The organism is Flavisphingomonas formosensis (assembly GCF_009755815.1).
Taxonomy (GTDB): domain Bacteria; phylum Pseudomonadota; class Alphaproteobacteria; order Sphingomonadales; family Sphingomonadaceae; genus Flavisphingomonas; species Flavisphingomonas formosensis.
The window spans coordinates 168,396-226,066 of record NZ_WRPK01000011.1 but is presented as its reverse complement, the minus strand read 5'-3'; the positions used below and the strand labels follow the sequence as shown (position 1 = coordinate 226,066).

Annotated in this window: 50 protein-coding genes, 1 tRNA gene and 1 pseudogene (1 of these 52 only partly in view); 23 read left to right on the top strand and 29 right to left on the bottom strand. The window is 65.7% G+C overall.

Going from position 1 to position 57,671, the window contains the following annotated elements; all coding sequences use genetic code 11:
* Positions 1-105: 105 nt before the first annotated feature.
* From GQY20_RS26135 to GQY20_RS26120, 4 genes are all read right to left on the bottom strand, one after another.
* Positions 106-1,017: a LysR substrate-binding domain-containing protein gene (locus tag GQY20_RS26135; protein WP_157220101.1), complete on the bottom strand. Its 912-nt coding sequence runs from the start codon at positions 1,015-1,017 to the stop codon at positions 106-108.
* 183 nt (positions 1,018-1,200) lie between these two features.
* Positions 1,201-2,679: an MmgE/PrpD family protein gene (locus GQY20_RS26130; RefSeq protein ID WP_157220100.1), complete on the bottom strand. Its 1,479-nt coding sequence runs from the start codon at positions 2,677-2,679 to the stop codon at positions 1,201-1,203.
* 113 nt (positions 2,680-2,792) lie between these two features.
* Entirely contained in the window at positions 2,793-3,491 is a 699-nt protein-coding gene (locus GQY20_RS26125) for an SDR family NAD(P)-dependent oxidoreductase (protein WP_157220099.1), read from the bottom strand.
* Positions 3,492-3,495: 4 nt separating this feature from the next.
* A complete protein-coding gene (locus tag GQY20_RS26120) occupies positions 3,496-4,773 on the bottom strand; it encodes a Rieske 2Fe-2S domain-containing protein (RefSeq protein ID WP_157220098.1) in 1,278 nt (425 codons plus the stop codon).
* Positions 4,774-5,320: 547 nt separating this feature from the next.
* Here GQY20_RS26120 and GQY20_RS26115 point away from each other — a divergent pair.
* Positions 5,321-7,591 carry a TonB-dependent receptor gene (locus GQY20_RS26115; protein ID WP_157220097.1) on the top strand — a complete coding sequence of 757 codons (2,271 nt, stop codon included), beginning with the start codon at positions 5,321-5,323 and terminating at the stop codon, positions 7,589-7,591.
* A gap of 149 nt (positions 7,592-7,740) precedes the next feature.
* On the top strand, positions 7,741-9,219 hold the full coding sequence (locus tag GQY20_RS26110) for an MFS transporter (RefSeq protein WP_232476257.1): 1,479 nt from the start codon (positions 7,741-7,743) through the stop codon (positions 9,217-9,219).
* Here the strand turns inward: GQY20_RS26110 and otnI are convergent, their stop codons facing one another.
* Positions 9,220-9,996 carry a 2-oxo-tetronate isomerase gene (gene otnI / locus GQY20_RS26105; protein ID WP_157220096.1) on the bottom strand — a complete coding sequence of 259 codons (777 nt, stop codon included), beginning with the start codon at positions 9,994-9,996 and terminating at the stop codon, positions 9,220-9,222.
* A 106-nt stretch (positions 9,997-10,102) separates the two neighbouring features.
* Positions 10,103-11,014, bottom strand: coding sequence for a LysR family transcriptional regulator (locus tag GQY20_RS26100; protein WP_198351212.1), 912 nt, complete (start codon positions 11,012-11,014; stop codon positions 10,103-10,105).
* 113 nt (positions 11,015-11,127) lie between these two features.
* On the opposite strand from GQY20_RS26100, the gene GQY20_RS26095 reads away from it, so the two are divergent.
* The 4 genes from GQY20_RS26095 (at position 11,128) to GQY20_RS26080 (ending at position 13,601) form a co-directional block, all read left to right on the top strand.
* The gene (locus tag GQY20_RS26095; protein WP_157220094.1) at positions 11,128-11,808 is read left to right on the top strand and encodes an RraA family protein; all 681 of its coding nucleotides are present in this window, start codon (positions 11,128-11,130) and stop codon (positions 11,806-11,808) included.
* Between the two features lie 8 nt (positions 11,809-11,816).
* The gene (locus GQY20_RS26090) at positions 11,817-12,521 is read left to right on the top strand and encodes a molybdate ABC transporter substrate-binding protein (RefSeq protein WP_198351211.1); all 705 of its coding nucleotides are present in this window, start codon (positions 11,817-11,819) and stop codon (positions 12,519-12,521) included.
* A gap of 8 nt (positions 12,522-12,529) precedes the next feature.
* Positions 12,530-13,192 (top strand): aspartate/glutamate racemase family protein, encoded by a 663-nt coding sequence (locus GQY20_RS26085; RefSeq protein ID WP_157220092.1) that lies wholly within the window; start codon positions 12,530-12,532, stop codon positions 13,190-13,192.
* A gap of 250 nt (positions 13,193-13,442) precedes the next feature.
* The gene (locus tag GQY20_RS26080; RefSeq protein WP_157220091.1) at positions 13,443-13,601 is read left to right on the top strand and encodes a hypothetical protein; all 159 of its coding nucleotides are present in this window, start codon (positions 13,443-13,445) and stop codon (positions 13,599-13,601) included.
* A 196-nt stretch (positions 13,602-13,797) separates the two neighbouring features.
* Here the strand turns inward: GQY20_RS26080 and GQY20_RS26075 are convergent.
* Positions 13,798-14,082, bottom strand: a pseudogene (locus GQY20_RS26075) (transposase); the annotation flags it as partial.
* Positions 14,083-14,666: 584 nt separating this feature from the next.
* Positions 14,667-14,753, bottom strand: a tRNA-Leu gene (locus GQY20_RS26070).
* Positions 14,754-14,865: 112 nt separating this feature from the next.
* Here GQY20_RS26070 and GQY20_RS26065 point away from each other — a divergent pair.
* Positions 14,866-15,795 carry a complex I NDUFA9 subunit family protein gene (locus GQY20_RS26065; protein WP_157220090.1) on the top strand — a complete coding sequence of 310 codons (930 nt, stop codon included), beginning with the start codon at positions 14,866-14,868 and terminating at the stop codon, positions 15,793-15,795.
* On the opposite strand, the gene GQY20_RS26060 is transcribed toward GQY20_RS26065, so the two are convergent.
* Positions 15,796-16,356, bottom strand: coding sequence for a type 1 glutamine amidotransferase domain-containing protein (locus tag GQY20_RS26060; RefSeq protein ID WP_157220089.1), 561 nt, complete (start codon positions 16,354-16,356; stop codon positions 15,796-15,798).
* A 111-nt stretch (positions 16,357-16,467) separates the two neighbouring features.
* Between GQY20_RS26060 and GQY20_RS26055 the strand changes: the two genes are divergently transcribed.
* The 13 genes from GQY20_RS26055 to dapD all read left to right on the top strand — a co-directional run bounded on the left by GQY20_RS26055 (position 16,468) and on the right by dapD (position 28,259).
* Entirely contained in the window at positions 16,468-17,475 is a 1,008-nt protein-coding gene (locus GQY20_RS26055) for a DNA topoisomerase IB (protein ID WP_157220088.1), read from the top strand.
* Positions 17,475-18,707, top strand: a complete 1,233-nt coding sequence (locus GQY20_RS26050) for a mechanosensitive ion channel family protein (protein ID WP_157220087.1) — start codon at positions 17,475-17,477, stop codon at positions 18,705-18,707. The genes GQY20_RS26055 and GQY20_RS26050 overlap by 1 nt, the downstream gene beginning before the upstream one ends.
* A gap of 80 nt (positions 18,708-18,787) precedes the next feature.
* Positions 18,788-20,215 (top strand): NAD-dependent succinate-semialdehyde dehydrogenase, encoded by a 1,428-nt coding sequence (locus GQY20_RS26045; protein WP_157220086.1) that lies wholly within the window; start codon positions 18,788-18,790, stop codon positions 20,213-20,215.
* Positions 20,216-20,327: 112 nt separating this feature from the next.
* Positions 20,328-20,738 carry an SUF system Fe-S cluster assembly regulator gene (locus GQY20_RS26040; protein ID WP_157220085.1) on the top strand — a complete coding sequence of 137 codons (411 nt, stop codon included), beginning with the start codon at positions 20,328-20,330 and terminating at the stop codon, positions 20,736-20,738.
* Complete coding sequence (gene sufB, locus GQY20_RS26035) at positions 20,735-22,204, top strand: Fe-S cluster assembly protein SufB (protein WP_157220084.1); 1,470 nt, start codon at positions 20,735-20,737, stop codon at positions 22,202-22,204. Before GQY20_RS26040 ends, sufB begins: the two co-directional genes overlap by 4 nt.
* Positions 22,201-22,575, top strand: a complete 375-nt coding sequence (locus GQY20_RS26030; RefSeq protein ID WP_157220083.1) for a hypothetical protein — start codon at positions 22,201-22,203, stop codon at positions 22,573-22,575. The genes sufB and GQY20_RS26030 overlap by 4 nt, the downstream gene beginning before the upstream one ends.
* Before the next feature lie 6 nt (positions 22,576-22,581).
* Complete coding sequence (sufC, locus tag GQY20_RS26025) at positions 22,582-23,325, top strand: Fe-S cluster assembly ATPase SufC (protein WP_157220143.1); 744 nt, start codon at positions 22,582-22,584, stop codon at positions 23,323-23,325.
* A complete protein-coding gene (locus tag GQY20_RS26020; protein WP_157220082.1) occupies positions 23,322-24,401 on the top strand; it encodes a SufB/SufD family protein in 1,080 nt (359 codons plus the stop codon). The genes sufC and GQY20_RS26020 overlap by 4 nt, the downstream gene beginning before the upstream one ends.
* 142 nt (positions 24,402-24,543) lie before the next feature.
* Positions 24,544-25,755 (top strand): cysteine desulfurase, encoded by a 1,212-nt coding sequence (locus GQY20_RS26015; protein ID WP_157220081.1) that lies wholly within the window; start codon positions 24,544-24,546, stop codon positions 25,753-25,755.
* Positions 25,752-26,195, top strand: coding sequence for an SUF system Fe-S cluster assembly protein (locus GQY20_RS26010; RefSeq protein ID WP_157220080.1), 444 nt, complete (start codon positions 25,752-25,754; stop codon positions 26,193-26,195). The genes GQY20_RS26015 and GQY20_RS26010 overlap by 4 nt, the downstream gene beginning before the upstream one ends.
* The gene (locus GQY20_RS26005; protein ID WP_157220079.1) at positions 26,195-26,548 is read left to right on the top strand and encodes a HesB/IscA family protein; all 354 of its coding nucleotides are present in this window, start codon (positions 26,195-26,197) and stop codon (positions 26,546-26,548) included. The genes GQY20_RS26010 and GQY20_RS26005 overlap by 1 nt, the downstream gene beginning before the upstream one ends.
* Positions 26,549-26,751: 203 nt before the next feature.
* Complete coding sequence (locus GQY20_RS26000) at positions 26,752-27,426, top strand: pyrimidine 5'-nucleotidase (protein WP_157220078.1); 675 nt, start codon at positions 26,752-26,754, stop codon at positions 27,424-27,426.
* On the top strand, positions 27,423-28,259 hold the full coding sequence (dapD, locus tag GQY20_RS25995; RefSeq protein WP_157220077.1) for a 2,3,4,5-tetrahydropyridine-2,6-dicarboxylate N-succinyltransferase: 837 nt from the start codon (positions 27,423-27,425) through the stop codon (positions 28,257-28,259). The genes GQY20_RS26000 and dapD overlap by 4 nt, the downstream gene beginning before the upstream one ends.
* Before the next feature lie 142 nt (positions 28,260-28,401).
* Here dapD and GQY20_RS25990 read toward each other — a convergent pair whose 3' ends face one another.
* The 8 genes from GQY20_RS25990 to GQY20_RS25955 all read right to left on the bottom strand — a co-directional run bounded on the left by GQY20_RS25990 (position 28,402) and on the right by GQY20_RS25955 (position 37,790).
* Complete coding sequence (locus GQY20_RS25990; RefSeq protein WP_157220076.1) at positions 28,402-29,025, bottom strand: molybdenum ABC transporter ATP-binding protein; 624 nt, start codon at positions 29,023-29,025, stop codon at positions 28,402-28,404.
* Positions 29,015-29,713: a molybdate ABC transporter permease subunit gene (modB, locus tag GQY20_RS25985; protein WP_157220075.1), complete on the bottom strand. Its 699-nt coding sequence runs from the start codon at positions 29,711-29,713 to the stop codon at positions 29,015-29,017. Before modB ends, GQY20_RS25990 begins: the two co-directional genes overlap by 11 nt.
* A gap of 9 nt (positions 29,714-29,722) precedes the next feature.
* Complete coding sequence (modA, locus tag GQY20_RS25980; RefSeq protein WP_157220074.1) at positions 29,723-30,490, bottom strand: molybdate ABC transporter substrate-binding protein; 768 nt, start codon at positions 30,488-30,490, stop codon at positions 29,723-29,725.
* A 149-nt stretch (positions 30,491-30,639) separates the two neighbouring features.
* Complete coding sequence (locus tag GQY20_RS25975; protein WP_157220073.1) at positions 30,640-31,035, bottom strand: winged helix-turn-helix domain-containing protein; 396 nt, start codon at positions 31,033-31,035, stop codon at positions 30,640-30,642.
* A 3-nt stretch (positions 31,036-31,038) separates the two neighbouring features.
* Positions 31,039-32,037, bottom strand: coding sequence for a ligase-associated DNA damage response exonuclease (locus GQY20_RS25970; protein WP_157220072.1), 999 nt, complete (start codon positions 32,035-32,037; stop codon positions 31,039-31,041).
* 9 nt (positions 32,038-32,046) lie between these two features.
* The gene (locus GQY20_RS25965) at positions 32,047-33,441 is read right to left on the bottom strand and encodes an efflux transporter outer membrane subunit (protein ID WP_157220071.1); all 1,395 of its coding nucleotides are present in this window, start codon (positions 33,439-33,441) and stop codon (positions 32,047-32,049) included.
* A 4-nt stretch (positions 33,442-33,445) separates the two neighbouring features.
* On the bottom strand, positions 33,446-34,579 hold the full coding sequence (locus tag GQY20_RS25960) for an efflux RND transporter periplasmic adaptor subunit (protein ID WP_332836112.1): 1,134 nt from the start codon (positions 34,577-34,579) through the stop codon (positions 33,446-33,448).
* A 19-nt stretch (positions 34,580-34,598) separates the two neighbouring features.
* Positions 34,599-37,790 (bottom strand): efflux RND transporter permease subunit, encoded by a 3,192-nt coding sequence (locus tag GQY20_RS25955; RefSeq protein WP_157220069.1) that lies wholly within the window; start codon positions 37,788-37,790, stop codon positions 34,599-34,601.
* 206 nt (positions 37,791-37,996) lie between these two features.
* On the opposite strand from GQY20_RS25955, the gene GQY20_RS25950 reads away from it, so the two are divergent.
* Positions 37,997-38,899, top strand: coding sequence for a LysR family transcriptional regulator (locus tag GQY20_RS25950; protein WP_157220068.1), 903 nt, complete (start codon positions 37,997-37,999; stop codon positions 38,897-38,899).
* A gap of 28 nt (positions 38,900-38,927) precedes the next feature.
* On the opposite strand, the gene GQY20_RS25945 is transcribed toward GQY20_RS25950, so the two are convergent.
* The 9 genes from GQY20_RS25945 to GQY20_RS25905 form a co-directional block, all read right to left on the bottom strand.
* Entirely contained in the window at positions 38,928-40,511 is a 1,584-nt protein-coding gene (locus GQY20_RS25945) for a cisplatin damage response ATP-dependent DNA ligase (protein WP_157220067.1), read from the bottom strand.
* 122 nt (positions 40,512-40,633) lie between these two features.
* Positions 40,634-41,662: a glycosyl hydrolase family 8 gene (locus tag GQY20_RS25940; protein WP_157220066.1), complete on the bottom strand. Its 1,029-nt coding sequence runs from the start codon at positions 41,660-41,662 to the stop codon at positions 40,634-40,636.
* Entirely contained in the window at positions 41,652-42,140 is a 489-nt protein-coding gene (bcsD, locus tag GQY20_RS25935) for a cellulose biosynthesis protein BcsD (RefSeq protein ID WP_157220065.1), read from the bottom strand. The genes GQY20_RS25940 and bcsD overlap by 11 nt, the downstream gene beginning before the upstream one ends.
* Positions 42,140-45,661, bottom strand: coding sequence for a cellulose biosynthesis protein BcsC (locus GQY20_RS25930; protein ID WP_157220064.1), 3,522 nt, complete (start codon positions 45,659-45,661; stop codon positions 42,140-42,142). The genes bcsD and GQY20_RS25930 overlap by 1 nt, the downstream gene beginning before the upstream one ends.
* A 2-nt stretch (positions 45,662-45,663) precedes the next feature.
* On the bottom strand, positions 45,664-50,025 hold the full coding sequence (gene bcsA / locus GQY20_RS25925) for a UDP-forming cellulose synthase catalytic subunit (RefSeq protein ID WP_157220063.1): 4,362 nt from the start codon (positions 50,023-50,025) through the stop codon (positions 45,664-45,666).
* 15 nt (positions 50,026-50,040) lie between these two features.
* Positions 50,041-50,775 (bottom strand): cellulose synthase operon protein YhjQ/BcsQ, encoded by a 735-nt coding sequence (locus tag GQY20_RS25920; protein WP_157220062.1) that lies wholly within the window; start codon positions 50,773-50,775, stop codon positions 50,041-50,043.
* Positions 50,775-51,098 carry a hypothetical protein gene (locus tag GQY20_RS25915; RefSeq protein WP_157220061.1) on the bottom strand — a complete coding sequence of 108 codons (324 nt, stop codon included), beginning with the start codon at positions 51,096-51,098 and terminating at the stop codon, positions 50,775-50,777. The genes GQY20_RS25920 and GQY20_RS25915 overlap by 1 nt, the downstream gene beginning before the upstream one ends.
* 133 nt (positions 51,099-51,231) lie before the next feature.
* Positions 51,232-51,939, bottom strand: coding sequence for a head GIN domain-containing protein (locus tag GQY20_RS25910; protein WP_157220060.1), 708 nt, complete (start codon positions 51,937-51,939; stop codon positions 51,232-51,234).
* Between the two features lie 318 nt (positions 51,940-52,257).
* Positions 52,258-52,782: a CarD family transcriptional regulator gene (locus GQY20_RS25905; protein WP_157220059.1), complete on the bottom strand. Its 525-nt coding sequence runs from the start codon at positions 52,780-52,782 to the stop codon at positions 52,258-52,260.
* Positions 52,783-53,137: 355 nt separating this feature from the next.
* On the opposite strand from GQY20_RS25905, the gene GQY20_RS25900 reads away from it, so the two are divergent.
* Positions 53,138-53,908, top strand: coding sequence for a DUF2167 domain-containing protein (locus GQY20_RS25900; protein WP_157220058.1), 771 nt, complete (start codon positions 53,138-53,140; stop codon positions 53,906-53,908).
* Positions 53,909-54,184: 276 nt separating this feature from the next.
* On the opposite strand, the gene fdxA is transcribed toward GQY20_RS25900, so the two are convergent.
* From fdxA to GQY20_RS25885, 3 genes are read right to left on the bottom strand one after another with little or no spacing between them, the layout of a single operon-like run.
* A complete protein-coding gene (fdxA, locus tag GQY20_RS25895; protein WP_157220057.1) occupies positions 54,185-54,523 on the bottom strand; it encodes a ferredoxin FdxA in 339 nt (112 codons plus the stop codon).
* Between the two features lie 32 nt (positions 54,524-54,555).
* Positions 54,556-54,861, bottom strand: coding sequence for an RNA-binding S4 domain-containing protein (locus GQY20_RS25890; protein WP_157220056.1), 306 nt, complete (start codon positions 54,859-54,861; stop codon positions 54,556-54,558).
* On the bottom strand, positions 54,854-57,385 hold the full coding sequence (locus tag GQY20_RS25885; protein WP_157220055.1) for a helicase-related protein: 2,532 nt from the start codon (positions 57,383-57,385) through the stop codon (positions 54,854-54,856). Before GQY20_RS25885 ends, GQY20_RS25890 begins: the two co-directional genes overlap by 8 nt.
* Positions 57,386-57,593: 208 nt before the next feature.
* Between GQY20_RS25885 and GQY20_RS25880 the strand changes: the two genes are divergently transcribed.
* Positions 57,594-57,671: the 5' portion of a M23 family metallopeptidase gene (locus GQY20_RS25880; protein ID WP_232476256.1), read on the top strand. Its footprint extends 1,458 nt past the window's final position; 78 of the gene's 1,536 nt are visible here — the first part of the coding sequence; the start codon lies at positions 57,594-57,596; its stop codon lies off the right edge, out of view.

The following is a 57,671-nucleotide window of genomic DNA, read 5'->3' as shown; positions in this document are numbered from 1 at the left end:
TGGTTATGTCAGTCCCTTCCCAAGCTCCAATTTGTTCGGCAGCGTCTCTCATTCGGGCAGACTATCATTCGGGCGGGCGGGCAGACGCCCGGCCGACGCCGCCTTTCAATCCCCTCCGGGCGAAACCACCGCACGGAAACACTCGATCAGCTTGTCGCGCAAGGGCGAGGCCATGTCCTCGCGATAGACGAGGAGGACCTGGCTCTCGGCGCCCGACTGCACGTCGATCTCCTTCCAGACAATGTCGGCAAGGTGGATCGCCTGCAGCGATTCCGGCGCGATGGTGACGCCCAGCCCCGCCGCTACGAGGCCGAAAGCGGTGGCGGTGTCCTGCGTTTCCTGCACCACGCGCGGGGTGAAACCGGCATCGGCGCACAGGCTGAAGATCTGTTCGTAGAAGCCGCCGTCCTTCTGTGCCGGACGCAGCAGGAAATCCTCGTCGGCCAGTTCCGCCAGCGGCACCGGCCCGTCGGCGGCGGCGAGCGGGTGGGCGGCGGGCAGCACCAGCATCAGCCGGTCCTTGTAGAGCGGGATCGAGCTGACCTGGCGCGGCAGCACGGTGCGCGCGGCGGGGCGCACGAAGCCGACGTCGAGATTGCCGAGGGTCAGCGCGCCGAGGATGGCCTGCGAGGTCTGGATCTTCAACTCCAGATGCACGCTGGGATAGTGCTCGTGAAAGTGACGGATCGCCTTGGGAAAGTTCGGCAGCAGCGGCGCCGAGGTCGTGAAGTGCACCCGAAGCGTGCCGACTTCGCCGCGCGCAAAGCGCTTGGCGGTGTCGATCGCGCGCTGCGCCTGTTCGAGCGCATTGCGCGCCTCGACCAGGAAGAGCCGGCCGGCGTCGGTCAGTTCGACCTTGCGGCGGTCACGCTTGAGCAGAAGCACGCCCAGTTCGCGCTCGATCGCCTGGATCTGCAAGGATAGCGGCGGCTGGCCGATGTGGAGGCGCTGTGCCGCCCGGCTGAAATGCAATTCCTCGGCAACTGCAATGAAGTAGCGGAACTGGCGCAATTCCAAAGTTTGAAAGCCCTCCGGAGCGTCGGTGGCGGCAACCCAGTACCTGCGGATGCAACCCGCCCCCGGCTCCGTTCACCGGGTTATCACCTGACCGGCATCCAAGCAGTCTCTTCGCATAGTGTCAACGAAGGACCCGCCTCCCCTTTTGGCAAAGGCGGGTCAGGATCAGGTAAGGCGGGAGGCTCAGGCCGCCAGCGAAATGTTGGCAGCGCAGTCAAACGTGAGCAGCGCGGTCAGGTCGCGCACATTCGCCATTGTTTCGGCCTTGGATAGCAGTGCGATGATCGCGTCGGTCTCGCCTTTCCCGGCGAACTGCTCGGCATTGTAGCGCAGTTTTTCCTCGATCTCGGCGTCGGTGAACGGCGCCTTGGGATGGCCCGGGAAGGGCTGCGCGGCGCCATGCACCACCGTGCCGTCGTTCAGCTCGATCTCGACGCGCGAGAGGTAGCCGTCGCTGGCGCGCTTGAGCTTGCCGTCCTTCATCGCGCCCAGCGACAGGTCGATCACGACCTTCACCTGGTCGCGCACGAAGGCGCGGCGGGCGGGCTCGAGCACCCGGTCGAGGTCGAAGCTCTCCACCCGGATGAAGCCGTCGAGCACGGCGGCGCCGACGATGTACGGCATCGAGTGATCGGCCGTCTCGCGCGAGATCGGATTGTAGGCGTCCTGGCGGATGGCGACGAGGTGGTCATAGGCGCCTTCTTCCGAGAACACGCGCACTTCCTTGATGGCGGACAGGTCGGAAACCTGCTCGCGCGCCTCGAGCGCGGCGCGGATCGCGCTCTGGCCGACCGAGCCGACCGGATAGAGCTTCATGTAGGTATCGGCGACGCGGCTCAGCGGCTTTGCCGGGTCGAGCAGTTCCTTGAGCAGCGGCAGCGTGCTCTCGTCGTTCTTCATCTTCTGAAGGAAGCCGTTGTTGCCAACGAAGGGACGAATCGCGCCCTCGATGCCGACCGAGGCGAGCAGGCACGCCTGCAGCGCGTTGCGCACCGCGTCGCTGCCGTTGAAGCGCTTCCACATGGTGAGGTCGCCGCGCTTGTTGAGTTCGCACGATTCGACCTCGTCGGTCGCCATGTGCGGGACCACGGCGATACCGAGCGCCTCGCGCGTCTGGTCGTAGTCGAGCCCGATGACGCGGGCGATCGCGGCGCAGGCGCCGATGCCGGTGAGATTGGTGTAGTCCCAGCCGCCCGGCGCGGTGGTAAAGCAGTCGAACATCGCGGCGACCACTTCGTAGCCGACCGCCAGCGCTTCGAGCAGCTTGGCGCCGGAGACGCCCTTCCACTCGGCCGCAGCGATGACGCCGGTGGTGATGTCCGAAGGGTGGCCGCTGTTGCGGCGGCCAACGAAAAAGTCGTTATAGTCATAGCCGCGCATCAGCGATCCGTTGATCAGCGCCGCGACGTCGGGTGTAGTGCGGATCGAGGTGCCCCAGATCACGCAGGGGCCGCTCGCCGACGACATCAGTTCGGCGAAACGGCGTCCGAGCTGCGTCGCCGGATGGCCGAAGGCGCCCAGCGCGACCGCGACCGAATCCTGCAATGCGCGCTTGGCCGCCGTCTGGGTCTTTTCGCTCAGCGTTCCCGAAACATTGACAACGTAGGCCGCAATGGTTTCCGCGACTTCATCGCGATACTCGGGAATGACAACGTCCGACATACTATACCTTTCAGTAACGCCGATTTCTTCGATTCACGTATTCGACAAAACGGCGAAGCGTCCAATTTGATTTGGGAATGGACTTATTGTGCGACCCGACAGGGCAATCAGCATCAATCCATGAAGCGCCCGCCGGAGAGATTGAGGCATTCGCCGGTAACGTAGCCGCCGTCCGGATCGACGAGATAGAGCACCGCATGCGCCGCCTCTTCCGAGCGACCGAACCGGCCGACCGGGACGGCGCCGCGCAAGAGGGTGCGCTTTTCCTCGGTCATCGTCGCGGTCTGCGGTTCGAACAGCGCGGTGGCGATGGCATTGACCGTCACTCCGCCCTCGGCGACTTCGGCGGCGAGCGCGCGGACGAAGGCGAACAGCCCGCCCTTCGCGGCTGCTGCCGGCGCGGTGTTGTGGTGGACGCCGGTCTTGCCGGACATCGACCCGAAAGCGACGATGCGCCCGCCGTTGCGTGTCAGCATGGCCCGCGCCGCCTCGCGCATCAGGATCGCGGGCTGGACCAGCTCCTCGGCGATGGTGGCGGCAAGGTCTTCGTCCGCGACGTCGAGGATCGGCTTGTTGCGCACAAGCCCCGAGCCGACGACGAGAATGTCGAGCGGGCCGACCGCCGCTTCGCAGCGCGTGAGGAAGCCGCTGGCATCGCCCGCCACCGGACCGACCACGGTGGCGCCGTCCGCCGCGCCGCTGTCGACGACGACCTCGGCGCCTGCCGCGACCAGCGCCGCGACAACCGCCGGCATCACGCCCGCATCGGCCAGCGTGACCGCCGCCTTCCAGCCTGTAAGGGACCTCGCCATCGCCTCACACCGCCACAAAAGGTTCGCCGATGCGCACTTGTTGCGCCTCCAGCGCGGTGTCGCGGAACGGCTCGTCGACCGGCAGGATGAACGAGGCCGAACGCACCCGCTGCCCCGCGGCATCGAGCCCCGGGGCGGTGCCGCCTTCCTGCACCTCCAGCGCCGACTTGCGCAGCTTGGCGCGGGCCATGACTATGGCCTTGTCGGTCGAGACGAGGTGCTCGTTGGTGCGATCGGCGATCGGCCCCATGCTTTCCTGCAGCGAGGAATCCTGGATGGCGATGCCCTTGATGCCGCTGTAGACGACCTTCGCCTTCTGCGCCTCGCGGTCCATAAGGTAGTCGTTGTCGCGGTTGGCGACCGGACGGAATGAACCATCCGGCACCAGGATCGGGTGGACGCCGTGGCCGGCATCCATCAGCGCGCGTTCCTCGTCGGTCAACGGGCGGGTGGGGTGGAAGGTCATGGTCCAGGCCATGCAGTTCTCGTCGTCCATCGGCACCCAAGCATGACCGTTGAGCGCATTGCCCTTGTAGGGCGGGATCAGCGTGTACCAGGGCATCATCCACTGGCTGAGCCGCCAGTAATATTGCCCTTCCTCGGCCGGACGCCGCGCGCCGATGAGCAGGCCGCCCGCCGAATCCATGACGTCGAACTCGGTCTTGGTGCTGAGAGCGTATTTCGAGCCGGCGGTGCCTTTGTGCAGCGGATCGCGACCTAGGTCGCCCGAGTGCAGGAACGAGACGTGGCTCGAATCGATGCCGCCCTCAAGCGCCTGGAGATAGTTCGATTCCTGCCAACGCTTGGAGAGGTAGACATGGCTGGCCGGCAGTTCCATCCATTCGAAGCTGGGCAGTTCCGGCCTCAGTTCGGGCGGCCCCATGTAGGTCCAGATCACTCCGGCCCTCTCCTCGACAGGATAGGATTTCACCTGCACCCGCTTGCAGAAGTCCTCGCGCTCAGACGGCACTTCGACGCAGTTGCCGTTCACGTCGTACTTCCAGCCGTGGTAGGGGCAGCGCAGCCCGTTCTCTTCGTTGCGACCGAACCACAGCGAGACCCCGCGATGCGGGCATAACTCGTTCATCAGGCCGACCCGGCCCGAGGTGTCGCGAAAGGCGATCAGCTTTTCCGAGAGCAGCGAGACGCGCACCGGCGCGCAATCGGGCTCGGGCAGTTCGCTCGCCAGCAGGGCGGGGATCCAGTACCGGCGGAACAGGTCGCCCATCGGCGTCCTCGGTCCCGTTCGGGTCAGGAATTCGTTTTGCTCGGCGGAAATCATGGCCTGTCCTTTCGCGGCGTGGCGTCGTCGGCACCGTACATGGCTGGATCCGTCAGACCGAACCGGCCTCGCAAAGTCCAATTTGTATTGGGGACGTACATATTGCAGCCGCGAATAACCCGCAGCCACGCGTACCCGAAGCGCGGCAAACCTGCGATATGGTGCGCAACACCCCTGCACCGCCACCACCAAACTCAATAAAGTTGCCTTTTATGTGATTATATATTCAATATAAATTGAAACATTTTTCCGCATATCGCTGACATTTCTCCTATTTCCTTTGATTTTATCTGAATTATTGAAACAATTAATAGACAATAGAGCAATAAAAATTTTTTCAGTTATTTTAATTGTGACATTTACATTGCATAATTCCCGTCGCGTTGGATAATTTTACGCCAGGGAGCTTTTTGCAATCCCGTGGGTTCCTTGCTGCGGTGGATTGCTCCGATTGCGATATAAGTCTGTCGCTCAAAAAAATTAGCGCCCCCTGATTTTGCGTTGCACAAAACTGTCACGAAAACCGGTGAACCCGAGGGGGGTCTTCATGACTTTGTCCAGCCGCGCACTCGTTCGTCTTCTAGCATCCACCAGCATCCTCGGCGTGGCTCCGGCCTATGCGCAGACCGCAGCAGAGCAACTCGCTGCGGCCGAGGCGGCACCTGTCGCCGGCGACATCGTCGTCACTGCGACACGCCGCGAAACCACGGTCCAGAATACGCCGATGGTGGTCAACGCCATCGGCAACGACACCCTGCTCAAGACCAACGCCAAGTCGATCGGCGACATCGCGGCGCAGATCCCCGCGCTGACCGTGCAGGACCAGGGTCCCGGCCAGAAGCGCTACACGATCCGCAATATCACCGCCGCCGGCGAACCGCAGGTCGGCCTCTACCTCGACGAGATCCCGATCGTCGGCTTCACCGGCGAGAACACCAGCGCCGGCTCGCAGCAGCCCGACGTCAAGTTGTGGGACATGCAGCGTGTCGAAGTGCTGCAGGGTCCGCAGGGCACGCTCTACGGCGCCGGCTCGGAAGGCGGCACCATCCGCATCATCTCGGCGCGGCCCGACCTGACCAAATATGCCGGTGTCGTCAACGGCACCATCAGCTCCACCGCAAGCGGCGGCACCAACACCTCGATCAACGGCACGCTGAACGTTCCCATCATCAGCGACAAGCTGGCGATCCGCGTCAACGCCTATAGCGACCACGACGCGGGGTGGATCGACGAGTATTACCTCCAGAAGAAGAACACCAACTCGGTGCGTAACTGGGGCGGCCGCTTCAACCTGCGCGCCAAGCCGGTCGACAACTGGACGATCGATTTCATCGCCTATTACCAGAAGACCCACTTCGGCAACCTGTTCAACATGAACGAGGATTTCGCCGGCATCGCCGGGACCAAGTGGGTGGCGGCGAACTTCGTCAATCAGCCGGGCGACGACAAGTTCCAAGCCTACAACTTCGTCACTTCGTACAACATGCCCTGGGCGACGCTGACGGCGACCGCCTCGTACCAGCACCGCACTCTGGTCAACCACAAGGACTCGGTCGTCACGCATACGTTCTCGTGCGCCGACCGCGACTACGTATCGTGCCAGCCGATCGACGCGGTGCGTGCGCGCCTTGCCGCCGGCTCGCTGCGGGCGCTGCGCGACTATAACGACGTCAAGGGATACTCAGGTGAACTGCGCCTGAGTTCGGTTGGCTCGGGTCCCCTGCAGTGGACGGTCGGTGCCTTCTACCAGCAGCGCAAAAACAAGTTCCAGCTGCTCTCGGGCCTTGCGGATTCGGACGGCAACTATGATGGCGAACCATCGCGCACCAAGTTCGCCCGCGCCAACCAGGACGATACCAAGCAGATCGCGGGCTTCGGCGAGGTGAGCTACAAACTGACCGACACCCTGACCGCGACCGCCGGCGTGCGCGTATTCCATGTCTCGCGCGCTCTCGACTCGCAGTCGCTCAGCGCTTCGGGCGATACCTTCGTGGTCGGCACGTCCTACCCGACCTCGAATTACAAGGAATCGTCCAAGACCCTCAAGTTCCTGATCAACTGGAAGCCGACCTCGGACCTGCTGCTCTATGCGCAGGCGGCGCAGGGCTTCCGCCTAGGCGGCCCGAACCTGCCGCTGGGCCTGACCATCGACATCCCGCCGCCGTACAAGTCGGACAGCCTGTGGGACTACGAAGCCGGCTTCAAGTCGAGCTGGTGGGGCAACCGGATGACGCTGAACGGCGCATTCTACTACATGAAGTGGAGCGACATCCAGGCACAGGGCACCGATGTGACGGGCGCCTACTCGTTCATCACCAATGCCGGCGCCGCGCGCGCCATCGGCGGAGAGCTGGAACTGACCGCGCGACCGACCAGCTTCCTCAACCTCAACCTCGGCGGCAGCTACACCGATGCCAAGCTGGTGGGCGACCAGCCGTTCCAGCCGCTGGCGATCAACAAGCTGGTGGCCGGGGACCCGCTGCCCTACACGCCCAAATGGACGATCAACGCCAGCGCCGAGGTGAATTATACCATCGGCTCGATGCCCGGCTTCGTGCGCGGCGAATTCAGCTACCAGAGCGGACGCACCACCGCGTTCGATCCGGTCAGCCCGGCCTACACCGAGCTGCCCGGCTGGGAGCTGGTCAATGTTTCGGCCGGCCTGACCATCGCCGAGCGTTATCAGGTGACGCTGTTCGTTCGTAACCTGTTCAACGCGGTGACGTATGTTTCGGGCTCGTACAACGCCCAGACCCCGGTCGCGATCAACTCGGCGGCGCCGCGCACCGTCGGCGCCACGCTCAACATCAGTCTTTGATCCCGAACTCTTAGATACCAATTGGCCGGCCGCGCGCTTTTCCTGCTGCACTTGCGAAAATAGCGCGCGGCCCGTCCTTGCCTGGAGGCGGCCGGAGGCGCGAGGCCGGACCTGCCCCCAGATCCTCCCTGATTCCAGGCAACCCACCCTTGCACGGTACTCCCTCGAAATATTCCAGATGGCGTCTGTCGTTCGCCGGGCGAACCGTGCGCTATGAGGCGCCGCCTGTCGCCACGAACCGAGCGGCCGAGCGTCCAGGTTACCGCACGGTGGCGCTGGTCGTCGCCTGCGCCCTCTTCATGGAGAGCCTCGACGCGACGGTTCTTACCACCGCGCTGCCGACGATGGCGCGCGACTTCCATACCGCCGCTCCCGATCTCAGCATCGCGCTGACCGCCTACTTTCTGGCGCTCGCGATCTTCATCCCGGCTTCGGGCGCCATGGCTGACCGCCATGGTGCCAAGCGCGTCTTCGGCCTTGCCGTCGCCGTGTTCATGGCCGGCTCGATCGGCTGCGGCCTTGCGTGGAGCGCCCCTTCGCTGGTCGTGGCGCGGTTCGTTCAGGGCATTGGCGGGGCGATGATGCTGCCGGTCGGCCGGCTGATCCTGGTGCGCTCGGTCGCACGCAAGGACATGGTCTCGGCGATGGCGTGGATGACGGTGCCGGGGCTGCTCGGCCCGGTGATCGGCCCCCCGTTCGGCGGGCTGCTGGTGACCTACGTCGACTGGCGCTGCATCTTCTGGATCAACGTGCCCGTCGGCCTGGTCAGCCTCGTCCTCGCCGCGCGCTATTTCGACGACGCGCACGAACCCGAGTTCCGCCCGTTCGACCTTGGCGGGTTTCTGCTTTCGGCCATCGCGCTGGGCTGCCTGCTGTTCGGTTCCGAGCTGGTCAGCCATCCCGCCCAGCGCCATGAGGCCGTGACGCTGATCCTGACCGGTCTGGTCGCCGGTGCGCTCTACCTCGCCCATGCCCGGCGCGCCGCGCATCCGATCTTCGACCTCTCGCTACTCGGCGTGCCGACCTTCCGGCTGTCGATGATCGCCGGCTCGCTGACCCGCATCACGCAAGGGGCGCAACCCTTCTTGCTGCCGCTGATGATGCAGCTCGCCTACGGCATGTCGGCAACGCAGAGCGGCATGATGACGATCGCGACTGCCCTGGGTGCGCTTACCATGAAGGGCCTCGCGGGCGGCGTCTTGCGCCGCTTCGGCTATCGCACCAGCCTGATCGGCGTCGGTGTGCTGGCGACGGCCGGCTATGCCAGCTGTGGCCTGTTCCGGCCCGACTGGCCGATGGCGGCGGTCTTTGGCGTGATGGCGCTGTCGGGCGCGATGATGTCTCTGCAGTTCACTGCCTACAACACCATCGCCTACGACGAGGTAGATGCCGCCCGGATGAGCCAGGCGACCGCGTTCTACACCACTTTCCAGCAGCTCACCCTGTCGGCCGGTATCTGTATCGGTGCGGGCGCACTACAACTGTCGATGGCCGCGCACGCGCGCACGGTCCCCGCTTTTGCGGATTTCTCGGCGGCATTCTGGACAGTGGCGGCGATTTCGTTGCTGGCGATCTTCGTCAACATGCGCTTTGCGCGCGACGCGGGCGACGGGATGCTCGGGCGGTAACTAGAGCCAGGGCTTCATCCAGCCCAGCCCATCGCTGGTGCCCGCCTTGGGCACGTATTCGCACCCGACCCAGCCCTCGTAACCCAGCCGATCGATCTCGGCGAAGATATAGCCATAGTTGAGCTCCCCCACGTCCGGCTCGTGACGGCCGGGATTGCCGGCGATCTGGGCATGGCCGATCTGGGGCAGCAGTTGCGCGAAGTGGCGCACGACATCGCCCTGCATCACCTGCATGTGATAGAAATCGTACTGCAGCTTCAGATTGGTGGAGCCGACCGCCGACATCACCTTCACCGCGCCGTCGGTACTCGCCAGCATGCAGGTCGGCAGGTCGACGCGGTTGAGCGGCTCCAGCAGCAAGGTGATGCCGGTGCCCGAGAGACGCTCGCAGGCGTAGCGCAGGTTGCCGATCAGCGTGCTTTCCAGCTCGTCCGGCGTTGCATCCTCGGGCATCAGCCCGGCAAGGCAATTGAGCCGCCGGCACCTCAGCGCCCCGGCATAGGCGATCGCCTGTTCCAGACCTTCGCGAAACTCCGCTTGTCGCCCGGGCAGGCAGGCAATCCCGCGTTCTCCGGCGGACCAGTTACCCGCAGGCAGGTTGAACAGCACCTGCTCGAGTCCATGCGCCTGCAGCAGGGCGGCGATATCCTTGGCGGGATGATCGTAGGGCCCGCGATATTCGACCCCCGCGAATCCATCGGCGGCGGCGGCGCGGAAGCGGTCGAGAAACGGGAATTCGGTGTAGAGCTGGCTGAGATTGGCAGTGAAGCGCGGCATGCAGGAATGCTCCCTTGTCCGCCATGCTAGGCGAGGGGGGCGGCGGCCGTCCAATTGCTGTCGCCATGCCAATCATCTGCCAAATGAATGACAGCGCCCGAAAAATTCAGCCGACGGGATCGAGGCTCGGCATGCTGGCAAGCGCCGCCGCCAGTGCCCTCCGCGCGCTGTCGACAAGGTCCGCCGGAAGCCCTTGCCGCGCATCCATGTAGAGCGGCCGCCGGATCGCCGGCGCGACGATGGCGCGCACGACAAGGCCGGGCGTGCGCGCCAGTTCCGCAGTCGAGGTGGCGCCAAGGATCGTGTGCCCCTGCCCGGACGACAAGGCGCGGGTGCGCGAGGTCGGCCCGTCGATTTCGAACACCACGTCGAGCCGCCGTCCCGCCGTCGCCGCCTCGGCTTCGATCAGCTCGCGCAAGGGGTTGCCCCGCGCCGGAAGGATCAACGGCAGCGGCAGCACTTCGGCGAAGGCAATGTCGCCGTCGTCGCCCTCCCCCTCGGCGCGCGAGACGAGATGCAACCGCTCGGACGCCACCGGCACGGCGCGGCGCGAGGGTGACAGGGCGATGGCAAGATCCACCGTGCCCTTGTCGATCAGTTCGCGGCTGTCGAGCGTGCCCGCCTCGGTGATCCGCACGGCGACGCCCGGCATCGTCCGCTGGAACTGCGCCAGCAGCAGCGGGGTCAGTTCGGCGGCGATCGAGGAGATGATCGCGATCCGCAACCGCAAAGCGGGCGGCGCTGGCGGGGCAAGCGCGGCTAGCTCGTCCTCGGCGCGCTCGACCGCAGCCATGATCGTGCGGGCGTGGGCCTCGAGCAGCCGGCCCGCGTCGGTCAGCGTCACGCCGTCGCGATGGCGCTCCAGCAGTGCCAGATCCAGCGCGGCCTCGATCTGGCGGATATGGTGGCTGAGCGCCGGCTGCGCGACGTTGAGCGCCCGCGCGGCGCCCGAGAGCGAGCCATGCTCAGCAATCGCGGCGAAGTAGCGCAGGCGGCGCAGGTCGAGCGCGTTTCGCATCCAGCCATACATCGCCTTTATGGCTGGTCGCTGCAATCTCTATTGGCGCAAGGCCGTTCACGCTGCCTATTGACCCGGCTCGACAGCCCCCGCGTTCATCCGAGGAACCGCCCATGAAGCTCCGAGCCATCCTGCAACCGGCCCGCCGGGTTTCGCCTGAGACCGTCGAAAAGTACCGCGAAATCCCGACCGCCGTGATCGGCGACTGCATGGGCCGCCTGTTCGCCGCCGGCCCGCATATCCGGCCGATGCACGCCGGTGGCACCGTGCTGGTCGGCCCGGCCTACACGGTCCACACCCGTCCCGGCGACAACCTGTTCATCCACAAGGCGATCGACAGCGCCCTGCCCGGCGACGTCATCGTCGTCGACGCCGCCGGCGATTGCACCAATTCGCTGATGGGCGAGATGATGCTCACCCATTCGGAGACGCGCGGCCTTGCCGGTGTCGTCCTCGACGGCGCGATCCGCGATTCGGGACACGTCGGCAACCACCCCTTCCCGGTCTTCGCGGCCGGCGTGACCCAGCGCGGGCCATACCAGACCGGCCCCGGCGAACTGAACGTGCCGGTCTCGGTCGGCGGTCTCGTGGTGATGCCGGGCGACCTCATCGTCGGCGACGAGGATGGCGTCATCTGCGTGCCATTCGACCTGACCGAGACGATCTACGAGGAAGCCGCCAAGCGTCTTGCCGGCGAGACCGCGCAGCGCGACCGGGTGCGCAACGGCACGGTCGACCGCAAGTGGATCGACGACCGCCTCGCGACGATCCCCTTCCCGTTCGACTACCTATGAGCCGCTCGATGCCCGCCGCCAAGGGCCCGACCACGATGATGAGCGCGCTGATCGTGCGCGCCATCGTCGACGCTTATGTGCTTCCCCCGCTCGACGCTGCCGGCGAACAGGTGGGCATGGTCTGGGACCCGACCGTGGCGCTTATGCAGCGCATTTCGGCGGGTGAGCGGGCGGACGGCATCGTCGCCATCGACTGGGCGCTCGACGAACTGGCCGCTCGCGGCCTCATCGATCCCGCCAGCCGCCGCCCGTTCGCACAGGCCGCCTTCGGCCTCGCGGTGGCGCAAGGGGGCGAGCGCTTCGCCATCGGCTCGGTCGAGGACCTGCGCGCAACGCTGCTGGCGGTGCCCAGCCTCGTCTATTCGCGCGCCGGGGCCAGCGGCATCTACTTCGAGCGACTGATCGACGCGCTCGGTGTCGGAGACGCGGTTCGCGCCAAGGCCACGGTCATCCCCTCCGGGCTGACCGGCGAGCCGGTGGCGCGCGGCGATGCGGTGCTGGCAGTCCAGCAGCTCAGCGAACTGCTGGCGGTGCCCGGTCTCGACGTGCTCGGCCCGTTCCCGGACGCGGTTCAGGAAACCACCGATTTCAGCGCCGCGCTGTTCGCCGACGCCGCCAACCGGCAAGGCGCGGCCGCGTTCCTCGATCAGCTGTTCAGCCAACCCGTGCGCGCCGCTTGCCTCGCAAGCGGCCTCATCCCCTTCTTCGAGTGACCCCGGCCATGACACAGCACCCGCGCATCGTCCTGCTCCACGCCACCACCGTCGCCATCGACCCGATCCAGTCGGCCTTTCGCAGCCTCTGGCCCGAGCCGGAACTGGTCAACCTGCTCGACGACGCGCTGACCCCGGACCGCGCGCGCGATGCCGAGCTGACCGAGGCGCTGATCGCCCGCTTCGTCTCGCTGGGCCGCTACGCGCTGTCGATCGGCGCCGACGCGATCCTCGTCACCTGTTCGGCGTTCGGCCCCGCGATCGAGCAGATGGCGCGCGAATTCCCGGTGCCGGTGCTGAAGCCCAACGAGGCGATGTTCGAGGCTGCCCTGGAAATCGGCCCGAAGGTCGGGATGGTCGCCACGTTTGCCCCCTCGATCATCACGATGGAGGCTGAGTTCGCCGAATACGCGGCGTCGATCGGCGGCGATGCCACGCTCACGACCATCCTTGTCGAGGATGCGATGACCGCGCTGCGCGCCGGCGACACAGAGGCCCATAATGCCCGCATCGCTGCGCGCATCGGCGAACTCGACGGCCGGGACGCGATCATGCTTGCCCACTTCTCGACCTCGCGGGCGCAGGAGGCGGCACAGGCGAAAACCGCAGTGCCGGTGCTTTCCGCGCCCTCGGCCGCCGTTGCACGCCTGCGGACGCTGATCGAGAGGTAATCCGTTCTCGATCTGACCATCGGCGCGCGCCTGTGGTTGAGAGGCACGCTGGCGTTGGTCCCGACGAGGCCTTCTTAATCCGCGAACTGTCGAAAATGGGTGATCCCCGGCCGCTGCGCGTGGGCGCGCTCCGTCGATGATATCTTCGACCCAGTGCTCACGTCGCTCGTCGCAGACATGTATGAGACGATGCACCCCGGGCGGCGGGGTCGATCTTGCGACGCCGCAGATCGAGGTTGACCTCAGGATCATGATTTTCGGCTTCGAGAAAGCGCGCGCTATCCCCGATGCGACGCCCGCGCCGGCGACCACGCTGTTCAATTCTCCTATTTCCTTGGCAAGCGAGAGCGGGCTGCTGATCCTCGCGGCATTGCCTGATGATGCACGATCTGTGGTCAAATGGCTTTGATGAGAGCGGAAATTTCGTTCCGATCAATTTCAGTCTTGTTTTGTACAGCGGAGCGCAGGCCCTGAAAGAGGCGCTGCAAGTATGGCGGCGTCAATGTAGGGAAACGCATTGCGTCCGCGCTAAAGATCGTGTCCCGGGGCGCGTGCTGTAGGATCATTGGCGGATGGCCATCGATCTCCGGCGCAGGCGGGGCTGGTCAAGCTGCCATGGGAGGCAGCGAGACGAGGGGATTATCGCTCAGCTGGGCGACGCTTTCCAGCATCATGTATCGGCAGCGCTGGACGCCCTCCGCCGGCCTTCCACGTGCTGCGCACGCGGAGCCTTCTTGGCCGGCTCCGCCCATTCATCGTTTTGTTCGAGCAGGATGGCGCCGACGAGGCGGGTGATAGCGTCTTCCTTAGGGAAAGATGCCGACGACGTCGGTGCGCCGTTTGACCTCGCCATTGAACCGCTCGAGCGGATTGGTCGAGTGCAGCTTGGCGTGGTGCTGGGTCGGGACCAACCTCAACGACAACACGGGTGTCCTGACGCCGGAGGAAGGTGCGGCCACTGCGATCAGAATAGCCCTTTTGGACTCCGCCGGTCCCACCGGGGGCTTCTTCGCGATGACGGACGACAATCCTCGTGACGTGAGGTTGGAGAGCCGATTGGCCGGTTGCCTGCCTGCTCCCGCCTGCCAACCGGCGCTTCCAATCCCACTCAGCACCGCGACGCCGAGCATTTCCCGCAGAGCGAAGTCGCGGAATTGCGCCTCGCCCCACAACTGCATCCCTCAACAGAAGGTCTCAACGATGAGTAACAAGCTTCACAAGCAGGTATAGCCCGGCGGCGTCGGAGAACTTATAGTCCTTCGAGGTCGGCTTGGCGCTGGCCACGGTCATGGCAAAAAGGGTTGCCATCTGGGGTATCGCCTCCAAAAAGGGAGGACAACGATACCTTCCGAGATACCCGAATTGTTCTCGATTGGTGCCGTATCCGCCCGGATTTCGCCGGACGACTATAGCATAATAATCGACGGATTTCAGCCATTTCCGGGACGTTCTCGGACGCCCCCGGAAGAACAAATGGTGCCCAGGAAAGGACTCGAACCTTCACGGCCTTGCGGCCACTGGCACCTGAAGCCAGCGCGTCTACCAATTCCGCCACCTGGGCACGGGGCGAGGCCGGGCGCTTAGCGGTGCGGGTCGACGCTTGTCAACAGCATCTGCGGAGGGCATGGCAGATTTCTCCGGTCGGGCAGAGAAAGAAGGACGAAGGATTCGCGATGGCGAAGCTGGTGACGCTTTTCGGTGGCGCAGGATTTCTGGGGCGATACGTCGCTCAGGAACTGCTTTCGGCGGGTGCCCGCGTGCGAGTGGCCGAACGGGATCCAAAACATGCCTTTTTCGTGAAGCCGCTGGGCGGCCTCGGCCAGACCCAGTTCGTCGCCGCTGACGTCACCAAGGCGGAAAGCGCGCGCCGCGCGGCACAGGGCTCTGACGCGGTGATCAACCTCGTCGGCGTGCTCAAGGGCGATTTTCGCACCGTGCACGTCGATGGCGCGCGCAATGCCGCCGCCGCGGCCACGGCAACAGGGGCCGGCGCCTTTGTCCAGGTCTCCGCGATCGGCGCCGATCCCGAAGCCCCCTCGGCTTACGGCCGCAGCAAGGGCGAAGGCGAAGCAGCCGCCCGCGAAGCCTTTGAAGGTGCCACCATATTGCGCCCCTCCATCCTTTTCGGCGCGGAGGACCAGTTCCTCAACCGCTTCGCCGGCATGGCGCAGCTTGCCCCGGTGCTCCCGGTGATTCGCCCCGAGGCAAAGTTCCAGCCTGTCTGGGTGGGCGATGTTGCCCGCGCGGTCGCGACCGCGGCGCTCCATCCGGAGGAGTATGCCGGCAAGACGTTCGAGCTCGGCGGCCCCGAGGTGCTGAGCATGGAAGCGCTGATGGGCTGGCTGATGAAGGCCACCGGTCGCAATCGTCCGCTGCTGCCCCTACCCGATTCAGTCGGCGGCCTGATGGCCAGGTTCGGCTGGCTGCCGGGCGCGCCGATCACGCAAGATCAGTGGCTCATGCTGCAGAAAGACAATGTCGTTTCGGCGGGCATGCCAGGCTTCGAAGCGTTCGGTATCACGCCCTCGCCGCTGGCCGCGCTCGCGCCCGCCTGGCTGGTCAGCTATCGCCGCCACGGCCGGTTCGGCGCCCAGACGGCCTGATCAGGCCGCTTCGACCGCAACCTCCCGGTCTTCGAGCCGCGCCACCACGGCGTCGGTGAAGGCCGGAACGTCTTCCGGCTGGCGGCTGGTGATCAGATTGCCGTCGACGGCCACCGCGCGGTCAACGACCATGCCGCCAGCATTGCGCAGGTCCGTGCGGATCGACGGCCAGCCGGTCACCGTCCGGCCGCGAATGACGTCGGCCTCCACGAGCAGCCAGGGCCCATGGCAAATGGCGGCGAGCGGCTTGCCGCTTTCGGCGAAAGCGCGGATCAGCCCGATCGCTTCAGCATTCAGCCGAAGCGCATCGGGGTTGATCACGCCGCCCGGCAGGATCAGGGCATCGAACGCCGCGACGTCCACCTGATCCAGCGTAATGTCCGGCGCTATCGTTCGCGTCTTCTCGTCATGCTCGCGCCCCTGGATCGGGTCCGTCCCGGGCGACGCGATCACCACCTTCGCTCCCAATGAGAGCAACCTCTCGCGCGGGCCGAACAATTCGCTATCCTCGAACCCGTCGGTAGCGATGATCAGGATGCGGGCGTCGGCGATGGCGGTCATGCTGTATCTCCTTCACATCATCCAACCGGCGCGCCAGCGGAAGCGTTCCGGAACGAAGCGGCGAGGCGTGGCGTTTCCCAGACCTTATAGGAAAGGAGACGCCCGGCCGCCATGCTCTGCTACATCGACGATGCGCTACCCGGAATCACCCGCAGGAAGCTGGCGCACGGCTGGGCCTATTACGATCCCGAAGGTAAGCGGATCACCGACCGCGACGAGATCGACCGGCTGAACCGCATCGCGCTGCCGCCTGCCTATCGGGATGCCTGGTTCTGCCCCACGGCGAACGGCCACATCCAGGCGACCGGGATCGACGACAAGGGCCGCAAGCAATATCGCTACCATCTCGATTTCCGCTCCGGCCAGGAGGCAGAGAAATACGGGCGCTGCTGCGATTTCGGGCGCGCGTTGCCGCTGATCCGGGCTCGCGTCACAGAGGATCTGGCAAGCCGGCGGCTGGACAAGAATACGGTTGTCGCGGCGGTGGTTCGGCTGCTCGATCTCGGTCGGGTGCGCATAGGAAATGAGGGTTATGCGCGCGCCAACAAGAGTTTCGGAGCCACCACGCTGCGCGGCCGCCACGCCAGCATCCGCGGCGGCAAGCTGAAGCTGGTCTATCGCGGCAAATCCGGCAAGCTGCAGCGGCTGACCATCGAGGACCAGCGCCTCTGTCGGCTTGTCCGTCGCTGCCAGGATTTGCCGGGCCAGCACCTCTTCCAATATGTCGATGCCGAGGGCGAGGCGCATCCGGTCACTTCGTCGGACGTCAATGCCTATCTGCGTGAAGCCTCGGGCTGCGATTTCACCGCCAAGCATTTCCGCACATGGGGCGCCAGCGTGCTCGCCTATGCAGCGCTCGCCCATGCCGACGGCGCAGGCGTGCCGTTGAAAACCATGCTGGAGGTGGTTGCAGACGCGCTCGGCAATACGCCGGCGATCAGCCGCAAATCCTATGTCCACCCAGCGCTCATCGAACGTGCGAAGCAGCGGGGCGCCGGTAATCTGCCGCGCCTCCCCCTGCCGCGCGCCACCAAATATCTTTCCGCTGCCGAACGCGGCCTGATCGCGTTTCTCGATGGGCTGGCGGACAGCGACGAAACCATGCCAAAGGCTGCCTGATGGCGACAAGTAGCACGACGGCGACCACCAAGGCCGCTCCTCTTCTGGAAGATCCGCCGATCGGCGATCAGGTGCGGCATCTCAGCGAGCAGAGCGTCCACTGGGTTTCGCACCACGGGCTCAGCATCCTCATCGGCTGCGCGATCGCCGCAGTGATCGTGATGGTGATGATCGGCATCAAGATGGTCGGCATCAAGCTGTGCCGATCGGACGACACCGGTACCCACTGGCGCACCACGATCGGACGCGCGCTTGCCAAGACGCGGATCTGGTTCATGGCCGCCATCGCGGCTCAGCTGGTCGCCGGTTATGCCCACGCGCCCGATTCGGTCGCCAAGACGATCCAGTTCTTCTTCACCATCGGGGTGACGCTGCAGGTCGCCGTGTGGGTGCGCGAACTGATCCTCGGCGCCGTGGCGTATCGCGCCGGCGCGGACGAGTCGCATGCCCTGGGCAGCGCGCTCGGTATCGTCCGTCTGCTCGTCACCGTGGCGGTGTTCGCAATCGCTACGGTGCTGATCCTCGACAATCTCGGCGTCAACGTTACCGGCCTCGTTGCCGGTCTCGGCATCGGCGGCATCGCGATCGGCCTCGCCGCGCAGGGCATCTTTTCGGATCTGTTCGCTGCGCTGTCGATCCTGTTCGACAAGCCCTTCCGCCGCGGCGACGGCATCAAGTTCGATCAAACGTCCGGTTCGGTGGAAGCGATCGGCCTCAAGACCACGCGTGTTCGCTCGGCCACGGGCGAGGAGGTCGTGATCTCCAACGCCAATCTGCTGAACAAGGAGCTGCGCAACTACAGCCGGCTCGAGCATCGCCGGATGATCCACAAGCTGGGCCTGATCTATCAGACCCAGCCGGACGTACTGCGCGGCATCTCCGATCGGATCCGCAAGATCGTCGAGCGGCACAAATATACGCAGTTTCTCCGATGCGGCATCGCCGGCCTCGGCGCGTCGAGCATCGATTTCGAGCTGCAGTTCGACATCCATTCGACCGACTATGAAGTGGTCTTCGCCACCAATCACGAGATACTGATCGAGATAGTGAGCGAATTTGCGGAGGCCGGCATCGAGTTCGCCTATCCGACCCAGACGACCTTCACCGCGGCACCCGACGGGCGGATCATCATGCCCTATCCTGACGCGAGCCATGCCGACGCGGATCATTGTGGCGATCGGCCGAGCGGCTCAACCCCCCGTGCGCCGGAAGCAACGGCGAAGGACGCTTAGGCACCATTGCAATTCGGCGCAGGTGGTACGATCTCGCGTCCATCCTGCGGCGTCCTGCCGCGCGCAACGGTGGAGCCGCCATGTATCCCGCCCTCAGCCTCTACATCGACGGTCAGTTCCTCGGTTCCGAGGGCCGCGCGTCGGAGCCCGTCTTTGATCCGGCGAGCGGCGAAGTTCTCGCTGATCTGCCCCATGCCAGTGCGGCCGACCTCGATACCGCCATCGACGCGGCAACCCGTGCCTTCCCTGCCTGGAAGGCGATGTCCGCCTATGAGCGCTATCGCCTGCTGCGCCGTGCCGCCGATCTGCTGCGCGACCGGAAGGATCACATCGCAAGGGTGATGACCCGGGAGCAAGGCAAGGTGCTTGCCGAGGCCGCGGCAGAGGTCGCCACCTCCGCCGACATTCTCGATTGGTATGCCGAGGAAGGCCGCCGCGCCTATGGCCGGGTCGTGCCCGGCCGCACCGCCGGCACCCGCCAGATCGTGCTGATGGAGCCGGTCGGCCCCTGCGCGGCCTTCACCCCCTGGAACTTTCCGGCGCTCACCCCGATCCGCAAGATCGGCGGTGCGCTCGGCGCGGGCTGCACGCTGATCCTGAAGGCGGCGGAGGAGACGCCGGGCACTGCGCTGGAGCTGGTCCGGGCACTGCATGACGCAGGCGTGCCGGCCGGCGTGGTCAACCTCGTCTTCGGCGTGCCGGCCCAGGTTTCGGAGCATCTCATCGCCGCCAAGGCGATCCGCAAGATCACATTCACCGGCTCGACCGCAGTCGGTAAGCATCTCATGAAGCTGGCCGCCGACACCGCCAAGCGCACCACCATGGAGTTGGGCGGCAACGCACCGGTGATCGTCTTCCCCGATGCCGATCTCGACAAGGCGGTGAACACGCTCGGCTTCTTCAAATTCCGTAACGCCGGCCAGGTTTGCGTCTCGCCGCAGCGTTTCTTCGTGCATGAGAGCCTGTACGACCGCTTCCTCGATGGCTTCACCGAGAAAGCCAAGGCGGTGAAGGTCGGAAACGGCCTCGCCGAGGGCACCGGAATGGGTCCGCTTGCCAACCCGCGCCGGATCGAGGCCATGGAGCGGGTCGTCGCCGATGCTGCCGCCCGCGGCGCCAAGGTCGCGGCCGGCGGCGAGCGGATCGGCAATCAGGGCAATTTCTTCCAGCCGACCGTGCTGACCGACCTCGCCGATGACACGCTGTCGCTCAGTCAGGAGATTTTCGGCCCGGTCGTCCCGGTCGTGCCCTTTGCCAGCACGGACGAGGTGCTGAAGCGCGCCAACTCGGTCGACATGGGTCTCGCCAGCTACGCCTTCACCCGCTCGATCGACACCGCCCAGATGGTGAGCGAGGCGCTGGAGAGTGGCATGGTCGGCATCAACACGCTCGCCATCTCCACCCCCGAGACGCCGTTCGGCGGCATCAAGGAGAGCGGCCACGGTTCGGAAGGCGGCATCGAGGGGCTGCAGGCCTATCTCAACGTGAAGTTCGTCGCCCAAGCGTAGCAGCAATCAGCCCTCTGCCGCAAAGCGGAGGGGAGATATGTTTCCCCCTTGACCCCGCCCGCCTCCGCCCCCAGATGGCAATCGGAACGAATCAGTCCGATTTGGGAGCGTCATGCGGCTTTCGAGCCTCGCCGACTATGCGGTCGTCATGCTGTCCGCCGCCGCGCGTCATCCGCGCGACGCGCGGCTTTCGGCGACCTTGCTGGCCGACGAGACGGGCGTGCCCCTGCCTACTGCACAGAAGCTGATGGGCCGCCTCGCCGGGGCGGGACTCCTCGAATCCGCACGCGGCACCGGCGGTGGTTTTCGCCTTTCGCGCGAGCCCTGTTCGATCAGCCTCGCCGACATAGTGGAAGCAGTCGAGGGGCCGATCGCCATGACTGCCTGCGTCGAGCAGGGAAAGCATGACTGCGGGTTGGAAACCGCCTGCAAGGTCAGGCCGCATTGGAGCGTCGTGAACGGCGCCGTGAAGGGCGCGCTTGCCGGCGTCTCGCTGGCCAGCCTCGCCGGAGCAGAATTATGAGCACGCGCAACGAAGAAGCCTATGCCGCCGTCGAGGAGCAGTCCCGCTACAAATGGGGCTTCACCTCGGACATCGAGCAGGATTTCGCGCCGAAAGGGCTGAGCGAGGAAACCATCGCTTTCATCTCGGCCAAGAAGAATGAGCCGCAGTGGATGCTCGACTGGCGGCTCAAGGCCTATCGCCGCTGGCTGGAGATGGAGAGTCCGGACTGGGCCAAGCTGAACGTGCCGCCGATCGATTATCAGGACGCCTATTATTATGCGGCGCCCAAGGCCAAGCCGACGCTGAAGTCGCTCGACGAGCTCGATCCCGAGATCCTCGCCACCTATCAGAAGCTCGGCATCCCGATCGAGGAGCAGAAGGTGCTCGCCGGCGTCGAGGGTTCGCGCAAGGTGGCGGTCGATGCGGTGTTCGATTCCGTCTCCGTCGCGACCACCTTCCGCGAGGAGCTGAAGGCCGCAGGTGTCATCTTCCTCTCGATCAGCGAGGCGATCCGCGAATATCCCGAGCTGGTGAAGAAGTGGCTCGGCAAGGTGGTGCCGCAGCACGACAATTATTTCGCCGCGCTCAACAGCGCGGTCTTCTCCGACGGCACCTTCGTCTATGTGCCCGAGGGAGTGCGCTGCCCGATGGAGCTCAGCACCTATTTCCGCATCAACGCGGCCAATACCGGCCAGTTCGAGCGGACGCTGATCATCGCCGACAAGGGCAGCTACGTCTCCTATCTGGAGGGCTGCACCGCGCCCCAGCGCGACGAGAACCAGCTCCACGCCGCGGTGGTCGAGCTGGTTGCGCTCGACGATGCCGAGATCAAATATTCGACGGTGCAGAACTGGTATCCCGGCAATGCCGAGGGGCTGGGCGGCATCTATAACTTCGTCACCAAGCGCGCGCTCTGCCAGGGCCGTAACAGCAAGGTCAGCTGGACGCAGGTCGAGACCGGCAGCGCGATCACCTGGAAATATCCGAGCTGCGTGCTGGCGGGCGAGAACAGCGTCGGCGAATTCTATTCGGTGGCGGTGACCAACAACCGCCAGCAGGCGGATACCGGCACCAAGATGATCCATCTCGGCAAGGGCAGCCGCTCGACGATCGTCTCCAAGGGCATCTCGGCCGGGCATAGCAATAACACCTATCGCGGCCTCGTCCGCGTCGGCGCGTCGGCGGAGAGCGTGCGCAACTTCACCCAGTGCGATTCGCTGCTGCTCGGCCACGACTGCGGCGCCCACACCGTGCCCTATATCGAGGTGAAGAACCCGTCGGCGCAGATCGAGCATGAAGCGACGACCAGCAGGATTAGCGACGACCAGCTCTTCTACGCGATGCAGCGCGGGCTGAGCCAGGAGGATGCGGTAGCACTGATCGTCAACGGCTTCTGCCGCGAGGTGCTGCAACAGCTGCCGATGGAGTTTGCGGTTGAAGCGCAGAAGCTCCTGGGTATTTCGCTGGAAGGTTCGGTCGGGTGATCAAAAAGCGTTCAACGTCGCGTGCCGTCGTGACCCCGGCTGCCGCCTTTTTCGGCCTGACTCTTTGCTCGACAACGGCACCCGCGATGAATCCCCCGCTCAATCCGCTCGACGCCTGCCTGAAATCGGAAGTCGAGAAGCAGATCGGCGATAGAGTCTCTGTTCTAAGCGATGACGAACGCACCGTGGTCGCCGACAAAGCAATGGGCGCATGCCTCGAACATGTTGATCCGCTAGTTCGGCAGATCAAGGAAATCCGCGATGGTTCGATGAGCATGGATCAAGGTCGTGCGGCGATGAACCTCATTTCGATCCGAATCGTGAATGGGTTTGTAGCTACAACGATTGCTCACAACAGACAGGTACATTGAGCGGTGATACTGAAAATTGAAAATCTCAACGCCGAGGTGGACGGCAAGCCGATCCTCAAAGGCCTCTCGCTCAGCATCAACGCGGGCGAGGTGCACGCGATCATGGGCCCCAACGGCGCCGGCAAGTCGACGCTGTCCTACGTCCTGGGCGGCCGCCCCGGCTATGAAGTGACGGGCGGCAGCGCCACGTTCGATGGCCAGGACCTCCTTGCGCTCGACCCGCATGAGCGGGCGGCGGCCGGCCTGTTTCTCGGCTTCCAATATCCGGTCGAGATTCCCGGCGTCTCCAACGTCCAGTTCCTGCGCGAAGCGCTCAACGCCCAGCGCAAGCTGCGCGGCGAGGAGCCGCTGTCGGGCGGCGATTTCCTGCGCCTCGCCCGCGGCCAGGCGGATGCGCTCGGCCTTTCGATGGACATGCTCAAGCGCCCGGTGAACGTCGGCTTCTCGGGTGGCGAGAAGAAGCGCAACGAGATGGTGCAGATGGGGATCATCGATCCGAAGCTCGCCATTCTCGACGAAACCGACAGCGGGCTCGACATCGATGCGCTGCGGGTGGTGTCCGAAGGCATCAACAGGATCATGCGCAAACCGGGCAAGTCGGTGCTGCTCATCACCCATTATCAGCGGCTGCTCGACTATGTGAAGCCGGACTTCGTGCACGTGCTCGCCGCCGGGCGGATCGTGAAGTCGGGCGGGCCGGAACTCGCGCTCGAACTGGAGCGAGAGGGTTACGCACAGGTGGCCGCTTGACGCTCGCTCTTCCTTCGACCCGCCAGGAGGCGTGGCGCTGGAGCGACCTTTCCGCTCTGCCCACGCTGGCCGAGCAGGCGCCACGCGGCGGCGTGATCGACGCGCATGATTTCTGGATCGGCGACGGCCCCCGCCTGCTGTTCATCGACGGCCATTATGATGCGGGCCTCAGCCGCCCTGGGCCGGTTGAGATCGGGCGGACCGGCGACGCGAGCGATCACCCGCTCGCGCGGCTCGCCGGCGGAGACGGCTGGGTGCTGACGCTCGGCCACGACCATGCGCCGTCCGGTACGATCGAGATCGTCCATGTAGCGACCGGCGGCGCCAGCCATCTGCCCGCGCGGATCACGCTGGCCGAGGACGCGCAGGCAAGCATCGTCGAGACCTTCGTGGGTGATGGCTGGGCCAATCGCTTCACCCGCATCGCTCTCGCCCGTTCGGCGCGGCTGATGCGCACCGTGCGACTGCTCCAGTCCAGCGGCTTCCAATCGATCCGCGAGGAAGCGGCAATAGCGGAGGGCGCCAGCCTGGTGACGATCCTGCTCGGTGCCGGCGCCGCGGGGACGCGTATCGACGCCGCCCTGTCGCTCGACGGCGAGGGCGCCTTCGCCGAGTTCGGCGGCGCGCTTCTCGCCCGCGGCGATCAGCGCCACGACGCCAACATCGTACTGCGCCATGCCGCACCGGGCGGATCGAGCCGCCAGATCTGGCGGGCGGTGGCGGACGACAGCGCGACCGACAGCATCGCCGCGCGCGTCGAGGTCGCGCGCGGTGCACAGCAGACCGATGCCGAACAGTCTTTGAAGGGACTGCTGCTGGCCCGCACCGCGACGATCAACACCAAGCCCGAGCTCGAAATCTTCGCGGACGACGTGAAATGCGCCCATGGCTGCGCGATCGGCGAATTGGACAAGCAGGCGCTGTTCTACATGCAAAGCCGCGGCATCCCGCCGCATCCTGCCCGCGCGCTGCTGACGCGATCCTTCGTCGCCGGCGCTCTGGAACGGATCGGCGAGGAGGCGGTACGCGATGCGGTGCTGGCCGACGCCGAAGCCTGGCTGGGAGAGGCGGCGTGATCTTCCGAATGACGCCATCCCAGCCCTTCGACTTCGCTCAGGATGAACTTCGCCTTCGGCGAAAGCTGGGATCGCTCTCGGCCGGCATCCGGTTCGAAATGGCAAGAGACCCCGGCTTCCGCTGGGGTGACGAGGCTTAGCAATGACCGTTCTCGACCAGACCCGCCCGCTCGACTTGCTCGCTGATTTCCCGGCGATCCCGCAGGGATGGGCCTATCTCGATACAGCCGCCACGGCACAGAAGCCGCGCCCGGTGATCGATGCGATCACCCGCGCCTACGACACCAGCTATGCCACGGTGCATCGCGGCGTCTATCAGCGCTCGGCGGACATGACGCTGGCCTATGAAGCCGCGCGGCGCCGTGTCGCAGGCTTCATCGGTGCCGCCTCGGCAGACCAGATCGTCTTCGTGCGGGGCGCCACCGAGGGCATCAATCTCGTCGCGCAGAGCTGGGGCCAGCGCCTCGGGCCGGGCGATCGCATCCTGCTGTCGGCGCTGGAGCATCACAGCAACATCGTGCCTTGGCAGCTGCTGCGCGATCGCACGGGGGCCGAGATCGACGTGATCCCGCTGACCGCGGATGGCCAGGTCGATCTGGTCGCCGCCGAGGCGATGATCGGGCCGCAACACAAGCTGGTCGCGCTCGCTCATGTCTCCAACGTGCTCGGGTCGATCCTCGACGTGCGCCGCGCGGCCGACATGGCCCATGCGGTGGGTGCCAAGCTGCTCGTCGACGGCTGCCAGGCGGTGCCGCGGCTCGCCGTCGACGTCGCGACGCTCGGTGCGGATTTCTACGTCTTTTCCGGCCACAAGCTCTACGGGCCGACCGGGGTGGGCGTGCTCTGGGCGAAGGCCGAGATCCTCGATTCGATGCCGCCCTGGCAGGGCGGCGGATCGATGATCGATCGGGTGACCTTCGAACGGACGACCTATGCGCCCGCCCCTGCCCGGTTCGAGGCCGGCACGCCGCACATCACCGGCGCGCTGGGTCTGCATGCCGCGATCGACTATGTCGAGGCGATCGGGCTCGATGCGATCCACGCCCATGAGGCGGCGCTGGTCCGGCTGACACGCGAGGCGCTGGGCAATCTCAACAGCGTGCGCCTGTTCGGGCCGGAAAATTCGGCCGGCATCGTCAGCTTTGCGGTCGAGGGGGTGCATCCCCACGATGTCGGCACCATATTGGACGAGGAACAGGTCGCGATCCGGGCCGGCCATCATTGCGCGCAGCCACTGATGGACGTGCTCGGTGTGCCGGCAACGGCACGGGCCAGCTTCGGGGTGTATAACGGTGAACAGGATGTCGCGCGGCTGGTGCGCGGGATCGAGCGGGTGACGAGAATTTTCGGATGAACGACGAACCCACATTCAGCAGCGAAGAGGTCGACGCAGTCGCGCCTCCACCCAAGGCGCGCGTCGAACGCGAGCCAGATTATCTCGATGGTTTCCTGAGCCAGGCGCCGCGCGGCGTGCCCGCGGGCGAGCCGGGCGGCGAGATCTACGAAGCCGTGATCACCGCGCTGCGGGAGATTTACGATCCCGAGATTCCTGTGAACATCTACGATCTCGGCCTGGTCTATGGCGTAGACGTGGCCGATGGCGGCCATGTCGTCGTCACCATGACGCTGACCACGCCGCACTGCCCGGTTGCAGAATCGATGCCGGGCGAGGTGGAATTGCGCGTCGGCTCCGTGCCCGGGGTCGGCGTCGCGGAGGTCAACCTCGTCTGGGATCCGCCCTGGGATCCGCAGAAGATGTCCGACGAAGCCAAGCTCGAGTTAGGAATGCTCTGATGGCGACCACCACCCGTGCCCGGCCCGCCGCGCTGACCCTTACCCCCTCGGCCGAAGCGCGCATCGCCGCGCTGATGGCCGAGGCACCCGAGGGCGCCGTCGGCGTCAAGCTTTCAACCCCGCGGCGCGGCTGCTCCGGCCTCGCCTACTCGGTCGACTATGTCACCGAGGCGGATCCGTTCGACGAGAAGATCGTGACGCCGGGCGGGGATTTCTACGTCGACGGCGGCTCGATCCTCTATCTGATCGGCTCGACCATGAATTGGGTCGAGGATGATTTCAGCGCTGGCTTCGTGTTCCAGAATCCAAACGCCAAGGGCAGCTGCGGCTGCGGCGAGAGCTTCACGGTGTGATCCCCTCATCCTCCCCGGAACGGGGAGGGGGCCGCGCGCAGCGCGGTGGAGGGGACCCCACCTCTCTTCGCACGGAGCAATGACCGATAGCGCGGAACCCCTCCACCATCCTTCGGATGGTCCCCCTTCCCGTTCCGGGGAAGATGGGGGAAGGTGATGACGGTTGTCCCGCCTCTCCGCTTCCTCTAGTGCGAGCGCGCCCCATGACACCTGCGCTCGCCCATATCGACACGTGGATCTTCGATCTCGATAACACGCTGTATCCAGCGTCGACGGATCTGTTCGGCCTGATCGACGTGCGCATGGGCCAGTTCATCCAGAACCTCCTCGGCGTCGATCCGATCGAGGCGCGGCGCATCCAGAAGAGCTATTTCATCGAGCATGGCACGACGCTGAGCGGCCTGATGCAGGCGCATGGCGTCGATCCGCATGACTTCCTTGGCTATGTCCACGATATCGAGATGGACGTGCTGGCCGAGGATGCGCGGCTGATCCGTTCGGTCGCCGCGCTGCCGGGACGCAAGCTGGTGTTCACCAATGGCGATGCGCCCTACGCACAGCGCGTGCTCGCGCGGCTCGGGCTGTCCGACGCGTTCGAGGCGATCCATGACATCCATGCCTGTGCCTATCAGCCGAAGCCCCAGCCGGACAGCTACCGCTCGATGATCGAGGCGCTGGGCGTCCGTCCGTCGAGCGCGCTGTTCGTCGATGATCTTGCGCGTAATCTGAAGCCGGCGAAGGAGCTCGGCATGACCACCGTCTGGGTCAACAACGGCTCCGAGCGGGGCAGCGCGGACGCGCATCCCAGTTTCATCGATTATGAGACGTCCGACGTGGGCGAATGGTTGGAATCCATCACGGGAGCGAATGGCAAATGAGTGATCTGCGCGCCGTAATCGAAAAGGCCTGGGACGAGCGCGACGGGCTTGGCTTCGCCACGAAAGGCGAAGTGCGCGATGCAGTGGAAGCCGCGCTCGCGCTGCTGGATTCCGGCGAAGCGCGCGTGGCCGAGAAGAGCGGCGGCGAATGGATCGTCAACCAGTGGCTGAAGAAGGCGGTGCTGCTCTCCTTCCGGCTCAACGACAACGCCCTCGTGCCCGGCGGATCGGGTGGCGCGCCGGGTTGGGACAAGGTGCCGAGCAAGTTCGCCGGCTGGGACGAGGCGAAGTTCCGTGCCGCCGGCTTCCGCGTGGTGCCGGGCGCGGTGGCCCGCGCCGGCGCGCACATCTCCAAAGGCGTCGTGCTGATGCCGAGCTTCGTCAACATCGGCGCCCATGTCGGCGAAGGCACGATGGTCGACACCTGGGCGACGGTCGGCAGCTGCGCCCAGATCGGCAGGAACGTCCATCTCTCCGGCGGCGTCGGCATCGGCGGCGTGCTAGAGCCGCTGCAGGCCAACCCAGTGGTGATCGAGGATAATTGCTTCATCGGCGCCCGTTCGGAAGTCGCCGAAGGCGTGATCGTCGAGGAAGGCGCCGTACTGTCCATGGGCGTCTATCTCGGCGCCTCGACCAAGATCGTCGACCGCGCGACCGGCGAGGTCTTCGTCGGCCGCGTGCCGAGCTATGCGGTCGTGGTTCCGGGCGCGCTGCCGGGCAAGCCGCTGCCGGACGGCTCCGCGGGACCGTCGCTCTACTGCGCCGTGATCGTCAAACGCGTCGACGCCCAGACCCGTGCCAAGACCGGTATCAACGAACTGCTGCGGGACTGATTCTTTATCCTCCCCCAAAAGGGAGAGGGGGACCGCCTGAAAGGCGGTGGAGGGGCCGCCGCTCACCACGAGCGATGCATCTGAAGTGAGAGCGGCCCCTCCACCATGCTGCGCATGGTCCCCCTCCCCGTTCCGGGGATGATTACAGGAGCTCCACCACCCGCGTCGCGAGGCGGTCGATCTCGCGCCGGTCGTGGCTCACATAGAGGATCGGCAGCGCCAGCTCGTCCCGTACCCGCTCGATAACCCGCATGATCTCCTCGCGCCGCGGCGCATCCAGCGAGGCAAGCGGCTCGTCCATCAGCAGGAAGCGCGGGCCGGAGAGCAAGGCGCGGCCGATCGCGACGCGCTGCGCCTCTCCGCCCGAAAGCGTCTGCGGCCAGCGATCGAGCAGGCCGCCGATGCCGAGGAAGGTGACCACCTCGTCCAGCCCGATCCAGCGGTTCGCGGCGTCCGCCAACCGCTCGCCATAGACGAGGTTGGCGCGCACCCGCTTATGTGGGAAGAGCCTTCCATCCTGGAAGACATAGCCGGCGCGCCGCCGCTCGATCGCGACGTCGACGCCCTTCTCGCTGTCGTACAGCGTTTCGCCGGCCACCGCGATCCAACCGATGTCGGGCCGTAGCAAACCGGCCACCATGTTGAGCAGGCTCGTCTTGCCAGCACCTGATGGGCCGAACAGCGCGGTCAGGCCGCCGCCGCTCGACAGCGACAGTGCGATCTCCCGGTCGCCCAGCCGGCGCGAGACGTGGATTTCAAAGGACATGATTGCCCCGTCCCGCCCCGGCGCGGCGCGACAGCGCCTCCGACGCGATCAGCGCGACCAGCGACAGGATCACGGAGATGATCGCGAGGCGCGTCACCACCCCCTCCGATCCCGGCACCTGCAGCGCGGCATAGATGGCGATCGGGAGCGTGCGCGTCTCGCCGGGGATGTTGGAAACGAAAGTGATGGTCGCCCCGAACTCGCCGATCGAGCGCGCGAAGCCCAGCACCGCGCCGGCGAGCACACCCGGCAGTGAAAGCGGCAGGGTGATGGTCCAGAAGACATGGACCGGCCGGGCGCCCAAGGTCCTCGCGGCGCCTTCGAGCCGCTGGTCGACCGCTTCGATCGAGAGCCGCATCGCACGAACCATCAGGGGCAAGGCCATGATCGCGGCGGCGAGCGCGGCGCCCGTCCAGCGAAAGATCAGGGTGAGGCCGAACCAGTCATAGAGCAGCACCCCGGCCGGCCCGTTCCGACCGAAGCCGATCAGCAGCAGCCAGCCCGTCACCACCGGCGGCAGCACCAGCGGGAGATGCACGATACCGTCGAGCAGCAGCTTACCCGGAAAGCGCCCGCGCGCCAGCACCCAAGCGAGGGCGAAAGCGACCGGCAGGCACAGGCCGACCGCCACGAAGCTCACCTTGAGCGAAAGGCGGATGATGTCCCATTCGTCCGCCGTCAGGCCCATCGCGCAGCCCTATTGCGGCTTGGTGAAGCCGTAGCGCGCGAAGATCGCGCGGCCCGTGCTCGAAACCAGGAAGCGGCGAAAACCGTCTGCGTCGGCGCTGGTAGCGCCGATCAGCGTCGCGATCGGATAGGTGATCTTCGGATGGCTGTCCGGCGGGAAAACGCCGACGATGCGCACACCCTTGGAGGCCTTGGCGTCGGTCTCATAGACGATGCCGAAGGGCGCTTCGCCGCGCTCCACCAGTGCCAGCGCGGCGCGGACATTCTCAGCCCGTGCAACCTTGGCTTCCACCATCGGCCACACGCCGAGCGCGCTTAGTGCCGCCTTGCCATATTTGCCGGCAGGCACCGAATCCGGATCGCCCATCGCCAGCCGCCCTTCGCCCAGTGCCTTGGCGAGCGGCATGCCCTGGCGGATGGCGATCCTGGTCTTGCTGGCCATCGGCGCGATCAGCACCAGCCGGTTGGCCAGGAAGGAAATGCGCGTGCCGGGCTTCACGAGGCCGTGCTTTTCGACGTCGTCCATCCATGGCTCATCAGCGGAGATGAAGAGATCGGCTGGCGCACCGGCTTCGATCTGCCGCGCCAGCGCGGAGGATGCGGCGAAGGAGAGCACCGGCTTCTCATGCTTGCGCGCCGCCCATGCATTCGCCGCGGCCGAGAGCGATTCCTGGAGGCTGGCAGCAGCCAGCACCAGCGGCGGCCTGGCCTGTACCCCGGCAAGCGGCATCACTGCCGCGACGATGAGAAGACATAGACGGACCAAGCTTTGCGGCATGCCGAACTCTCCGGACGTTATGTCCGTGCATATATGGCGAAACCTGCCGCCGCCAGAGCCAGAATGAGGAATGTGGGTGCCGAAGCGCGGGTCGCGGAGCGTCCTTGCTTTCCGTAAACGCATTCGGCACGACGAAGGTCTTCGCCGCGCTAACTTTCGTCCAAAGCCGAGGGATGCGGCGGCAGGGGGGTGGAACGCAACAGGCCGGCGAGGGTAGCAAGCTCGGCGTCGGCGGCCGCGCCGATCCTGTCCATCAGCGCCTGATAGGCCGCCAGCACCGCCCGGCCGGTATCCGTCACGCGGGCGCCGCCGCCGCGCCGCCCGCCCACCTCGGTCTCGACCAGCGGCTCGATCCAGCTGCGGTTCATCACATCGACCAGCATCCAGGTGCGGCGATAGCTCATGCCGAGTGCGCGCCCGGCCGCGGAGATCGACCCTTCGCGGATGATGGCATCGAGCAGCGCGGCCTTGCCCGGCCCCATCGCGATCTCATCGCCGCAGAAAAGCTGCGCCTTCAGCTTCAGCGGCCCGGCCGGCCTCGCCATCGTTCAATCCTCGTCCTCGTCGTCGCGACCGATCAGATCGAGCGCCCGGGCGCGTATCTGCCGCGTCATGCACCAGTGCACCAGCGCTTCTTCGCGGCCGTGCGTCACCCACACCTCGTTCGGCGCGATCTCGATGAGAGTGGCGGTCAGCTCGTCCCAATCGGCATGGTCCGAGATGACCAGCGGCAGCTCGACATTGCGCTGCCGTGCACGCTGGCGCACCCTCATCCAGCCCGATGCCATCGCGGTGATAGGATCCGGCAACCGGCGCGACCAGCGATCGTTGAGCGCGGAGGGTGGCGCGATCACGATGGCCCCCTTCAACGCGGCCGCCGGAAGACCCGTCACCGGCGGCAGTTCTCCCAGTTCCAGCCCGAACTGGCGGTAGAGATCGCATAAACGCTGCAACGCACCGTGGATGTAGATGGGCGCGGCATAGCCATGCGCACGCAGCTCCAGGATCAGGCGCTGTGCCTTGCCCAGCGCATAGGCGCCGATCAGGATGCAGCGATCCGGATTGGCCGCGCGCGCGGCGAGCAGTCGGTCGATCTCGCTGCCGATGTCGGGATGGCGGAAAACCGGCAGGGCAAAAGTCGCCTCGGTGATGAACACGTCGCACGGCACCGGCTCGAACGGCGCGCAGCTTGGATCCGGGCGGCGCTTATAGTCCCCCGAAACGACGATCCGCTCGCTGCCCTTCTCCAGCACGATCTGAGACGAACCCAGCACATGGCCTGCGGGTACGAAGCGGATGGCGAGATCGTCGGTTCGGATCGTCTCGCCATAGGCGACCGGCTGGCCGGGCTGCGGACCATAGCGCGTTGCCATGATCGCCAGCGTTTCGGCCGTAGCGAGCACGGCACCATGGCCGCCACGGGCATGGTCGGAATGGCCATGAGTGATCAGCGCCCGCGGCTTGGGCTGGGATGGATCGATCCACAGATCGGTGCCCGCAATGCGAATCCCTTCGCGATGCACCTCGATCCAGCGGGCGGCCGTCACCGCCGGGGCTCAATCGTAAGCGCCACCCAATACACGCACCGCATCGACACTCGCCTGCAACCGTCTCGTATAGAGATTGAGTGCCGTACGCTGGGCGTCAAGGGCGGCGGTCTGCGCAGTGACCACTTCCAGATAGTCCGACGCGCCGTCGCGATAGCGGACGAAGGCGAGGTCGCTGGTTCGCTGCGCCGCGGCCGCGGCATCCTGCTGGTCCCTCGCCTCCACCGCCAGATTGGCGCGCTGGGCGAGATTGTCCTCGACCTCCTTGAACGCGGTGAGCACGGTGGAGCGGTAATTGGCGGCCGCTTCGTCGAACTCCGCACGCGCCTGCCGCGTCGCCGCGATCCGCTTGCCGCCGTCGAACAGATTGAGCACTGCCGCCGCCGGACCGATCGCCCAGAAGAGGTTGGGCGCACTGAGCAGGTTCGGGCCGGTGGTTTCGTATCCCCCGGACGCGCCGAGCGTGACTGTGGGGAAAAATGCCGCCTTGGCAACGCCGATGCGGGAGTTGGCGGCGGCCACGCGCCGCTCGGCCGCCGCGATGTCCGGCCGGCGCTGCAGCAGCGTGGAAGGCGCGCCGTTAGGCACCGCGGGCGGCGCGATGGTCAGCCTGGCCGGCGCGAGCGTGAAGCTGGAAGCGACCTCGCCGACCAGCGCGGCGACCGCATCCTCCGCCATCGCGCGCTGGATGGCGAGATCGGAAAGCTGCGCGCGCACCGAGGAAAGCTGCGTCTGCGCGCGATTCGTGTCGAGCCCGGAGGCGATGCCGCCGCTGTGCCGCTTCGCGGTCAGGTCATAGGCCCGGCTATAGGCTTCGACCGTCTGCTGGAGCAGCAAGGTCTGTGCATCGAGCCCGCGCAGGGTGAAATAGGTGTCCGCCAGCTCGGTCTGCAGCGCGAGCCGCACCGAGGCGAGATCCGCGTCGGTCGCCTGCGCCTCCGCCCTGGCCGCCTTCACGCTGTTGCGCACCCGGCCCCACAGGTCGAGCTCCCAGCTCAGCGATCCGCCGACCGTATAGTTGTCATATTTCGCCGCCTTGGACTGAAGCGGCCGGTTGGCCGACAGCCGGTCGCGCTCGGCCGCGCCTTCGGCGTCCAGCGTCGGGAACAGATCGGCGCGCGCACCCTTCACCGCCGCCCGTGCCTGATCGTGTCGTGCCAGCGCGGCAGCCAGCGTCGGGCTGCCCTTCTCGACGCGGGCTTCGAGATCGTTCAGCACCGGATCGTCGTAAACTTGCCACCAGAGCCCCCGCGGCACGGCATCCTGCGGGGTTGCGGCGACCCAATTGCCATCATTCTTGTAGGCGGCGGGCGCGGCGACGACCGGCGGACGATAGTCCGGCGCCATCGAACAGCCGGCGAGCAAAGTCAGCCCGGCGAGCCACGCCAGAGGAGCGCTGCGCATCGGCTCAGCCTTTCTGCGGCTTCGCCGGTGCGTCGGGCGCGATGCGCACCGTGTCGCCATTGGCGATCGCGTCCGGCGGCGTGTCGATGACGCGCTCGCCGCCGGCAAGGCCGGTCAATATCTCGACGGTCGCGCCTTCGTCGCGGCCGAGCGTGACCGGGCGGATGCTCACCTTGTCGCCCGGCCCGACGACCGCGACGGACATGCCCTTCTCGCCGAAGATCAGCGCGCTCGACGGCAGATGGACGCTGCCCGTGCTGCCGGTGAGCGGGAAGGCGACCTGCGCATAGGCGCCGGGCTTCAGTGCGCGATCGCCATTGTCCGCCTGCAATTCGACGAGCACGGTGCCCGACTGCACGTCCACCGCATCCGCCGTCCGGGTCAGCACCGCATCGAAGATCCGTCCGGGATATTCGGGCAAGGACAGCGTCGCGTGCATGCCCTGATGGATCTGCGCCGAATAGACCTGCGGCACGCGCACATAGATGCGCATGCGATGCACGTCCGAAACGGTGAAGAGCGGAGTCGACGCGGCATTGCCCGATACGATCAAGGCGCCGATCTGGGTCGAGCGGCTGGTGACCACTCCGCTGAATGGCGCGGTGATGCGGGTGAAGCCCTGCAGCGCCTCGAGCCGCTTCACATTGGCGAGGCTGGCATTGGCGAGCGCATTCTTGGCGGCGAGATCGCCATTCTTCTCATCCGATTCCTGTGTCGAGACCGCATCCTGCTTGAGCAGCGCGGACCAGCGCGTCGCGGTCGACTGAGCGAGGCGGCGATTGGCGAGCGCGGTCTGATAGTCGGCCCGCGCCTGGGCGAGCTGCTGCTCCACGTCGGGCGCATCGATCACCGCCAGCGTCTGACCGGACGTGACGCTGTCGCCGATGTCGGCCAGCCAATTGTGGACATAGCCGTTGGTGCGCGCATAGATGGCGGCGCTGTTAAACGCTTGGACATTGCCGGGCAGCACCAGATTGCCGGCCTTGGCGTCACGCTCGGGCCGGACGATCGACACGGCAGGCGTGCCATTGGCTTCCGCGATCGACTTGGCGTCGCGGTCGGCCCAGGCACGGACGGTCAGCCCTCCGCCCACGATCGCGAGAGCGATGATGCCTGCGCCGATGCCGAGGCGCTTCATTTTGGCGTCCTGTTGAGTGTCATGCATGCGCAAGTTCCAGGTCCTTGGCGGGATTCTTGGCCACCCGCCCGTGGCGATGGACGAAGCTGAAGACGACCGGCACGAAGAAGAGCGTCGCGCAGGTCGCGAAGAGAAGGCCGCCGATGACCGCGCGGCCGAGCGGGGCGTTCTGCTCACCGCCGTCGCCCATGCCGAGCGCCATCGGCAGCATGCCGATGATCATCGCGAGCGCGGTCATGAGTACCGGACGGAAGCGGACCATGCCGGCCTCGAGCGCGGCCTTGGTAGAGTCGCCGAGCTCATCCAGCCGTTCACGGGCGAAGGAGATGACCAGGATCGAGTTGGCCGTCGCCACGCCCATGCACATGATCGCCCCGGTCAGCGCCGGAACCGAAAGGGTGGTGCCCGTGGTGAACAGCATCCAGACGATACCCGCGATTGCCGCGGGCAGCGCGGTGATGATCACGAACGGATCCAGCCAACTCTGAAAGTTCACCACGATCAGCAGGTAGATCAGCACGACCGCGCCGAGGATGCCGTACCCCAGGCCGGAGAAGGCCGCGTTCATCGTCGCATATTGGCCGCGCTGGGTGACGGTAACGCCCTTCGGCTGTTCATGCTCCAGCTCCTTGATCGCCTTGGCGATGTCGGACGAGACCGCACCCAGATCGCGGCCCTGCGGCGTTGCGTAGATGTCGATCAGCGGCTGGATGTTGTAGTGGCTGGCAACCGCCGACGAGGTGGTGCGCTTGAACGTGCCGAGGCCGCCCAGCACCTGTGTCTGCTGCTGACCCGTGCCCGAGACCGGCACGTTCTGCAGGTCGCTGATCGAGTTCACCCTATATTCCGGGGTCTGCGCGACGACCGGGTAGGATACGCCGTTCTGCGGATTGAGGAAGAAGACGGGGGCCGTCGTCGAGGTGCCGGCCAGCGAGGTCGCGAGGCTGTTGGTCACGTCGCGCTCGGTGAACCCGAACTGGCCGATGCGAGAGCGATCGATGTCGATATTGATCTGCGGATAGCGCGACGATTGCTGGATGCGCGCGTCGGCGACGCCCGGGATGGTGCGGATGCGGCGCAATATCTTCGTCGCGAAGGCGGCATTGTCCCCGAGATTGCGGCCAGACACCTGGATGTCGATCGGGGCGGGCGCACCGAAGTTCAGGATCTGGCTGGTGATATCCGCCGGCAGGAAGGCGAAGCTCGAGCCGGGGAAGCTTTCGGGCAGCTTCTTGCGCATCTCCGCGACATAGTCCGCCGTCGGCTTGTGCCCCTCCTTCAGCGCGATCATGATGTCGCCGTCCTGCGGGCCGATCGTGCCGCTGTTGTTGTAGGTCGTGTTGATGCCGCTGACCGGCAGGCCGATATTATCGGCCACCGAGGCCAGTTCTTCGGGCGGAATGATCTCGCGGATGCGGCGGGTGATCCGTTCGAACTCCGCGGACGTGTCCTCGATACGCGAGCCGATCGGCGCGCGTACGTGCAGCATGATCTGGCCGGCATCGACCGCCGGGAAGAAATTGCGACCGAGGAAGGGCACCAGCAGGAACGAAAGAAACACGACCGCCATGAAGCCGGCCATGAACCGGTTCCGGTTTTCGAGCGCACGCTCCAGCAAGCCGGTGTAGCGATCACGCACCTGCTCGAACCGGGCCTCGAAGCCGCGCTGGAAGCGGATCAGCGGATTACGCGTCTCCGGCTTCTCGATCTCATGGCCATGCTCGTCATGATGCGGCTTCAGGAGATACATCGCCATGGTCGGCACCAGGGTGCGCGACAGGACGAAGGATGCGATCATCGCGAACACGACCGAAAGCGCCATCGGCACGAAGAGGAAGCCCGAGACGCCCGGCAGGAAGAACATCGGCACGAACACGATGCAGATGCAGAGCAGCGAGACGAAAGCTGGCGTCACGATCTGGGCGGCGCCATCCAGAATGGCTTGGAGGACGCCCTTGCCCTGCTCGAGATGCCAGTTGATGTTTTCGATCGTCACGGTCGCATCGTCGACGAGAATGCCGACCGCGAGCGCGAGGCCGCCAAGCGTCATCACGTTCAACGTCTGACCAAACGCAGCCAGCGCAGCTACGGCGGCCAGCACGGCGAGCGGGATCGAGACGGCGATGATCACCGTCGAGCGCCAGGAACCCAGGAACAGCAGGATCATCAGCGAGGTCAGCGCCGCGGCAATCGCACCCTCCCGCACCACGCCCGATACCGCCGCCTTCACGAAGATCGACTGGTCGCCGATCGGCGTGATCTTGAGCGAGTCCGGCAGGCCCGCGGTCGCGCCCGGCAGCTTGTCCTTGATGCCCTGCACGACCGCCAGGGTCGACGTCGATCCGTTCTTGAAGATCGTCATCAGCACCGAGCGGTGGTTCTCGACATGCACGACGTTGGTCTGCGGCGCGCTGCCGTCGCGCACATAAGCGACGTCGCGCATGTAGATGGTGGCGCCGTTGACCACCTTGACCGGGATCGCGTTCAACTCCTCCACCGACGGCGGCGCATTGTTCAGCTTCACGCTGTATTGGAAACTGCCGATCTTCACGAAGCCGGCGGGATTGATCTGGTTCTGCGAGGCGATCGCGCTGGCCACGTCCTGCGCGGAGAGCCCCTTGGACTGGAGCGCCTGGGGATCGATGTCGATCTGGATCTGGCGTTGCTTGCCGCCGAACGGATAGGGCATGGCGGCGCCCGGCACGGTCACCAGTTGCGGCCGGATCTGGTTCTGCGCCAGATCGAACATCTGCTGCTCCGACAGGCCCTTGCCCGACATGGCGAGCTGAATGATCGGCACCGTCGAGGCGCTGTAGTTGAGGATCAGGGGCGGGGTGACGCCCGGCGGCATCTGGCGGAGCACGGTCTGCGAGATGGAGGTCGTCTGCGCGGTCGCGGTGCGGATGTCCGCGCCGGGCTGGAAATAGATCTTCACCACGCCGATGCCCTGCATCGATTGGCTTTCGATATGCTCGATGTCGTTGACCGTTGTGGTCAGCGTGCGCTCGAAAGGCGTGACGATGCGCCCCGACATCTCATCCGGCGGCAGGCCGGCATATTGCCAGACCACCGCGATCACCGGCACGCCGATGTTCGGGAAGATGTCCACGGGCGTGCGGAATGCGGACAGGATGCCGACGATCATGATCAGGATCGCCATCACGATGAACGTGAGCGGCCTTCTAAGGGCGATCCGGACGAGCTCGTTCATTAACTACTCCGCGAAGCCGGTCGGCTTCATCCACGAAATAGTGCCGCCGCCGCCCCCTCCAGAAGCGTGACACAGACGAATCCACCGCACAGGACATGCAAATGGTGCAGCGCGGCAAAGGAGCGCTGCGGCGTTCCATTGCAATGCAAAACTGATATTGTCCAATAGGCTGTACGGCTCGATCGATATGTCTTACGAATGGATCGATGGAGCTCCGCCACCTCCGCTACTTCGTCCGCGTCGCCGAGGAGCTGCATTTCGGCCGCGCCGCGCAGCGGCTGGGCATCTCGCAGCCACCGCTCAGCCAGCAGATTCGCGCGCTCGAAGACGAATTAGGCGTCTTCCTGTTCGATCGCACCAGCCGCCGCGTCGAGCTGACCGAAGCCGGCAAGCTGTTCCTGGTGGAGGCCCGCCGCATTCTCGAGCAGGCGGTCCACGCCGTCCAGGTGGCCCGCCGCGCGCAGCATGGCGAGCTGGGCGAGCTCAGCATCGGCTTCACCGCCTCGGCACCCTTCACGCCGGCCATCTCGCGCGCGCTGTTCGATTATCGCCAGGCCTATCCCGAGGTGCACCTCACCCTTTCGGAAATGGCCCGCGCGCGGCAGATCGAGGCAGCAGTGGAGCGCCGGCTGGATATCGGCTTCCTGCGCGGGCTGGAACTGCCCGGCCTTCCCGCGGATCTCGTCACCACGGCGCTACTGGTGGAGCCGCTGCTGGTCGCGATGCGCGCGGATCATCCCCTCGCCCAACGCAGGGAACCGCTTGCCATCTCGGACATCGCGGACGAGCGGCTGGTGATCTACGAGCGCGATCCCGGCGCGGGCTTCAACGAGCAGGTGGAGATGTTGTGGCGCCAGTCCGGCCATGAGCTGCGCATCGCCCAGGAGACGCGTGAGCTTTCCACCCTGCTTGGCCTCATCGCCGCCGGGCTCGGCATCTCGGTGGTCAGCCGCTCGTTGAGCGCACTGCATACCGACAATGTGGTCTATCTGCCGCTCGCCGATCCGTCTGCGATCAGCCGGATGTGGCTGATCCGCCACCGCGCCGCTTCGGCCGCCTGCCGCAACTTCGTCGCCATCGTCGAGCGTGCGCTGATCGAGGCCGGTTGAGCACCGCCCCCTGCGGCGGCCCGCATGCTCACACGATCATTCGCCGCAGCGTCTCGATGCGGTCCGCTTCCGCCGCTGGCTTGTCCTGCCGGATACGGGCGACGCGCGGAAAGCGCATGGCGAGACCGGACTTGTGGCGTTTCGAATCGTGAATGGAATCGAACGCCACCTCCAGCACCAGTGTCTTCTCCACCTCGCGCACTGGACCGAAGCGGCCCACCGTATGGTTGCGCACGAAGCGGTCGAGCCAGATCAGTTCCTCGTCGGTGAAGCCCGAATAGGCCTTGCCGACGGGGAGCAGCTCTCCGGTCTCGGTCCAGCAGCCGAAGGTATAGTCGGAATAGAAGCTCGACCGCTTCCCATGACCGCGCTGCGCGTACATCATCACGCAATCCGCGGTGAGCGGGTCGCGCTTCCATTTGTACCAGAGGCCCGTGCGTCGCCCCGCGACGTAGGGGGAGTCGCGCCGCTTCAGCATCACGCCCTCGATCGCCGCCTCGCGCGCGCCGGCGCGTATCGTCTCCAGCGCATCGAAGTCCTCGGCCTGGATAAGCGCCGAAACGTCGAAGCGGATCGGATCCAGCGCCGCGGCGAAGCGCTCGAGCCGGGGGCGGCGCTCGCTCCAGCCCAGCTCACGCACATCTTCGGCTCCGTCGAACAATATGTCATAGAGCCGCACGAAGGCGGGGTAATCGGCCAGCATCCTGGCGGAGACCTGTTTGCGCCCAAGCCGCTGCTGCAGCGCATTGAAGCTGCCGGCCTCGCCGGCTTGATGCTCGCCCCGCACCAGCAATTCGCCGTCCAGCACGCCACGCGCCGTAAAGGCCCGTGCAACATCCGGAAAGGCGCTGCTGATATCATCGCCTGCGCGGCTGTAGAGGCGGGTCTCGCCGCCTGCACCGACGATCTGGACGCGGATCCCGTCCCATTTCCATTCTGCGGCATAATCGGCGAGATCGACGCGCAGATCCTCGAGCGGGTGGGCGAGCATGAACGGCCGGAACACCGGCGTATCGGCCGGATCCGGTCGCTCCATCCGCCCCTCGCCCCAGGCGAACAGCGTCGCGTAGGGCGGCCGCAGTCCGTGCCAGACCTCCTCCACCGCATCGACGTCCAGTTCGAATGCCTGCGCCAGCGCGGTCTTTGCGAGCCGTGCCGAGACGCCGACGCGCAGCCCGCCGGTAGCGAGCTTGAGCAGCGCGAAGCGGCCACTGGCATCGAGATGATCGAGCATCGCCCCCAGCGCGCCCGGCGCCTCGCTGCGGCCCAGCGCCGACAGCCGGTCGACCACGGCGCCGAGCCGCAACGTGCCATCGTCGATCTCGGCCGGCTCCTCGCCCGGCTTGGGCCAGATCAGCGCCACCGTCTCGGCGAGATCGCCGACATAATCGTAGCTCATCGCCAGTAGCACGGGATCGACCCGCTGCTCGGCCAGCGCACGGATTGCCGCGCCCTTCACCGCCGGCAGGTCGAGCGAACCGGTAAGCGCCGCCATCGCCCAGCCCCTGTCCGGATCGGGCGTGCGGCGGAGATAATCGGCGATGAGCTTGAGCTTGGCATTGCGCGAACGCGTGTAGACGAGCCCGTCCAGCAATTGCGAAAAGTCACGCATGGTGCAGGGCGCGATAGATCATTCGTATCCGAACGTGCAGCATGCTGCCGCCGTTCCTTGAGGCCTCGTGCAGAAACGCGGAACCGGTTTCGCGCAAATGATGCGACTCAGATCAGCCCGCACTAGCGCGCCAGCGCCGCCGCCTGGCTGAGTACGGTCAACACCGCGGCAAAATAATCGTCGGTAAGGACCGGCGCATCGGGTATCTTGCGGCTCATCACCATTGACGCGATCGCCATCGCACCCTGGGACAGCGGATAGGGCGCCACCTCGCCGGTGGTCACGTCCACCCAGGCCGGCGGTACCTGCCCTGAGGCCTTGAACGGCGTCCAATAAGCGCGGAACGGCTGAAGGGCCGAATCGCGGCCACCCCAGTAAAGGTAGAGCGGGATACGCACGGCATCGAAGCCGAAGCGCGGCGGTCGGCCCGCTGCCGGAGTGACAATGTCCTGCGGGCGGAGATCAATCCAGTCGCTGGGCAACTGGTGCTGCCCGAAGCGGGCTCGGGCCAATATCGCCTCGCCATCGCTGACGATGCCCGACCAGCCGGCGCCGTCTGCCTTGCGGAAAGCATCCAGGGCCGGCCAGATATAGTAGGAAAGGTTGACCGTGACCGTCTGGCCGTTGACGAACCCCTGCAGGCCCGGCAGCAGCACCATCCGGTTGCCAACCGGCTTCACCAGCGTCTTCAGGATCGCATCGCGAATCTCTCGCGAGGCGCTCGCCCAGGCTGCAACGCCCCAGCGCTGGGAAGCGCGCAGCAGCGCCCAGGCGATCAGGATATCGCCGTCGGTCGCGTTGTTGGGATCGGTGACTCGCGGATTGGCGTTGGGATCATAGCGCCAGGAAAAGAGGCGCATGTCCTTGCGCGCCAGCGTCGTATCCGTCCAAGCCCATAATTTCTCGAAGCGCGCACGGTCGCCGGCCGCTTCCGCCAGCACCATGCCATAGCCCTGGCCCTCGCTATGGCTGATCCCGCCATTGCCGGTGTCGACGATGCGCCCGTCGGGCATCATGAACCTGGCGGCGAACGCAGCCCACGCCTTCGGTGCCGGCGCAGCCGGCGGACGCTTGGCAGCCTTGGCACATCCGCTCTGAAACATGGTCGCCATCAGCAAAGCCGCCATCGCCGTCCGGCGGTCAACGTCCATGATGAAATTCTATCCTGTCTGCCGTTCGCGATTTGAGCGTCGTCTGCAGCTTCGGCCCACTGCCGAGGCCCCGAAACCAGCCATCATAGACGCCTTCCAATATGCTGGTCAGCGCTGAAGGCCAGAGGCCCCCATCATCTTCCGCCATCTTCACCGGCGCATCGAAATGGACGATGCCGATCCCGTCATCATCGGGCTCGAGGATCACATGGCCCCAGTCGAGTGCGCGCCAAACCTCGTTCATCGCCCCGGCGAGCCGATCGATCCGCTCAACGTCCGGCAACGGGCAGCTTTGCGCAAGACGCATGCCGATCGCCTGGAAGAAGCCATGCGCTTCCTCGGCGCTCGCATTGTCGCGCATTTCCTGCAGCAGCAGGGAAAAAAGCACTGCCAGCGACTTGCGATCCGCGGTGCGGCTTTGCGAGCGCCCGGAATCCGTTCGCTCATGCTCTTCGATCCGATCCGTTCCGCTGCGCATCACTCAGCGCTCCCGATCACCTGCTTCAAATGCAGCATCGTCTGGAACTCTTTATAATTCCCGAAGGTGTTAACCTTTATGTCGCCACCGAGTTGCGTGTTCGCACCGAACTGGTAGTTCACGCCGGCATCCAGCGCATAACCGAAGCCGGTCTTGCTGATGCTGTCGTAGAAGGAGCGCACGTCGTTGTCCTGCGCCTTGAGCGCATCCAGCTTGGCCTGGGCAGCGGCATCGGTGGGATAAAGCCCCACAGCATCCTGCTTGTAGCTCTGATAACCCGGCGCGAAATCGGCGTTGATCTTCCAGCCGCTGCCGAATTTCGTATCGAAATGCATCGGGAAGCTCAGGCTGACAAAGCTTTGTGGGCTGAAATAGCCGCCATGTCCGAACGAGAAGTAATTCTGGTCGTTGGCGTAGGATTGGTAATTGATGTTGGCGCCGATCGTGAAGTTGCTGTTTGCGGATCGGTAGGCACGCAGATATCCGCCAATATTGACCTGATAGCTGCTGTTCTTCTTCACATTGGTGCCGTCATAGCGATAATAGGATGCGTCGGCGTAGACGCCAGTGCCGGCATGATCGTAGGAGATCGACGCGCCGCCGCCGCTGCGCATCACATTGCCCCAGGTCTGCCCGGTCACCGGATCCTTGGTGCCGGCATAGGAGACGACGCTGTCCGTGACTGGCCGACGCTCGCCGAACAGCTTGGCGCTGACGTCCTGGCTGAGCTTCGGCGAGACGGAGACGCCACCCTGGATCTGGGTCTTGCTGAAGCCGATCGGCGTCGATCCCACATCAGCCTTGAACGCGCCGTTCTGATAGCCGACGTCGAATGCAACGCCGGAATCCTGTTGTGTCTCCGCCTGCACCAGCGGCGAAGGCACTTTATCGACGATCGCCTGCGCCTCGATCGTCGGATTATAGCCAAAGCGCGCGAGGCCGGAACCGGTCGGCCGGCCGGAGTCGACCACTACGGGAGAGGCACTGGCGCTGACCCGTCCGCCGGCAAAGCCGGTCGAGACGGTCACCGTGCCGCCTACGTCACGCAGCTTGCTGAGACCCGTCTCGCCAGTACGCTGACGATAGCGGGTCTGCACGTCGACGGTCGTGCCGGCCTCGCCGGCGAGAGCCTCGATGTCATTGTTGATCTGGCGCAAGGTCGGATCGGTGATCGCCGGCGCCCCGCTGCGATTCTGCAATCCGGATGGAACGCCGCCACCGCCCCAATCCTGCGCCGGTGCGCCCCAGCTCTGGGCGGAGGCCATCGGCTGGGCCGATCCGCCGGACCAGCTCGGCTGCGCCGGTACCGCGCCACTCCACGGGTTGCCTGCCGATGACGAGGCGACGGGTGTGGACAGGGGGGATCCGAACGGCGACGATTGAGAGCCGCCACCCCAAGGAGCCGCCTGCCCACCGCCGCCCATATAGGCGGGCGCCGGCATCGTTGGACCACCGCCCCATGGGCCAGCGCCGGGCTCTCCATAGCCGCCGGTCTTCGGCGGCGTGGCGGAAAGGGCGAAGGGGTTGACGGGAACGGGCGCCTGCGCGACCGCGCCGCCGCCTGCCAGGAACGGATTGGCCATCGGAAAGGCACCGCCATTGGGCAGCGCCGTCTGCTGGCGCAGATACAGCGCGCGTGCCTGCTTCAGATAGCGCATCGCCGCGCCGTTATTGTTTTGCGCCTGCTCCATGCGCGCGGCGGCAAGATAGACGTCCACATTGTTGGGCTGGCGCTGGCCTGCCGCCGTGATCGCCTGCTTGGCGCGGCCGAATTCGCGCGCGCCGGTCGACGCGTCCGCCATGCCGATCAGGGCGTTGACGTCGTCGGGATGCTGGCGGAGCAGCATGTCATAGACCTGCATCGCCTGTCCGTTCATCCCCCCGGCCTGATAGAGCCGGGCGAGCGAGCCGAGCAGATCGGGATCGTTCGGCGCTGTCGCCCAGGCGGATTGCAGCACCTCGAAGGCGCTCGCATACTGGCCCTGCTGACGCAGCCGATCGCCCTGCTCGGCGGCTAGGATCGCGTTGAGCTTGCCGGCCGCCTGCGTGCCGTTGCCGGTCTGCCCAGCATTGCCCATCATCTGCTGCACGATTCCGGACGCCTGCTGGTCCTGGCCCGTCTTCGCGAGCACGCGCACGATGCCCTGATAGGCGTCCGGCTCAGCCTGCGGCAGCGCGAGCGCACGCTGGATCAACGCGGAGGCGCCGGCCGTATCGCCGAGCTGGTAGAGCGCGTCGGCGAGCGATCCCAGCGTCGCCACCGGCAGATTGTCATTGCTGGCGATCAGGCGAAGGCCCGACAGCGCCTCCTGCTGACGCCCACGGCCGGCCAGGGTTTTGGCCTGGGCGATAGCCGCCACGGTCTGCTGCTGCAGCACGAACCGCTTCATCTCCAGGGTCAGCTGGTCTTCCGGAATGCGCTTCATCATCGCCACCGCAGCGCCTTCGCGGCCGGACTGGCTCAGATAGAGCGCCGAGGCATAGAGCGCGTCCGGCGACGTCTTGACCGACAGCGGCTGCATCACGCTGTCGCCTGCCGCGGTGCGGCCCTGGCCGAGCAGGAAGCGCGCATATTCGAACCGCGTCCAGGGATCGTCCGGATTGGCCGTCACGGCCTGCTGGAACATCCCCTCGGCAGCACCGACATTGCCCGATGCCGCGGCCTGCATCGCTTGCGCCAGCGAGGCCTTGCCTTGCATCTGCTCGGCCTGCTGCGTGGACTGGCGGCCGCCACGGCCGCTATTGGCGGCGGCTACGTCGCGATAGACCTGCGCCGCTTCGGCATAACGCCCCTGGCGGCCGAGTACGTCGGCCAGCAACGAAGATGCGAGATTGGCGTCCTTGTAGCCCGACGACGCGAGCTGACGGGCCTGCGATTCGGCGTCGGCGAGCTTGCCCGCGTCGCGCGCAGCCTCTGCCTGGCGCAGCCCGGCGAAGAAGCTCGCCGATTGCAGTGCGTCGGACCATTTGTCCGGCGATCCCGCCCTGGACGCACGGCTCAGCAGATCGCGGGCTTCGGCGAAGCGGCCCGCACGCAGCCGGGCGAGGCCGAGGCCGCCAAGCGAATCCGGATCGTTGGGACGCCGCTTCAGCGCGGCCTGGAAGCGCGTCGCGGCGGTGTTGATGTCGTCGGCCTCGAGCGCCTTGAAGCCGGCAGCGCGCATGTCGCCCGCCGTATCCGCGGCTGCGACCGGCGCTGCGGGCTGCCGGGGGGACGGCTGTTTCGGCTGGGCAGCCTGCATCCGCGTCGGAGCGGGGGCTGCGGGTGCCGCGGCCGGCGGTGGTGCAGGCGGCGGGCTCTGCTGAGAAAGCGCCGCACGCGCGGCGGCATTGCCGGGATCGATCGTCAACACGCGCCGATAGACCTGGTTGGCGAGATCGTCGCGTCCCTTGCTCTTCCAGAAGCGGGCCTGGTCGAGCAGCTCGGCAACCCCGGCCGGCGCCGCGGCCGATATGGCCGATGGCGCGGCCGTGGCCGCCAGGGCGAGCCACAACAAGGCAGGCTTGGAATGCTTGGCCATGTTTACTCCGATACCTTGTTCAGGCGTTTACGCTGCTGGGCCTTGAGGAGAAGGTAAAGCGGGCCCGATAGGAAGAGGGCGATCAGAATGGCCGAGATGCCCATCAGCAACGGTCGCTGGCTGAACCAGTAGCCGACCTTCAGCCAGATCGGCAGCGCGGCCGACCAGTAGCCGGTACTGACATGATAGCTGGCCATGCCGTCGCCGTTGACCAGCGACAGATCGCCCTGGACCTGGGCATTCACCTTTCGGTCGGCCAGGCCGTAGATCAGGTCGGGCAGGCTGACGGGATCACTGGCGAGAATCGCGACCACGGAATGCTCCGGATCGAAAGGCGACTGAAAGCCGGCAAAGCCTTCGAAACCGGAAGCGCCGGCGAGGAAATCCGCGACGTCGCCGGGCCGATCGACATCATAGGGCGAAAGGAAGTCGAACACCCGATCGATCGTCGAGCGCTCGGTGACCTGCAGACGGCCATTCTGCCAGCTGATCGGCGCCGTGCGGAACAACGCAGTCGACTGAGCCAGCGTCCACGGACCGAGAACGATGATATCCTTGCCGCTGAACTGGCTGGCATCCACCGTTCGCGTCACGGTGACGCGGGTCGCGGGCGCGCCGGTGGAATCGCCGAAACGGCCCATCAGCACCAGAAAGGCCTCGATCTCCTGCACGCTCGGCTGCGGCGCCATCACCACCGCCGTTTCGGCAAGATCCGGGCGCCGCGTGAACGGAAAGCCCGATCCCGCGAAGAAGGCGAGATTGGGCAGTCGCGTGGCATGATAGGCGCCGGTCAGATCGATCGTGCTGTCGGGCAGGATACTCGTGCGCACGTTGGTCGGAACCGTGCCCTCGCACGCCTTTTTGTTCGCGAGCTGCAGATCATAATAGAAACTGAGCTGGTTCTGACCGAACAGCACATAGTCCGGCAGGGTCATCTTGCTCTTGGAGACATGGGACTCGACGCCGCCACCGGTCAGCCGGTTCCACCACCCGGGGCCGGCCAGCGGCAGGGACTGGAGATATTGCCCGTTCATCGAGACGTCGAGACGCGAGCGATATTTGTCAAGCCAGTCGGCTGCCGGGTAGCGATAGCGCACGTCCAGGCGGGCGCCGGCACGCGGCCAGAAGAACAGATCCGGCGCGACCCGGAAGCTGGCGTTGAGCGGCCCCGGAGGCAGGCCGAGGCCTTGCAGATTCTGCGGGTCAACGAGCTCGCCGAGCTTCACCGGCCGATCGGTGCGCAACCAACGCGGCGCGCTATAGGCGCCATAGGCCGGAACGCGTGCGCCATCGACCGGTGCGAACTGCCCACCCAATATACCGCTGCTGGAGGCGACCACCGCCGCGGCCTGCTTCAGCTCGCGCTCGTCGCGGCCCATTACCACCAGCAGCAGGCCGTAGGGATCGTTGGGGTTCTTGACGATGCCGACCGCCGGGCCGCCGATCGTGATCGGCAGGCCGGCAATGGGATGGGCGGCGGTGAGGAAGACGACCGCGTTGCCCTGCGGGATCGCGCCGATCATCGGCTTGAAGGCATAACCCCGATAGCTCGCCAGCGCACCGAACCAGGACGCCAGGCTGGCGGACGCCTCCAGCTCGCCATTGCTCGGCGCGGCGCCGAAGACGAAGGGCATGCTCAGCGGCCCGGGATTATATTTGTCGAAGAAGGGTGCGGGCAGCGTCGCCAGGTCCATCCGCGTCGGCAGATGCTGGGTCGTGATCTGGAAGAAGCTGCGGACGTTGCTGATGTTCGCCCACAGCGAACTGTGCAGCGGGTCTTCGCAATCGCGGGTATAGTGGCCGACGAGCCGCAGGTTGAGCTGGTTGTCGCCGGGCATGAAGAAGGCAGGGTTGACCGGAATCGTGAGCGAGACGCCGCCGGCACCTGCGCGCTGGAGCTGGATGGTCCGCACCACCTCGCCGTTCATAATTACGACGAGCTGGCTGAGATCCGGCAGCATCGAGGGCGAATAGGCGAAGGTCAGCACGAGATTGGCAGAGGTCACCACCTCGTCCCTGCGCATGCCGAAGGGAATGCCGACCTCGCCCGACGTGCCCTGCAGGCGGATCGGATTCAGGAACTGCAGATCCTTGAGCGACAGCTTGAACTGCCGAACCCCGCCCGGCAACGCGGGCGCCGCCGGGTCAGCCTGCTCCGCGGCCGGCCGAACCGCCGGCGGGCGCGCGGCCGCAGCCTGCGCATGTGCGACGCTCCCCATCGGCGCGAGGCCGACCGCGGCCGCGACGACCGCAGCCGCGGTTGCCGCGATCGCTGCATTCCGGCGCTTACCCCTCTTCAGGCTGCCGAAAAATGCGCCCATCGTCGACAGATCCACCCTGATGATGTCGAATACCGACCGGAAACCTCCAACGCCTTCTTCGTGCAGCTCGGGCTGCCAGCTATCCGCGCGGCCCATCATCGCTTTCACCAGCTGCTTCTGATCGGAGATCGAGAGCGGCTTGAACTTGATGCGGGCACGATCGCCGCTCATCGCGATGGTCTCTACCGGCAGAGTGAAGAGGCCGCCTCCGGTCTCGACGCCCACGTCGGTCACGATCCGGTCCTTGAACTCGAAACGTGGCGGCAGCTTGATCGCGAGGCCGCCCATCGACACGTTCACGGTCCGTCCGTCGACGACATAGCCATCGGCGAAATAGAGGGTGACCGGAAGATCGGCATCGAAGCGCACGTCCTCGCGGAGCTGACGCGCCTCGCGTCCCACCGACATCGCCGCAATCAGGATCATGAGGCTGAACAGCGTCCATCCCGTGTTGAGCAGCAGCGTGCCCATCTGGACATGGAAGACGTCCGGCCAGAGCAGACGGGCGAAGCCCGCGACGAGCCCGAGCACGAGCAGGCCGGCGCAGATCAGATGCGGCTTCAGCGTCGCCACGTCGAAGAAGCCTTCCTCGAGCAGGCCGCCCTTGTCCGTTACGTTGAACTTGCCCTTTTTCGGATCCCACAGCGTCATCAGCGTCGGCATCACGAGGTGGAAGGCGAGCACCGTCTCGTAAATCTCGCCCCAGAAAGGCCGGCGCTGCGCGCCCTGCTGCCGTTCGCTCGATTTATTGGAGGCAAACAGGTGCGGCAGTGCGTAGGAGAAGATCATCACGGCCGAGGCGTGGATGATGTTCTGCCCGAAAAGCAGAAAAGCGAGCGGCGACGTCAGAAACACGATGCGCGGCAGTGGAAACTGGAAATGCAGCATCGCGTTCAGGTAGCAAAAGCGCTGGGTGAGGCTGAGACCGGGGCCAAGCAGCGGATTGTCGATACGCATGATCTGCGTCATGCCGCGCGCCCAGCGTGCGCGCTGGCCGATATGCAGCGACAAACGCTCGGTCGCGAGGCCCGCCGACAGACGCACGTTCAGATAGGCGGTATTCCAGCCGGTGCGTTGGAGCTTGAGCGCGGTGTGCGCGTCCTCCGTTACCGTCTCGCCCGCGAAGCCGTTGGTCTCTTCCAGCGCGGCACGCCGGATGATCGCGCAGGATCCGCAGAAGAAGGTTGCGTTCCACAGGTCGTTGCCCATCTGGACGGCGCCGTAGAACAGGTCGCCCTCGCCTGGCATGTCCTTGATCACGCCCACGTTGCGCTGCGTCGGATCGGGCGAATAGAAATGGTGCGGCGTCTGCATCAGCGCGAGCCGCGGATCCTTCTGGAACCAGCCCACCGCCATCTGCAGAAAGGCGCGGGTCGGCACGTGATCGCAATCGAAGATCGCGATCAGCTCGCCGTCGGTGCGCTTCATCGCGGCATTGAGATTGCCCGCCTTGGCGTGAAGATTGTCGCTGCGAGTCAGATATCCGCAGCCGGCGGCGCGGGCGAAATTGCGGAATTCCGGGCGGCGCCCGTCGTCGAGAATATAGACCCGGAAGCGATCGGCGGGATAGTCCATCGCCATGGCGGCGAGCACGGTGTTGCGGACGATCGCGAGGCTTTCATTGTAGGTCGGAACATAGACGTCGACCTTCGGCCACTCGTGCGGCTCGCCTTCGATCTCGACGATCGGGCGGCGCATCGGCCAGCTCGTCTGCAGCAGGCCGAGCACCAGGATCGCCCAGGCATAGAGCTCAGCGAGATAGAGGCCCATGCCCAGCACGAATTCCAGCGGCGAACCGAATTCCAGCGTCTGCGTCGTGCGCCAGAACAGGTAGCGTGTCGATGCGATGATCGAGACGATGCCGATGAACAGTGACGCGCGCAGCGACTTGAAGCGTCCCGCGATCAGCACCGCGACGATCGTCGTGATCCCGAACATCCACTGCGACTTGAGATCCAACGGGACCGTTATGACGAAGGCGGCGATCAGGATGAGCGCAGCGCCCATGGAGATTTTCAGGACGAGATTGCCGAGCGCATGCATGTCTGGACGGCTCCCTCAGGCGCGGATCGCGGCGTCGTCCGCGCCGTTGCGGGCGACGGGCGGACGGAGCGCCGGGAGTTCACGGATGGTGTCGCCGAAGCGGATGAAATCGGCCGCCGCCGCACTCGTCGGAGCGAATTTGCTGAGCGGCTCCATCATTGCCAGCGCTTCATTCACCGCCTCGTCGCGACGGATGACGCCGATCAGCCGGTCCCCGACCAACCGACGCAGGAATTTGGCCGCATCGCGGCCGAGCCGGCGCCGTTCATCCACCTGGTTCAATACGAAGAGGCTGTTCTGCGCCGTCGTCGCCGCGATGAACGACCGCCCGGCCGCGAGTTGCGGCAGAACGGCCAGCGACGCGGCGTCCGTGGTGAGCGCACACAGGTGCAGCGCCGCCGACGGCAACAGAGCCCGGAAAGTCTCTCCGCCGCCCGCTGCGATGTCCGCGATCACCATCGAACCTTCCCCTAGCCAGGGCCGGATCGCCGCGACCGGATCGGCCAGATCTTCCGGCCGGTTGCAGCCGAGCACGCGCACCCCCGCCACGACCTGAGCCTCATCGCTGCGCGATGCGGACGCCAGCGTCTGGTCGGGCCGGAAGCCGAAGTGCAGCTTCAACGAGTCCTGCGGGCTGAAATCGGCAGCAACGACGTCGCGGCCGCGACTGGCCAGCATCAGCGCCAGATTCGCAGCCAGCGTCGTCGTACCGACGCCACCCTTCGGGGAATGGAGGAGGATGAGCGCCATCAGTCTTCATCCCCCAGCTTGTTGAGAAAACTCCTGAGGCTGGGCGGCTCCGGTTGCGGCTTGGCCGACGGCGCAGGCTCTTCCGGCCGGTTGTCGTAGCGGCGGAACAGACGGCTGACCGGCTTCGATTCGCCGAGATCCACCTCTACCGGCCCACGCTGCGGCCACGAGCGCACAGGTGCGGTGCGCGCGATGGCCGGGTGGCGGAGCAGGGCGTCGAGCAGCGGCCACGGCTCGCCCTCATCTTCCTGCTCTTCGAAATCATGATAGACGAAATCCGTCTGCTGCAGCTTTTCCAGCAGAGATCGAGCATCCTGGCGCACGGTCGGTCCCCTGAGATTACGAGCGCCAACGGTGAAGCAATTTAGTTAACAAGCCCTTTAACCCGCTCTGCATATGCCGTTTTTGCGCCAATTCAAGCAAAGATCGCGTTCACCACGGTGTACCCGTCACGCGTCAATCGGCCTGCCTGTGCGCGCATGAAACCACTCCGGCACCACTTTGCCTGACAATGCAGGAACCTTGCCCGCTTATGGTTACGTTTCCGGAACCAGCCGCATTAATCCTGGCGCTGCGCTGCGCTCCGATCGTGATGTCGCCATTTCCGAGTGCGGTGACCTCGACATCCGCGGCGCTGAGTTGCGAGGCATCCAGACGGCCTGCACCCTGCAGCGCGACTTTGGCCGTCTTCACCCGACCGGCGACACTGAGGCTGCCCGCCCCGCTCGCCATCGCCGTCAGCGAATCGCTGTCGATCATGCCGACCGACAGCGAGCCGGAGCCGATGAGCTGCAAATCCAGCGCGCTGCCCTTCATCCGATCGATCGAGACGGTGGGCGCACCATTGAGCGATACGGCCGACAGCGAAGGCGTGCTCACCGCGATTCGCACCGGCCCGGAGGACGCGCCGGGCCAGCCGCTCCAATCCGACTTGTCCGGACGGACGATCAGCGTGGTGCCCTGGACCTCGATGGAAAGGCGATCGATCCCAACGGCATCGCCGACCGCCCTCGCAGACGGGGACGAGCCCGTTCGCACGTCGAGCACATAGGGGCCCTCCACGCGAATCCGATCGAAGCTGGTGACGCTGTATGTCCGTTGCGCGGCCTCACCGCGTGCGGCAGTGCAGATCGCCAGGGCGAGGAACAGAAGACGACGAACCATGGCCACTCCGCTGATGCGGAGGACACGCTAGAGCATCGTGCGGAAAAGTGGGAACCGGTTTTCCGCGCAAAGGACGCAGCCACAAAGGCTTGGAGCACGCTGTGCGATCCACATATCGCGCAGCTTGCTCTATAATGATTCTGATCCGCGGGAAATCGACTGCCGATGGCGAAACTGCGCCATCCCTGCTGTTCAGGGCGTAGCTGCAACAGTTTAGCGGCGGCTTGAGCGCTGCATCCGCGCCCGGCGAGCCTGTTCCTCGGCACAAATGGCAAAAGGGCGACCCCCGCCGGGAATCGCCCCTTTGCAGGCCCGAACTCAGGCTTGTTTGTTATAGATCGCGGCCGCCTTGCGAAGAATGTCCAGAATCTTCTCCTGCGCGGCCAATTCGTCGGTATTCTCCATCGCCGCGAGCTCACGCGCGAGGCGGCTGGTCGCGGCTTCGAAAATCTGCCGCTCGGAATAGCTCTGCTCAGGCTGGTCGTCGGCGCGGAACAGGTCGCGCACCACCTCGGCGATCGACACCAGATCGCCCGAGTTGATCTTCGCCTCATATTCCTGCGCCCGGCGCGACCACATGGTGCGCTTGATCTTGGGCTTGCCCTTGAGCGTGGTCAGCGCTTCCTGCAGCGTGACACTGGAGGAAAGCTTGCGCATGCCGACCGCTTCGGCCTTGTTGGTCGGAACGCGGAGCGTCATGCGCTCCTTTTCGAAACGCAGAACATAGAGTTCCAGCTTGGCGCCGGCGATCTCCTGGCTCTGGAGCTCTATGACGCGGCCCACGCCATGCTTGGGGTAAACAACATAATCGCCGACAACGAAGCTCAGCGCCTTGGCAGCCATCAATCGACCCTTCCGTTGGGAAATAGGGGACAGCCCGTCCCGGCCGGTCCGCATCGTATATGCAGCCGCCGGCGATCAAGCGAGCCCGGTTTCACTATCCTTTTTGCGCGCACACGAGATATGCGCCTCCTGCGGAACGCTATGTAATATATTTGTAGGCAAAATACCAGCTTTTCAGGCGCAGCGGAGCCTTGCCGCCGCGCCCCCGCCTATAGCACAGTCGCAATCGGGCAAACAGGGGAATGAAATGCTTCGCCTTTTTTTGACGGCGCTTGCCGCCGTGAGCGTGTTCGCGTCCGCTCCATCACGCGCGCAGGATGTGCCTAAACCGAGCGCAGCGGATCCTGCCCGGGAGATGAGCAAGCTCGCGTGGATCAAAGGTCCGGCGCACCAGCCCGTAACCGGCCGCGCCACGATCGACGTGCCCGCACACATGCTCTATCTGGACAGCAGCGGCACCCGCCGCTTTCTGGAGCTGACCGGAAACCTGCCGGGGGACGATCTCTACACCATCGCAGCGCCGGACCTGTCCTGGTTCGCTATCTTCGGCTTCGAGAACAGCGGTTACGTCAAGGATGACGAAAAAATCGATCCGGACGCCCTTCTCAAGACGCTGCGCGACAATCAGGAGGCCGGCAACGAGGAGCGCAAGAAACAAGGCCTCGACGCGCTGACCCTCGAAGGCTGGTCCGCTCCGCCACATTATGACCGGACGACGCACAATCTCGAATGGGGCATGAAGCTCCTTTCCTCTGATGGCGAAAATGTGAACTACACCACCCGCCTGCTCGGTCGCCACGGGGTGATGAGCGCGACGCTCGTGACCGATCCGCGGGAGGCGGACAAGAATATGGCGGCCTTCCGCGTCGCGCTTGCCGGCTTCCACTATGTCCCGGACGAACGCTACGAAGCCTATAAGGACGGGGACAAGGTGGCGGAATATGGCCTTGCCGCACTGATTACAGGCGGGGCCGCGGCCGCGGCGGTGAAAGCGGGCGCAGCCAAGGGCATTTTGGCTCTGCTCGCGGCCTTCGGAAAATATATTCTGATCGGCTTTGCAGCGGCGGCGGCGGCGTTTCGCCGCTTTTTTGGTCGCCTGTTCGGCCGGGGCGACCCGGCGGAATGAATGTCGGGACGATCGCGATCCTCGCGGTGTGCGGGATTGCCGGCTTCGCCGTCGTGTGGATGATGATGAGTCCCTACCGTCCACCCGGAGATGGGGACGATCCGCCCCCAGGATGAACGGCTAGATTGCGTGTCGGCTCAAAGGCGCATGTCCCTGCCGGAGCCGACCTTACAAGCACGAACATGGCGCGGGCGACGCCACTGCATCGCCCGCGCCAGTTCAGCGATCCGGACATGATTGCGCGGCGCCGTGCCGCCTGCCATGCCCAGGCTGGGGTCAGTCGCCCGCGCCTGGCTCCGCCGAGAAATATTTGTCGAACTTGCCATCCTCGCCCTTATGCTCATCGGCATCGGCGGGCGCATCGCCCTTGCGGGTGATGTTCGGCCACTGGGCGGAGAAGGTGGTGTTCAGCTCAAGCCACTTCTCTAGACCATTCTCGGTATCAGGCAGAATCGCCTCGGCCGGGCATTCCGGCTCGCACACACCGCAGTCGATGCACTCATTGGGATTGATGACGAGCATATTCTCGCCCTCGTAGAAACAATCCACCGGGCACACTTCGACGCAATCCATATATTTACAGCGAATGCATGCGTCGGTGACGACATAAGTCATGGATCGAACCCTCACTCGGAATCGCCGTCCTGCTAGGTTGCGTCGGGCGACACGTCAACATGATCGATTTGTGGCGAGAGATCCGTGTAGAGGGCGCGGGCCATCTCGGCGGGACCACGCCGTATCGGCAGCGTCTCGATACGGATGATACGCACCCGCCCATGCAGCGGGAAACTCAGCACGTTGCCGGGCCGTACCGGGGCGTGGGCACGGTCCACGACGCGGCCGTCGATCCGCATGTGGCCACCTTCGGCAATCGCCTGGGCAAGCGCGCGCGTCTTGGTGAGACGCGAAAACCAGAGGAATTTGTCCAGCCGGAGCGAGACGCCTTCAGCCACCGGCGGTTCTCAATCCAGCGAGTGCGGAAAAGGCGTTCCCAGGCCGGGGCGGCGCGGCGCGCGGCCTCTGCCGCTTGCCACGCCACACCCAGCGGAGCGCACCGCCTTCGGCATCTGCCGGGCGGAAGCCGAGCGCGAGCATGAGCTGGGCGAAACTCGGCGGCCTCAGCCCAAGCGAAACCGAGAGTCCCGGATCGGGCACGAATGCCGCCCGATCGGCCGCGCGCGATTCATGCGCGATGCGCGCCAGCCGCTCGGCCTGATCGATCCGCAGCATCTGCGCCCCGAGCGGACGGAAGCCGGCACGGATCATCGCCTCACAGCCCGCCGTCTCATCGGGCGTCTTCAGCGAAACTGCACCGGGTGGCGGCAGCTCGGGCATCACCGCACCCTCCTGGGCCGCTGCGAGCGCCAGGCGCCAGCGCATCGCTTCCGGCTTGAGCAGAGCGGGCAGGAATATGTCCAGCGCGCCGATCCGGATGCCGAGCTTGGCCGCCGCCTGTCGACCGGGCCTATCCAACGCCACGACCGTGGTTTCCACCGCCCGCCGATCGATGATACCGCCAGCATCGGCCAGCGGCGCGAGCAAGGCGCGCAGAGCCGGCGCTCGCACGGGATCGCGCGCGGCCTCCGCCAGGGCGGCGAGCCCCCCTAGCTGCCGCCCGATCGTAGCGGCCACCCAGCCTTCGATCCGTGCCGTCACCGCCTTTTTCTCGGTTACCGGCAGAGCCTCAAGCGCACGATAGAGCGCCGTGCGAGGCTGCAGCAGCGTCTTGCCCTTCTGCAGCCGGGCGACGACATCTCCCCGCCAGAAGACCGCGACCGGTCGCCCGGCATCGGTGGCAAGGCTGAAGGCGGCATCGTCGTCCTCCGCCAGCGCCTTGGCGCGGCGCGCGAGCTCGCCGCCAAGCCGGCGTTCGGCTGCGGCCAGCAGGCGCTTCATATCGGCATGGCGCGCGCGGGGATCGGGTTTGAAGCGGAACCCTTCGAGTGTCCCGATGGGCTCGCCGTCGACGGTGACGACGCCATCCTCCTCGATCCGAACGGGCAGCAGATCGCTGCCCTTGGCGCCAAGATCGCGCATCAGCACAGATGTGCGCCGATCCACGAAGCGCTGGCGCAGGCTCTGATGGAGCGCGTCTGACAGCTTCTCCTCGAGCGCGCGGGTGCGCTCGGCCCATTTGCCGGGCTCTTCCAGCCAATCGGCGCGATGGGCGATATAGGCCCATGTCCGCGCCGCAGCGATACGCTGGCTGAGCGTGTCGACGTCGCCCTGCACGGTATCCAGCCGGGCGATCTCCTCGGCGAACCAGCTTGCCGGAATATGGCCGCTGCCCTCGCTCAGATGGCGATAAACCCTGCCGACCAGCCGCGCATGCGCCTCGGCACCGGTCTTGCGAAAATCGGGCAGGCCGCAGGCCGCCCAGAGCCGCGCCACCTGCCGTTCGCCGCGGGCCCGTTCACCGACCCAGGCTTCGCCCGCCAGACGCCTGAGCACCGCGAGATCGATCGCCTCCGGCGCGGCGCGCAGCACGGGCTGCTCGGGCCGCCGTTCGAGCGAAGCGATCAGCGCATCGACGCTGCCCAGCGACGGACGGCCCTCGCGCCAATAAAGATGATCCAGCGGCGCGAAGCGATGCTGCTCGATCGCCTCCACCTCTTCCTCGGCGAATGCGGCGGCACCACCTTCCAGCGCCAGCGTGCCGAAGGTGCCGTCGCGCTGATGCCGGCCGGCGCGCCCGGCGATCTGCGCCATTTCGGCGATGGTCAGCCGCCGTGTGCGCCGCCCGTCGAACTTGCGCAGCGACGCGAAGGCGACATGGGCGACATCCATGTTGAGACCCATGCCGATGGCGTCGGTGGCGACGAGATAGTCGACCTCGCCGGACTGGAACATCGCTACCTGGGCATTGCGGGTGCGCGGGCTGAGCGCACCCATCACGACTGCCGCACCGCCCCGCAGCCGGCGCAGCATCTCGGCGACAGCGTAGACCTCCTCCGCAGAGAAGGCCACGATCGCCGAGCGCGGCGGCAGCCGTGAGAGCTTCGATGCGCCGGCATAGCTGAGCGTCGAAAAGCGCGGCCGGTTGATGATATCGGCATCGGGCGTCAGCGCGCGGAGCATCGGCCGAAGGCTTTCCGAGCCGAGGATCATCGTCTCCTCGCGGCCCCGCGCATGCAACAGCCGGTCGGTGAAGACATGGCCCCGCTCGGGATCTGCGCCGAGCTGCGCCTCGTCGATCGCGACGAAGGCGAAATCGCGGTCGGTCGGCATGGATTCGGCGGTGCACAGGAACCAGCGGGCCTGATCGGGAAGGATCTTCTCCTCGCCGGTGATCAGCGCCACCTGCCCCTTACCCTTGATCGCCACCACCCGGTCATAGACTTCCCGGGCGAGGAGTCGCAGCGGAAAGCCGATCATGCCGCTGGAATGACCGCACATTCGCTCGATTGCGAGATGCGTCTTGCCCGTGTTGGTCGGGCCGAGCACGGCTGCCAGCATATTGGCCGTGAAGCGGGACATGGAGCGAACATCGGGGCAGCAGATGACAAACGCAAGCGGCTTCTATCCGCGTTCACCCATACGGTTCACGGCAAAAAGATGACGGCCTGTCGCAGCCTTCCTAATTACTGCGCTGTTTAATTTGACTTTAACGGCATCGCGCCACAGTCCTTCCTCCGACACGCCGTTTCGGCCCGGGGGAAGACGCACAAGCGGGGGACGCCTAATCTTGTATCAGCGAGACGACCTTGCGTACGGCTATGGCGCCGCAACGGCGGTGCTGACCCTTGACGCCGCGCTGCCCACA

Bases quoted from the DNA above. Each gene is read 5' to 3' on its own strand.
- GQY20_RS26130 (WP_157220100.1), bottom strand. From the start codon at position 2,679: ATGTCGGACGTTGTCATTCCCGAGTATCGCGATGAAGTCGCGGAAACC.
- GQY20_RS26125 (WP_157220099.1), bottom strand. From the start codon at position 3,491: ATGGCGAGGTCCCTTACAGGCTGGAAGGCGGCGGTCACGCTGGCCGAT.
- GQY20_RS26120 (WP_157220098.1), bottom strand. From the start codon at position 4,773: ATGATTTCCGCCGAGCAAAACGAATTCCTGACCCGAACGGGACCGAGG.
- GQY20_RS26115 (WP_157220097.1), top strand. From the start codon at position 5,321: ATGACTTTGTCCAGCCGCGCACTCGTTCGTCTTCTAGCATCCACCAGC.
- otnI (WP_157220096.1), bottom strand. From the start codon at position 9,996: ATGCCGCGCTTCACTGCCAATCTCAGCCAGCTCTACACCGAATTCCCG.
- GQY20_RS26100 (WP_198351212.1), bottom strand. From the start codon at position 11,014: ATGCGAAACGCGCTCGACCTGCGCCGCCTGCGCTACTTCGCCGCGATT.
- GQY20_RS26095 (WP_157220094.1), top strand. From the start codon at position 11,128: ATGAAGCTCCGAGCCATCCTGCAACCGGCCCGCCGGGTTTCGCCTGAG.
- GQY20_RS26090 (WP_198351211.1), top strand. From the start codon at position 11,817: ATGCCCGCCGCCAAGGGCCCGACCACGATGATGAGCGCGCTGATCGTG.
- GQY20_RS26085 (WP_157220092.1), top strand. From the start codon at position 12,530: ATGACACAGCACCCGCGCATCGTCCTGCTCCACGCCACCACCGTCGCC.
- GQY20_RS26080 (WP_157220091.1), top strand. From the start codon at position 13,443: ATGATTTTCGGCTTCGAGAAAGCGCGCGCTATCCCCGATGCGACGCCC.
- GQY20_RS26065 (WP_157220090.1), top strand. From the start codon at position 14,866: ATGGCGAAGCTGGTGACGCTTTTCGGTGGCGCAGGATTTCTGGGGCGA.
- GQY20_RS26060 (WP_157220089.1), bottom strand. From the start codon at position 16,356: ATGACCGCCATCGCCGACGCCCGCATCCTGATCATCGCTACCGACGGG.
- GQY20_RS26055 (WP_157220088.1), top strand. From the start codon at position 16,468: ATGCTCTGCTACATCGACGATGCGCTACCCGGAATCACCCGCAGGAAG.
- GQY20_RS26050 (WP_157220087.1), top strand. From the start codon at position 17,475: ATGGCGACAAGTAGCACGACGGCGACCACCAAGGCCGCTCCTCTTCTG.
- GQY20_RS26045 (WP_157220086.1), top strand. From the start codon at position 18,788: ATGTATCCCGCCCTCAGCCTCTACATCGACGGTCAGTTCCTCGGTTCC.
- GQY20_RS26040 (WP_157220085.1), top strand. From the start codon at position 20,328: ATGCGGCTTTCGAGCCTCGCCGACTATGCGGTCGTCATGCTGTCCGCC.
- sufB (WP_157220084.1), top strand. From the start codon at position 20,735: ATGAGCACGCGCAACGAAGAAGCCTATGCCGCCGTCGAGGAGCAGTCC.
- GQY20_RS26015 (WP_157220081.1), top strand. From the start codon at position 24,544: ATGACCGTTCTCGACCAGACCCGCCCGCTCGACTTGCTCGCTGATTTC.
- GQY20_RS26010 (WP_157220080.1), top strand. From the start codon at position 25,752: ATGAACGACGAACCCACATTCAGCAGCGAAGAGGTCGACGCAGTCGCG.
- GQY20_RS26005 (WP_157220079.1), top strand. From the start codon at position 26,195: ATGGCGACCACCACCCGTGCCCGGCCCGCCGCGCTGACCCTTACCCCC.
- GQY20_RS26000 (WP_157220078.1), top strand. From the start codon at position 26,752: ATGACACCTGCGCTCGCCCATATCGACACGTGGATCTTCGATCTCGAT.
- dapD (WP_157220077.1), top strand. From the start codon at position 27,423: ATGAGTGATCTGCGCGCCGTAATCGAAAAGGCCTGGGACGAGCGCGAC.
- GQY20_RS25990 (WP_157220076.1), bottom strand. From the start codon at position 29,025: ATGTCCTTTGAAATCCACGTCTCGCGCCGGCTGGGCGACCGGGAGATC.
- modB (WP_157220075.1), bottom strand. From the start codon at position 29,713: ATGGGCCTGACGGCGGACGAATGGGACATCATCCGCCTTTCGCTCAAG.
- modA (WP_157220074.1), bottom strand. From the start codon at position 30,490: ATGCCGCAAAGCTTGGTCCGTCTATGTCTTCTCATCGTCGCGGCAGTG.
- GQY20_RS25975 (WP_157220073.1), bottom strand. From the start codon at position 31,035: ATGGCGAGGCCGGCCGGGCCGCTGAAGCTGAAGGCGCAGCTTTTCTGC.
- GQY20_RS25965 (WP_157220071.1), bottom strand. From the start codon at position 33,441: ATGCGCAGCGCTCCTCTGGCGTGGCTCGCCGGGCTGACTTTGCTCGCC.
- GQY20_RS25960 (WP_332836112.1), bottom strand. From the start codon at position 34,579: ATGAAGCGCCTCGGCATCGGCGCAGGCATCATCGCTCTCGCGATCGTG.
- GQY20_RS25955 (WP_157220069.1), bottom strand. From the start codon at position 37,790: ATGAACGAGCTCGTCCGGATCGCCCTTAGAAGGCCGCTCACGTTCATC.
- GQY20_RS25950 (WP_157220068.1), top strand. From the start codon at position 37,997: ATGGAGCTCCGCCACCTCCGCTACTTCGTCCGCGTCGCCGAGGAGCTG.
- GQY20_RS25945 (WP_157220067.1), bottom strand. From the start codon at position 40,511: ATGCGTGACTTTTCGCAATTGCTGGACGGGCTCGTCTACACGCGTTCG.
- GQY20_RS25940 (WP_157220066.1), bottom strand. From the start codon at position 41,662: ATGGACGTTGACCGCCGGACGGCGATGGCGGCTTTGCTGATGGCGACC.
- bcsD (WP_157220065.1), bottom strand. From the start codon at position 42,140: ATGCGCAGCGGAACGGATCGGATCGAAGAGCATGAGCGAACGGATTCC.
- GQY20_RS25930 (WP_157220064.1), bottom strand. From the start codon at position 45,661: ATGGCCAAGCATTCCAAGCCTGCCTTGTTGTGGCTCGCCCTGGCGGCC.
- bcsA (WP_157220063.1), bottom strand. From the start codon at position 50,025: ATGCATGCGCTCGGCAATCTCGTCCTGAAAATCTCCATGGGCGCTGCG.
- GQY20_RS25920 (WP_157220062.1), bottom strand. From the start codon at position 50,775: ATGGCGCTCATCCTCCTCCATTCCCCGAAGGGTGGCGTCGGTACGACG.
- GQY20_RS25910 (WP_157220060.1), bottom strand. From the start codon at position 51,939: ATGGTTCGTCGTCTTCTGTTCCTCGCCCTGGCGATCTGCACTGCCGCA.
- GQY20_RS25905 (WP_157220059.1), bottom strand. From the start codon at position 52,782: ATGGCTGCCAAGGCGCTGAGCTTCGTTGTCGGCGATTATGTTGTTTAC.
- GQY20_RS25900 (WP_157220058.1), top strand. From the start codon at position 53,138: ATGAGCAAGCTCGCGTGGATCAAAGGTCCGGCGCACCAGCCCGTAACC.
- fdxA (WP_157220057.1), bottom strand. From the start codon at position 54,523: ATGACTTATGTCGTCACCGACGCATGCATTCGCTGTAAATATATGGAT.
- GQY20_RS25885 (WP_157220055.1), bottom strand. From the start codon at position 57,385: ATGTCCCGCTTCACGGCCAATATGCTGGCAGCCGTGCTCGGCCCGACC.